This window comes from Mycobacterium sp., assembly GCF_035697385.1.
In the GTDB taxonomy this organism is placed as follows: Bacteria; Actinomycetota; Actinomycetes; order Mycobacteriales; family Mycobacteriaceae; genus Mycobacterium.
The window spans coordinates 1-52,244 of the sequence record NZ_DASSCY010000131.1; the positions used below are offsets into that span (position 1 = coordinate 1).

43 protein-coding genes and 1 tRNA gene are annotated in these 52,244 nt (G+C 65.4%); 24 read left to right on the forward strand and 20 right to left on the reverse strand.

Annotated elements, in window-relative coordinates; translation table 11 throughout:
• Nucleotides 1-533, reverse strand: a 533-nt coding sequence (locus VFH65_RS11220) for a TatD family hydrolase (protein WP_353321469.1), incomplete at its 3' end; no start/stop codon positions are given.
• Between the two features lie 25 nt (nucleotides 534-558).
• On the opposite strand from VFH65_RS11220, the gene metG reads away from it, so the two are divergent.
• The 6 genes from metG to VFH65_RS11250 all read left to right on the forward strand — a co-directional run bounded on the left by metG (nucleotide 559) and on the right by VFH65_RS11250 (nucleotide 7,822).
• Entirely contained in the window at nucleotides 559-2,106 is a 1,548-nt protein-coding gene (metG, locus tag VFH65_RS11225) for a methionine--tRNA ligase (protein ID WP_353321471.1), read from the forward strand.
• Between the two features lie 136 nt (nucleotides 2,107-2,242).
• The gene (locus VFH65_RS11230) at nucleotides 2,243-3,433 is read left to right on the forward strand and encodes an NAD(P)/FAD-dependent oxidoreductase (protein WP_353321473.1); all 1,191 of its coding nucleotides are present in this window, start codon (nucleotides 2,243-2,245) and stop codon (nucleotides 3,431-3,433) included.
• Nucleotides 3,430-4,332, forward strand: a complete 903-nt coding sequence (sigJ, locus tag VFH65_RS11235; protein ID WP_353321475.1) for an RNA polymerase sigma factor SigJ — start codon at nucleotides 3,430-3,432, stop codon at nucleotides 4,330-4,332. The genes VFH65_RS11230 and sigJ overlap by 4 nt, the downstream gene beginning before the upstream one ends.
• A gap of 105 nt (nucleotides 4,333-4,437) precedes the next feature.
• The gene (locus VFH65_RS11240; protein WP_353321476.1) at nucleotides 4,438-5,601 is read left to right on the forward strand and encodes an NAD(P)/FAD-dependent oxidoreductase; all 1,164 of its coding nucleotides are present in this window, start codon (nucleotides 4,438-4,440) and stop codon (nucleotides 5,599-5,601) included.
• On the forward strand, nucleotides 5,598-6,506 hold the full coding sequence (locus VFH65_RS11245) for an RNA polymerase sigma-70 factor (protein ID WP_353321478.1): 909 nt from the start codon (nucleotides 5,598-5,600) through the stop codon (nucleotides 6,504-6,506). The genes VFH65_RS11240 and VFH65_RS11245 overlap by 4 nt, the downstream gene beginning before the upstream one ends.
• Before the next feature lie 20 nt (nucleotides 6,507-6,526).
• Nucleotides 6,527-7,822: an aminodeoxychorismate synthase component I gene (locus VFH65_RS11250; protein WP_353321480.1), complete on the forward strand. Its 1,296-nt coding sequence runs from the start codon at nucleotides 6,527-6,529 to the stop codon at nucleotides 7,820-7,822.
• On the opposite strand, the gene VFH65_RS11255 is transcribed toward VFH65_RS11250, so the two are convergent.
• Together VFH65_RS11255 and rsmI are read right to left on the reverse strand one after the other, a co-directional pair.
• On the reverse strand, nucleotides 7,735-8,712 hold the full coding sequence (locus VFH65_RS11255; RefSeq protein WP_353321482.1) for an amidohydrolase family protein: 978 nt from the start codon (nucleotides 8,710-8,712) through the stop codon (nucleotides 7,735-7,737). The two genes, VFH65_RS11250 and VFH65_RS11255, sit on opposite strands and share 88 nt — an antisense overlap.
• A 77-nt stretch (nucleotides 8,713-8,789) precedes the next feature.
• Nucleotides 8,790-9,626 (reverse strand): 16S rRNA (cytidine(1402)-2'-O)-methyltransferase, encoded by an 837-nt coding sequence (gene rsmI / locus VFH65_RS11260; RefSeq protein ID WP_353321484.1) that lies wholly within the window; start codon nucleotides 9,624-9,626, stop codon nucleotides 8,790-8,792.
• A 24-nt stretch (nucleotides 9,627-9,650) separates the two neighbouring features.
• Here rsmI and VFH65_RS11265 point away from each other — a divergent pair, with 24 nt between their 5' ends.
• Together VFH65_RS11265 and VFH65_RS11270 are read left to right on the forward strand one after the other, a co-directional pair.
• Complete coding sequence (locus VFH65_RS11265; protein WP_353321487.1) at nucleotides 9,651-11,201, forward strand: dolichyl-phosphate-mannose--protein mannosyltransferase; 1,551 nt, start codon at nucleotides 9,651-9,653, stop codon at nucleotides 11,199-11,201.
• 115 nt (nucleotides 11,202-11,316) lie between these two features.
• Nucleotides 11,317-12,189, forward strand: coding sequence for a type IV toxin-antitoxin system AbiEi family antitoxin (locus VFH65_RS11270; protein ID WP_353321489.1), 873 nt, complete (start codon nucleotides 11,317-11,319; stop codon nucleotides 12,187-12,189).
• A gap of 49 nt (nucleotides 12,190-12,238) precedes the next feature.
• On the opposite strand, the gene arcA is transcribed toward VFH65_RS11270, so the two are convergent.
• Nucleotides 12,239-13,450 (reverse strand): arginine deiminase, encoded by a 1,212-nt coding sequence (arcA, locus tag VFH65_RS11275; protein ID WP_353321491.1) that lies wholly within the window; start codon nucleotides 13,448-13,450, stop codon nucleotides 12,239-12,241.
• A 46-nt stretch (nucleotides 13,451-13,496) separates the two neighbouring features.
• Between arcA and soxR the strand changes: the two genes are divergently transcribed.
• Together soxR and VFH65_RS11285 are read left to right on the forward strand one after the other, a co-directional pair.
• A complete protein-coding gene (gene soxR / locus VFH65_RS11280) occupies nucleotides 13,497-13,931 on the forward strand; it encodes a redox-sensitive transcriptional activator SoxR (RefSeq protein WP_353321493.1) in 435 nt (144 codons plus the stop codon).
• 32 nt (nucleotides 13,932-13,963) lie between these two features.
• Nucleotides 13,964-14,560 carry an alpha-ketoglutarate-dependent dioxygenase AlkB gene (locus VFH65_RS11285; RefSeq protein ID WP_353321495.1) on the forward strand — a complete coding sequence of 199 codons (597 nt, stop codon included), beginning with the start codon at nucleotides 13,964-13,966 and terminating at the stop codon, nucleotides 14,558-14,560.
• On the opposite strand, the gene VFH65_RS11290 is transcribed toward VFH65_RS11285, so the two are convergent.
• Both VFH65_RS11290 and VFH65_RS11295 read right to left on the reverse strand, forming a co-directional pair.
• Nucleotides 14,557-15,255, reverse strand: coding sequence for a DUF5642 family protein (locus tag VFH65_RS11290; RefSeq protein WP_353321497.1), 699 nt, complete (start codon nucleotides 15,253-15,255; stop codon nucleotides 14,557-14,559). The two genes, VFH65_RS11285 and VFH65_RS11290, sit on opposite strands and share 4 nt — an antisense overlap.
• Before the next feature lie 28 nt (nucleotides 15,256-15,283).
• A complete protein-coding gene (locus tag VFH65_RS11295; protein ID WP_353321499.1) occupies nucleotides 15,284-15,964 on the reverse strand; it encodes a DUF5642 family protein in 681 nt (226 codons plus the stop codon).
• A 127-nt stretch (nucleotides 15,965-16,091) separates the two neighbouring features.
• On the opposite strand from VFH65_RS11295, the gene VFH65_RS11300 reads away from it, so the two are divergent.
• Nucleotides 16,092-16,388 carry a hypothetical protein gene (locus VFH65_RS11300; protein ID WP_353321501.1) on the forward strand — a complete coding sequence of 99 codons (297 nt, stop codon included), beginning with the start codon at nucleotides 16,092-16,094 and terminating at the stop codon, nucleotides 16,386-16,388.
• Here the strand turns inward: VFH65_RS11300 and VFH65_RS11305 are convergent, their stop codons facing one another.
• A complete protein-coding gene (locus VFH65_RS11305; RefSeq protein WP_353321503.1) occupies nucleotides 16,389-17,993 on the reverse strand; it encodes a PE-PPE domain-containing protein in 1,605 nt (534 codons plus the stop codon). It lies immediately after the preceding gene.
• A 367-nt stretch (nucleotides 17,994-18,360) separates the two neighbouring features.
• Here VFH65_RS11305 and VFH65_RS11310 point away from each other — a divergent pair, with 367 nt between their 5' ends.
• The 3 genes from VFH65_RS11310 (at nucleotide 18,361) to VFH65_RS11320 (ending at nucleotide 20,522) form a co-directional block, all read left to right on the forward strand.
• Entirely contained in the window at nucleotides 18,361-19,059 is a 699-nt protein-coding gene (locus VFH65_RS11310; RefSeq protein WP_353321505.1) for an LpqN/LpqT family lipoprotein, read from the forward strand.
• 144 nt (nucleotides 19,060-19,203) lie between these two features.
• Nucleotides 19,204-19,617, forward strand: coding sequence for a hypothetical protein (locus tag VFH65_RS11315; RefSeq protein ID WP_353321507.1), 414 nt, complete (start codon nucleotides 19,204-19,206; stop codon nucleotides 19,615-19,617).
• Nucleotides 19,617-20,522 carry a hypothetical protein gene (locus tag VFH65_RS11320; RefSeq protein ID WP_353321509.1) on the forward strand — a complete coding sequence of 302 codons (906 nt, stop codon included), beginning with the start codon at nucleotides 19,617-19,619 and terminating at the stop codon, nucleotides 20,520-20,522. Before VFH65_RS11315 ends, VFH65_RS11320 begins: the two co-directional genes overlap by 1 nt.
• A gap of 18 nt (nucleotides 20,523-20,540) precedes the next feature.
• On the opposite strand, the gene VFH65_RS11325 is transcribed toward VFH65_RS11320, so the two are convergent.
• Both VFH65_RS11325 and VFH65_RS11330 read right to left on the reverse strand, forming a co-directional pair.
• The gene (locus VFH65_RS11325) at nucleotides 20,541-21,374 is read right to left on the reverse strand and encodes a shikimate 5-dehydrogenase (RefSeq protein ID WP_353321511.1); all 834 of its coding nucleotides are present in this window, start codon (nucleotides 21,372-21,374) and stop codon (nucleotides 20,541-20,543) included.
• A gap of 37 nt (nucleotides 21,375-21,411) precedes the next feature.
• Entirely contained in the window at nucleotides 21,412-22,410 is a 999-nt protein-coding gene (locus VFH65_RS11330) for a GNAT family N-acetyltransferase (RefSeq protein WP_353321512.1), read from the reverse strand.
• Nucleotides 22,411-23,048: 638 nt separating this feature from the next.
• On the opposite strand from VFH65_RS11330, the gene VFH65_RS11335 reads away from it, so the two are divergent.
• Complete coding sequence (locus tag VFH65_RS11335) at nucleotides 23,049-24,785, forward strand: AMP-binding protein (protein ID WP_353321514.1); 1,737 nt, start codon at nucleotides 23,049-23,051, stop codon at nucleotides 24,783-24,785.
• Nucleotides 24,786-25,022: 237 nt separating this feature from the next.
• Entirely contained in the window at nucleotides 25,023-25,532 is a 510-nt protein-coding gene (locus tag VFH65_RS11340; RefSeq protein ID WP_353321516.1) for a hypothetical protein, read from the forward strand.
• Between the two features lie 3 nt (nucleotides 25,533-25,535).
• On the opposite strand, the gene VFH65_RS11345 is transcribed toward VFH65_RS11340, so the two are convergent.
• Nucleotides 25,536-26,255, reverse strand: coding sequence for a glycosyltransferase (locus VFH65_RS11345; RefSeq protein ID WP_353321517.1), 720 nt, complete (start codon nucleotides 26,253-26,255; stop codon nucleotides 25,536-25,538).
• Between the two features lie 57 nt (nucleotides 26,256-26,312).
• Nucleotides 26,313-27,071 carry a glycosyltransferase family 2 protein gene (locus tag VFH65_RS11350; protein WP_353321518.1) on the reverse strand — a complete coding sequence of 253 codons (759 nt, stop codon included), beginning with the start codon at nucleotides 27,069-27,071 and terminating at the stop codon, nucleotides 26,313-26,315.
• A 222-nt stretch (nucleotides 27,072-27,293) separates the two neighbouring features.
• On the opposite strand from VFH65_RS11350, the gene VFH65_RS11355 reads away from it, so the two are divergent.
• From VFH65_RS11355 to VFH65_RS11375, 5 genes are all read left to right on the forward strand, one after another.
• Nucleotides 27,294-27,893: a TylF/MycF/NovP-related O-methyltransferase gene (locus tag VFH65_RS11355; protein WP_353321519.1), complete on the forward strand. Its 600-nt coding sequence runs from the start codon at nucleotides 27,294-27,296 to the stop codon at nucleotides 27,891-27,893.
• Nucleotides 27,894-27,895: 2 nt separating this feature from the next.
• A complete protein-coding gene (locus VFH65_RS11360) occupies nucleotides 27,896-28,876 on the forward strand; it encodes a hypothetical protein (protein WP_353321521.1) in 981 nt (326 codons plus the stop codon).
• A 118-nt stretch (nucleotides 28,877-28,994) separates the two neighbouring features.
• Nucleotides 28,995-29,930 (forward strand): ATP-binding cassette domain-containing protein, encoded by a 936-nt coding sequence (locus VFH65_RS11365; RefSeq protein WP_353321523.1) that lies wholly within the window; start codon nucleotides 28,995-28,997, stop codon nucleotides 29,928-29,930.
• A complete protein-coding gene (locus VFH65_RS11370; protein ID WP_353321524.1) occupies nucleotides 29,927-30,670 on the forward strand; it encodes an ABC transporter permease in 744 nt (247 codons plus the stop codon). Before VFH65_RS11365 ends, VFH65_RS11370 begins: the two co-directional genes overlap by 4 nt.
• Entirely contained in the window at nucleotides 30,667-31,461 is a 795-nt protein-coding gene (locus tag VFH65_RS11375) for an ABC transporter permease (protein WP_353321526.1), read from the forward strand. Before VFH65_RS11370 ends, VFH65_RS11375 begins: the two co-directional genes overlap by 4 nt.
• A gap of 5 nt (nucleotides 31,462-31,466) precedes the next feature.
• Here the strand turns inward: VFH65_RS11375 and VFH65_RS11380 are convergent, their stop codons facing one another.
• Complete coding sequence (locus VFH65_RS11380; RefSeq protein ID WP_353321527.1) at nucleotides 31,467-34,622, reverse strand: RND family transporter; 3,156 nt, start codon at nucleotides 34,620-34,622, stop codon at nucleotides 31,467-31,469.
• Between the two features lie 273 nt (nucleotides 34,623-34,895).
• Between VFH65_RS11380 and VFH65_RS11385 the strand changes: the two genes are divergently transcribed.
• Nucleotides 34,896-36,155 carry a glycosyltransferase gene (locus tag VFH65_RS11385; RefSeq protein ID WP_353321529.1) on the forward strand — a complete coding sequence of 420 codons (1,260 nt, stop codon included), beginning with the start codon at nucleotides 34,896-34,898 and terminating at the stop codon, nucleotides 36,153-36,155.
• Here the strand turns inward: VFH65_RS11385 and VFH65_RS11390 are convergent.
• The 5 genes from VFH65_RS11390 to pks2 form a co-directional block, all read right to left on the reverse strand.
• Entirely contained in the window at nucleotides 36,145-37,515 is a 1,371-nt protein-coding gene (locus tag VFH65_RS11390; protein ID WP_353321530.1) for a hypothetical protein, read from the reverse strand. The two genes, VFH65_RS11385 and VFH65_RS11390, sit on opposite strands and share 11 nt — an antisense overlap.
• A complete protein-coding gene (locus VFH65_RS11395) occupies nucleotides 37,515-38,837 on the reverse strand; it encodes a hypothetical protein (protein ID WP_353321531.1) in 1,323 nt (440 codons plus the stop codon). The genes VFH65_RS11390 and VFH65_RS11395 overlap by 1 nt, the downstream gene beginning before the upstream one ends.
• A gap of 93 nt (nucleotides 38,838-38,930) precedes the next feature.
• Nucleotides 38,931-40,286: a hypothetical protein gene (locus tag VFH65_RS11400; protein WP_353321533.1), complete on the reverse strand. Its 1,356-nt coding sequence runs from the start codon at nucleotides 40,284-40,286 to the stop codon at nucleotides 38,931-38,933.
• A complete protein-coding gene (locus tag VFH65_RS11405; RefSeq protein WP_353321534.1) occupies nucleotides 40,286-41,725 on the reverse strand; it encodes a condensation domain-containing protein in 1,440 nt (479 codons plus the stop codon). The genes VFH65_RS11400 and VFH65_RS11405 overlap by 1 nt, the downstream gene beginning before the upstream one ends.
• A 28-nt stretch (nucleotides 41,726-41,753) precedes the next feature.
• Nucleotides 41,754-48,002 (reverse strand): sulfolipid-1 biosynthesis phthioceranic/hydroxyphthioceranic acid synthase, encoded by a 6,249-nt coding sequence (gene pks2 / locus VFH65_RS11410; protein WP_414688398.1) that lies wholly within the window; start codon nucleotides 48,000-48,002, stop codon nucleotides 41,754-41,756.
• A gap of 942 nt (nucleotides 48,003-48,944) precedes the next feature.
• Between pks2 and VFH65_RS11415 the strand changes: the two genes are divergently transcribed.
• Together VFH65_RS11415 and VFH65_RS11420 are read left to right on the forward strand one after the other, a co-directional pair.
• Entirely contained in the window at nucleotides 48,945-49,679 is a 735-nt protein-coding gene (locus VFH65_RS11415; RefSeq protein WP_353321537.1) for a hypothetical protein, read from the forward strand.
• Nucleotides 49,680-49,839: 160 nt separating this feature from the next.
• A complete protein-coding gene (locus tag VFH65_RS11420) occupies nucleotides 49,840-50,457 on the forward strand; it encodes a superoxide dismutase (RefSeq protein WP_353321538.1) in 618 nt (205 codons plus the stop codon).
• 26 nt (nucleotides 50,458-50,483) lie between these two features.
• Here VFH65_RS11420 and VFH65_RS11425 read toward each other — a convergent pair.
• The 3 genes from VFH65_RS11425 to VFH65_RS11435 form a co-directional block, all read right to left on the reverse strand.
• Nucleotides 50,484-50,559: transfer RNA gene (locus VFH65_RS11425), tRNA-Ala, on the reverse strand.
• Between the two features lie 62 nt (nucleotides 50,560-50,621).
• The gene (gene glpR / locus VFH65_RS11430) at nucleotides 50,622-51,653 is read right to left on the reverse strand and encodes a gephyrin-like molybdotransferase receptor GlpR (protein WP_353321539.1); all 1,032 of its coding nucleotides are present in this window, start codon (nucleotides 51,651-51,653) and stop codon (nucleotides 50,622-50,624) included.
• A gap of 155 nt (nucleotides 51,654-51,808) precedes the next feature.
• A partial coding sequence (locus VFH65_RS11435; RefSeq protein WP_353321541.1) for a GNAT family N-acetyltransferase occupies nucleotides 51,809-52,244 on the reverse strand: 436 nt, incomplete at its 5' end.

Below are 52,244 nucleotides of genomic sequence, written 5' to 3' on the forward strand. Positions count from 1 at the left end.
GTGCCGGGAGCCCCCTCGGCGCGCAGGACGTCGAGCACTTCGGCGTCGGCGTCGCGGTTGTGGATCATCAGCGGCTTGCCGGTGCGCTTGGCGAGGTCGATGTGCCAGGCGAACGCTTCTTTCTGTTGGGCCGGGTCCGCGCAGCCGTCGAGCTTGCCCGGCCAGTACATGTCCATGCCGCTCTCGCCGATCGCCACTACGCGCGGATGGCCGGCCAACCGCGCGATGACGGCCTTGGCTTCGTCAGTGAGCGCATTGGCGCGAGTGGGGTGCAGGGCGACGGCGGCGTACACCCGTGGGTCGGCGTCGGCGGCTTCGGTCACCCAGCGGGCCGACTCGAGGTCGTCGGCGATGGTGACGACGGCCTGCACGCCGACGGCGGCGGCGCGGTCGACGATCGCGCCAATGCTCTCGGCGTCAGTGGCCCCGCACGCGTCGAGATGAGTGTGGGCGTCGATCAGCGGTGTCAGCGGCTCGGGGGCGGGCGGCGCCGGACGCGACCGGGCGGCGGGCGGGGGTCCATCGGGACTCACCGCAACACCATAAGCTGAAGCTCAAATGAGCGAGCCTTACTACATAACGACAGCCATCGCCTATCCCAACGGCGATCCGCACATCGGGCATGCCTACGAATACATCGCCACCGATGCGATCGCGCGGTTCAAGCGGCTGGACGGCTTCGACGTGCGGTATCTCACCGGCACCGACGTGCATGGGCTCAAGATGGCCGAAACGGCCGCCGCCGAAGGCATTCCGACCGCCGAGCTGGCGCGCCGCAACTCTGATGTATTCCAGCGGCTGCAGGAGCGACTGAACATCTCGTTCGACCGGTTCATCCGCACCTCCGACGCCGACCACTACGAGGCGTCCAAGGAGATTTGGCGCCGGATGAACGACGCCGGCGACATCTACCTCGACTCCTATAAGGGCTGGTACTCGGTGCGCGACGAGCGCTTCTTCACCGAGGCGGAAACGACCGTCGGCGCTGACGGCGTGCGGATCGCCACAGAGACCGGGGCTCCGGTGACGTGGACCGAGGAACAGACGTACTTCTTCAAGCTGTCGGATTACGCCGAACGGCTGCTGGCGCACTACAAGGCGCACCCCGAATTCATCGAGCCCGACGTTCGGCGCAACGAGGTGGTCAGCTTCGTATCGGGCGGACTGCGCGACCTGTCGATATCGCGCACGACCTTCGACTGGGGCGTGCCGGTGCCCGATCACCCGGACCACGTGATGTACGTGTGGGTGGACGCACTGACGAATTATCTGACGGGCGTGGGCTTCCCGGACACGTCGTCTGAGGTTTTCAGGCGCTTCTGGCCGGCCGATCTGCACATGATCGGCAAGGACATCATCCGGTTCCACACCGTGTATTGGCCCGCGTTTCTGATGTCGGCGGGAATCGAGTTGCCGCGCAAGGTTTTTGCGCACGGGTTCGTTCTGAACCGTGGCGAGAAGATGAGCAAGTCGGTCGGCAACATCGTCGACCCCGTGAACCTCATCGACACGTTCGGACTGGATCAGGTCCGCTACTTCTTCCTACGGGAAGTGCCGTTCGGGCAGGACGGCAGCTACAGCGAAGAAGCCATCATCAGCAGGATCAACGCCGATCTGGCCAACGAGTTGGGCAACCTGGCGCAACGCTCGCTGTCGATGGTGGCCAAGAATCTCGACGGAATCGTCCCGCAGCCAGGCGAATTCACTGTTGACGACGAGGGGCTGCTGGAAGCCGCCGACGGCTTGATGGACCGGGTGCGCGGGCATTTCGACGCGACCGCCATGCATCTGGCACTCGAGGCGATCTGGTCGGTGCTCGGCGCGGCCAACAAGTACTTCTCCGCGCAGGAGCCGTGGGTGCTGCGTAAGTCCGAGTCACCTGCGGACCAGGTGCGCTTCCGCACCGTGCTGTACACGACGTTGGAGGTGGTACGCGTCGCGGCGCTGCTCAGTCAGCCGGTGATGCCCGAATCGACGGGCAAGCTGCTCGACTTGCTGGGCCAGGGCGACGACGCGCGCACGTTCGCGGCGGTCGGCACGCGCATCGCACCGGGCACGCCGCTGCCCGCCCCGGTCGGCGTGTTCCCCCGCTACCAGGTGGAGTGAGGTTCTCCCCGCGAGCAGACAGAGAATCGCACTACCGAGGTCTATTTCATGCGATTCTGCGTCTGCTCGCCAAAAGAACGGGAGTGACCCACGTCACTATCTGTCACGGATCGGCGATCGGCGGTGTCTTGAGGGCATGACTGAACACACTGCACCCACCAAGGTCGTCGTCATCGGCGGCGGCTACTCAGGAACACTGGCGGCCAACCATCTGCGGATGCGCGGGGACATAGATATCACCCTGGTGAACCCCCGCCCCAGATTCGTCGAGCGGATCCGGCTGCACCAACACGTGGCCGGCAACTACGACGCCGCCGCGGTCGATTACGGCTCGCTGCTCGGCGAGGGCATTCGGCTCGTCGTGGACACCGCCACCCGCATCGACATCGCCACTCGCACAGTGGAGCTGGCGTCGGGGACCGCCCTGGACTACGACTACGTCATCTACGCGGTCGGCAGCACCGGCGCTGTGCCCGCCTCGGTGCCCGGCGCGGCCGAATTCGCCTATCCCATAGCGGAACTGGAGCAGGCGCTGCGGCTGCGTGCGGCCATCGAGGACCTGCACCCCGATGCGCCGGTGACCGTCGTCGGCGGCGGGCTGACCGGGATCGAAGCGGCCACCGAGCTCGCCGAGCAAGGCCGCAAAGTCACCCTGGTCTGCGGCGGCCGGTTGGGCCCGTCGCTATCAGTACCGGGCCGTCGATCGGTGGCCAAGGCGCTGTCCAGGCTCGGTGTCGCCGTGCTCGAAACCGACGTGGTGACGGAGGTCCGCCCGGATTCCGTCGTCTTCGAAGACGGCGCGGTACGCCCGAGCACGTTGACGATCTGGACCGCTGGGTTCGGTGTGCCGCAACTGGCGGCCAACAGCGGACTGCACACCGACGAGCTGGGCAGGCTCCTCACGGACGAGACACTGACCAGCGTGGACGACGACCGCATCGTCGCTGCCGGTGACTGCGCCTCACCGTCGGGCACACCGTTGAGGATGTGCTGCGCATCGGCGAACCAACTCGGTCCGCAGGCTGCCAACACTGTGCTGAGCCGCATTGCGGGCGAGTTGCCCGCGGACTTTGCCTACGGCTTGCCGGGGCAATGCATCAGCCTCGGTCGCGGCGCCGGGATTATGCAGTTAAGCCACCAGGACGACACGCCCGTGAACGTCTACGTCAGCGGCCGCCTCGCCGCCCGCCTGAAGGAGGGAATCTGCAAGGGCACGCTGTGGGGCCTGCGCCGCGAGGCCCGCAAACCCGGCTCGACGTTCTGGTTCAAGGGTGGGCCTCGTCCTGAGCAGCCGGTATTCGCTCCGCAGGTGGTCGCGGAAACGTGACCACCCCGTCGAGCGAGCATGCCGAGCGGTTCACCCATCTGCGGCCGCTGCTGTTCACGATCGCCTATGAAATCCTCGGTTCCACAACCGAATCCGACGATGTGCTGCAGGACAGCTATCTGCGCTGGGCGGACGTGGACCTCGCGATGGTGCGGGACACCAAGTCATATCTGGCGCAGCTGGTGACGAGTCAGGCGCTCAACGCGCTACGCGCGAGGGCGCGACGTCGCGAGGACTACATCGGACCGTGGCTGCCCGAACCGCTGCTGCTCGCCGAGGGCGACGCCTCCTCCGACGTCGTGCTCGCCGAGTCGGTGTCGATGGCGATGCTGGTGCTGCTCGAAACCCTGACACCGGATGAACGGGCGGTGTTCGTCCTTCGCGAGGTGTTCGGCTTCGACTACGACGAAATCGCCGGAGCCATCGGCAAATCCGCGGGGACGGTGCGTCAAATGGCGCACCGTGCCCGCGAACATGTGCATGCGCGACGCAAGCGGTTCGGGCCCGTCGACACCGCGCGGACCGCCCAGATCACCGAGCAGTTCATGACCGCGGCAGAAACCGGCGACATGGAGGGACTGATGACGCTTCTGGCGCCGGGCGCCACGTGGACCGCCGACCATGGCGGCAAGGCCGCGGCGACTCGCAGGCCCATCGTCGGCGCACGAAGGGTTGCCGCGATTATGGTCCGCCTGTTCCAGGTGGCCAGGGAGCGGCCGGAACTCCGGTTCGAGACAGCGGTCTACAACAGTGCACCCGCGGTCGTCGTCTATACAGGCGACCATCTGGAGGGCGTCTTCGTTTTCGAGGTGATCGAGGACCAGATCACCAACCTCTACGCGATGCGCAATCCGGACAAGCTGGCGGGAATCACGATTCCGCGAACGATCAGCCGCTAGTGACGTCCACCACACCGGGCGCAAAGCTGTCACACTCCGGATGTGCGCGGTGTCTCGAGGGCAGACCGGTTCAGCGACGAACCGGATGACCCGAGGAGACATGTTATGACCGAACAGAACACCACCGTCGTCGTCATCGGCGGCGGATACGCCGGAGTAATGGCCGCCAACCGGCTCGCGCGGCGCGCCAGCGTGACGATGGTCAACCCGCGCGGCGCGTTCGTGGAGCGGATCCGGCTGCACCAGCTCGTAGCAGGAAACGACGATGCGATCGCCGACTATTCGAACGTGCTGTCCGCTGATGTCCGCGTCGTCGTCGACGCCGCGACACAGATCGATGCCGCGGCACGAACCGTCTCACTGGCATCGGGCGAGGCGCTGCGCTACGACTACCTGGTCTACGCCGTCGGCAGCACCGGCACCGTGCCCGACTCAGTACCGGGCGCCACCGAATTCGCCTATCCGATAAGCGAACTCGAGCACGCTCAACGCCTGGCCAACCGGCTGGCCGACGTGCCCACGTCAGCCCCGATGGTGGTCGTCGGCGGCGGGTTGACCGGCATCGAGTCAGCGGCGGAATTCGCGGAAGCGGGACGCCCGGTCACCCTGGTGACCGATGTGCTCGGGCCGTCACTGGGCCGCAACGGCAGGCGGTCGGTCGCGAAGCGGCTGGCCAAGCTGCGGGTCGCGATGGTCGACAACGCCAGGGTCGCCCGGGTGGCTGCCGATCACGTCGTCCTCGACGACGGTCGCGAGGTACCAAGCGCCGTCACGGTGTGGACGGCTGGCTTCGGTGTGCCGGGGCTTGCCGCGGCGAGCGGCCTGTCCACCGACGACCTGGGCCGGCTGCTCGCCGACGAAACGCTCACCAGCGTGGATGACGGCCGCATCATCGGCGCGGGCGATGCGGTGTCGCCATCACGTCTGCCGTACCGCATGAGCTGCCAGGCCGCGCTGCCGCTGGGCGCGCAGGCCGCGAACACGGTGCTGAGCCGCATCGCCGGGGAGGAGCCTGCCGGAGTGAACCACGGGATGGCGGCTCAGTGCATCAGCCTCGGCCGGCACGCGGGCACTTTCCAGGTCAACAACACCGACGACTCACCACGGCGGCTGTATGTCGGCGGCCGCACCGGCGCATTCATCAAGGAGCAGGTGTGCCGCTTCACGCTGAAATGGATGCGCGCCGAAGCCGAGAAGCCGGACTCGTACTCCTGGAAGACGTGGTCCGGGCGTCAGGAGCTGTTGGCGGAGTTGGCGCCGGCGCGATGAACGCGAAGCCCAATGACGAACACGCCGAGCGGTTTACGCTCCTGCGCCCGCTGCTGTTCACGATCGCCTACGAGATCCTTGGCAGCGCAACGGAATCCGACGACGTGTTGCAGGAGAGCTACCTGCGCTGGGCCGAGGTAGACCTCGCGGTGGTGAACGACACCAAGGCCTACCTCGCCCAGCTCGTCACCCGGCAAGCGCTCAACGCCCTGCGTACGCAGTCCCGCAGGCGCGAGGAGTACGTCGGCCCCTGGCTGCCCGAGCCGCTGCTGCTCGACACCGGCAACAGCACCGACGCCTCGTCCGATCTCATCCTGGCCGAATCCGTTTCGATGGCGATGCTCGTCGTCCTGGAGACACTGAGCCCGGACGAGCGCGCGGTGTTCGTGCTGCGCGAGGTCTTCGGGTTCAGTCACGACGAGATCGCCGCGACCATCGGCAAGTCGGCGGCTGCCGTGCGCCAAATGGCCCACCGCGCCCGCGAGCACGTGCAGTCGCGACGCAAGCGGTTCGAGCCCGTCGACCCCAAGCTGTCGATGGAGATCACTGCGCGCTTCTTCACCGCCGCATCGACCGGCGACATGGACGGGCTGCTGGAGATGCTCTCGCCGGACGTCGTCTGGACCGCCGACAGCGACGGCAAGCGCAGTGCGGCGCGTCGACCCATCTCCGGCGCGGAGCGCGTCGCCAGAGTGATCATCGGCCTGGTCCGGGTGGCTGGGGAGAGTGGCCGCGTGGAGCCGGCGATGTACAACAACGCTCCGGCGCTGAAGCTCTATCTCGGCGACAGCTTCGAAGGCGTGATCACCGTAGAGATCGTCGACGGCCGGATCAGCCACTTCTATGCGATGCGCAACCCGGACAAGCTGGCCGGCGTCGACATCCCGCGCACGATCAGCCGCTAGCGTTCTGTCACGCTTACCCGGTGCGGATCGAGCGACTCGGCGACCTGGGCAGCGCCCCCGCGGTCCTGCGCGCAATCGCCGCAGGCGCGCAGCGGCACGAGTTGCCGCCGCCCGCCGCGCTGATCGGCGAGTGGTTCGGCTCGGCGGCGGTCATCGCCCCGTCGCTCTTGGCCGTTGCGGTCGACGACGTCTTCGCCGTACCCACCGGGGAGTCAGACGGAGCGATCGGCGGCGGATGGTTCGGTTTTCTCTCGTATCCCGACGGTGGTGTCGACGGGCTCGGCCCCCGGATCCCCGAGGCGGCCGGTGGCTGGTCGGATTGCGTGCTGCGTCAGGACCGCGACGGGCAGTGGTGGTATGAAAGCCTTTCCGACGCACCGCTTTCGAGCTGGGTGTCCGAGGCATTGCGATCCCCGGTGCCGCCGCGCGCGTACGAGATCACTTGGGGCGACGCCGATCGCACTGCGCACCGCCACGGAGTGCTCGAGTGCCTGGAGGCGATCGCGGCGGGCGAGGTCTACCAGGCATGTGTGTGCACGCAGTTCGCCGGCCGGCTCGAGGGTGAGCCCGTCGACTTCTTCGCAGATGCGGTGGAGCGCACCTCCCCCGCCCGCGCAGCCTATCTGGCGGGTGAGTGGGGCGCGGTGGCGTCGCTGTCGCCGGAGTTGTTCCTGAGCCGGCGAGGTGAGGTGGTCACGTCGAGCCCGATCAAGGGCACGCTGCCGCGGAATGCAGATCCGGCTGCGCTGCGCGCGTCGGTCAAGGATGTGGCGGAGAACATCATGATCGTCGATCTGGTCCGCAACGACCTTGGCCGCGTTGCGATCACGGGCAGCGTCACTGTGCCCGAACTGTTGGAGGTGCGACCGGCGCCGGGCGTATGGCATTTGGTGTCGACGGTGTCGGCGCGGGTCGACAGGGAGGTGCCGATGGCCGCCGTTTTGGACGCGACGTTCCCGCCCGCGTCTGTGACGGGTACACCCAAGACCAGGGCCCGCCAGCTACTGCGGGGCTGGGAGCCGCGTCGGCGCGGGGTGTATTGCGGCACAGTCGGTTTGGCGTCGCCCGTCGCCGGGTGTGAGCTCAACGTGGCGATCCGCACCGTGGAGTTCGACGCGAAAGGCAACGCGGTGCTGGGCGTCGGCGGCGGCATCACGGCCGATTCCGATCCGGACCGCGAGTGGGACGAATGCCTGGACAAGGCCGCACCATTCGTCGATGCCGCGCTTCAGCGGCGGATCCCCGCGCACAGCCGATCCCAGTTACCCGAGGCGACCTTGTCCCGATCGCCGTCATCCAGTTCCCCGAGGAACTGACGGGCGACGCCGCCATCGGTCGGTACGAACGGGTAGTCAGCGGCGAACATGATGCGCTCGGCGCCGACGACCTCCAGTGCCCAGCGCAGATAGCGGGTACTGAAAACGCCTCCTGGAGTGACGAACACGTTGGACCGCACGTATTCCGAGACGGGCCGTTCCAGGTTTGCGAATCCGGTCAACCTGTCGATGCGGTCAAGGAAAAACAGCACGACTTCGCCCCAGTGACCCATGATCACCTGCAAGTCGGGGAAGCGGTCGAACACCCCGGCGAGTATGAGCCGAAGCAGTTGCACGCCTGCGTCGTAGTGCCAGCCGACCCCGTGGGTCGCGAAGGCAGCGTCGACAACGTCGTCGAACCCGGAGTAGTACGCCTCGCGAACACCGATCGGCGGCGACTGCGGGTGCAGATACAGCGGTGCCCGCAATGCCTCCGCGGCTTCAAACACCGGCCAAAAATCTCGGTGGTCGATGGGCTTGTCACGGACCCGGCTGAACACGAGCGCCCCGTTGAACCCCAATGTTGTTACAGCCCTGCCGAGTTCGACCGCCGCCGCGTCAGGATCAGAGGCGGCCAGCGTGGCGAATCCCTGCAGACGATCGGGGTGTGCTCGCACCGCGTCGGCGAGTTGGTCGTTGCAGTCCGTCTGCAATGAAACCGCGTCGGACGGCGCCAGATTCCAGAGCCCTGGCGTCGTCAGCGAGGCCACCTGCACATCGACGCCGGCTTCGGCCATTGCGGCGAAACGCTGCTCGCCGATCTCCAGTAGACGTCGCTCGACCTCAGACGGGACAGCCATCGAGGGATCGCGCCAGCTCGGCTCGAGCTTTGTCCACGCGTCGATGACATCGGCGGTGACGTAATGTTCTTCCAACCCAACGACTCTCACAGCTACTCCTCAGGTGTTAGACAGCGCTGGACTCATAGGTCCTCTACCGTCATACGCCGATTTCGCGAGGAGCGTCGTTAGGCCCGGGACTGTAGAACCGCTTCATAGAGCTCGCGTCGCGATGGGGAGCCGGGATTGGCGGCGATCACCTGCGCGCACGCGTCCTTGACCCGCATGCCGCCGTCGACCAAGGCGCTGACGTCGGCCACCAGCGTCGGCAGATCGGCCCGCGGGGTCGCACCAGCGAGCACGACCGTGATCTCACCGAGCACGCCGTCGGCCGCCCACTCGGCGAGCTCGCCGAGCGTGCCGCGAATGATCTCCTCGTGCGTCTTGGTCAGTTCGCGGCAGACGGCCGCTTTGCGTTCGGGCCCGAGCGTCTCGACCGCGTCCCGCAGACAGTCGGCAAGCCGCCGCGGTGATTCGAAGAACACGCATGTGCGCGGTTCGGCGGCCAGCAGCTTGAGCCAGGACACGCGAGCCGAGTGCTTGCGCGGCGCGAAGCCCTCAAAGCAGAACCTCTCCGATGGTAGACCGGACACGGCCAGCGCCGTCGTCACCGCCGACGGGCCCGGCAGACACTGCACCGGCACCCCGGCGTCGATACACGCCGCCACCAGCCGGTAGCCGGGGTCGCTGATCAGCGGCATGCCCGCATCGCTGACCAGCAGGACGGTCGCCCCGCTCTTGACGTCGTCGACCAGCGCGGGAACCCGGGTCGCCTCGTTGGCGTCGAACAAACTGACGACCTTGCCGGCCAGGGTGACCTCGAGCGCCTGCGCGAGGGTCCGGATCCGCCGGGTGTCCTCGGCGGCCACGACATCAGCGCTGCCCAGGGCGCTGACCAGCCGGGCAGAGGCATCGGTCGGCTGGCCTAGCGGCGTGGCGCCGATGAGCAGTCGGCCGGTGGTCATGCCCGACAGCCTACGATCGTCGTCGTGACCGCCCCGGCCGATGAACTCGTTGCCAAGGGGCGCGCGGTCCCCGTCATCAGTCCCGCGCCCCTGGTGCCCGTCGCCGACTTCGGGCCGGTCGACAGGCTGCAGGGCTGGGCGATGACGGCCGTCATCACCGCGCTGGCCGCTGTGACACGTTTCCTGAACCTTGGCTCGCCGACCGATGCGGGCACGCCGATCTTCGACGAGAAGCACTACGCACCGCAGGCGTGGCAGCTGCTGCACAACCACGGTGTCGAGGACAACCCCGGCTACGGCCTGGTGGTGCACCCGCCGGTTGGCAAGCAACTGATCGCGATCGGCGAGGCGCTGTTCGGCTACAACGGGCTGGGATGGCGATTCACAGGCGCGGTGTGCGGCGTCATCGTCGTGGTGCTGGTGGCGCGCATCGGGCGACGGCTGAGCCGGTCGACGTTGGTCGGCGGTATCGCCGGGCTGCTGCTGGTCGCCGATGGGGTCAGCTTCGTCGCGGCGCGAACGGCGCTGCTGGACGGCTTTCTGACGCTGTTCGTGGTGGCGGCGTTCGGATGCCTGATGGTCGACCGCGACCAGGTGCGCGCGCGGATGCATATCGCGCTGCTCGAGGGCCGCATCGCCGAGACGCCATGGGGGCCGCGGCTTGGTGTGCGGTGGTGGCGCTTCGGCGCGGGCGTGCTACTCGGATTGGCTTGCGCGACAAAGTGGTCGGGGCTGTACTTCGTGGCGTTCTTCGGCCTGATGACGGTGGCATTCGACATCGCCGCGCGCATGCAGTATCGGGTGCCGCGGCCGTTGCTCGGCGTTTTCCGGCGGGATGTCGGGCCGTCGTTGTACGCGCTGGTGCTGATCCCGTTCGGGGTTTACCTCGCGTCGTACGCACCGTGGTTCGCCTCGGAGACGAGCGTCAACCGGCATGAGGTCGGCCAATCGATCGGCGAGAACAGCGTGCTGCCACTGCCCGACGCGGTGCGCTCGCTGTGGCATTACACATACGCGGCGTACAGGTTCCACGCCGGCCTGACCAACGCCGACGGCAATCATCATCCGTGGGAGTCGAAGCCGTGGACGTGGCCGATGTCGCTGCGGCCGGTGCTCTATGCGATCGACAACCAGAACGTGCCGGGCTGCGGAGAGCAGTCGTGCGTGAAGGCCGTGATGATGGTCGGCACGCCGGCGATGTGGTTCATCGCGGTGCCGGTGCTGGCGTGGGCCGTTTGGCGGGCTTTCGTCAAGCGGGACTGGCGGTATGGGGCGATCCTCGTCGGCTATGGGGCGGGCTTTTTGCCGTGGTTCGCGGACATCGACCGGCAGATGTACTTCTTCTACGCGGCGACGATGGCGCCGTTCCTGGTGTTGATGCTCGCGATGATCCTCGGCGACATATTGCACAAGCCGAATCAGAACTCGGAGCGACGAACGCTAGGGCTGATCGCGGTGTGTTGCTATGTGGCGCTTGTGATTACCAACTTCGCGTGGATGTATCCGATCCTGACGGGCATCCCGATCTCGCAGGGCACGTGGAACATGCAGATCTGGCTGCCCTCCTGGCGGTAGCTTCCCCTTCGCGAGACGTACACCATGGTCGCAGTTTGCGAGTTATCCACAGCCCTGGCGTAAACCTCGCGAATCGGGGGCAGAGTTGTCAGCCCTCGCGGCCAGCATCCGGGGCATGGAACGAGCATTCATCGGCGCCGAACTACTCCAGGGCGGCCTGACTCGAAGCCAGTTGCGCTGGCGCTATAAGGCCGTCCACCCTCGCATCTACGTGCCACGCGGCGCATTGCCTTCGATTCAACTCGACGCACATGCCGCCTGGCTCTGGACCGATCGCCGCGGCATCGTGGCCGGACGCGCCGCGGCTGCACTGCACGGAGCCCAATGGGTTAACCCCGGAACGCGGATCGACATGATCGCCCCGCGCGAACGGCCTCGGCCAGGTGTGGTCATTCGGAATGAACGGATCGACTGGGATGAGATCTGCGCGATCGGCGAACTCGCAGTCACCACGCCGGCACGCACGGCACTCGATCTGGCTCGACACCTCAAACGCGATCTAGCCGTCAGGCACCTCGACGCGCTGGCGGCGGCGACCGGCGTGACAGCTGACGACGTGGCGCCGCTTGTCGAGCGGTATCGCGGTTGGCGGGGGATGAAGCGCGCCCGCATCGCACTGGATCTGATGGATGGCGGTGCGCAGTCGCCGAAAGAGACGTGGCTGCGACTTCTCGTCATCGACGCAGGATATCCGCGGCCTCGCACCCAGATTCGGGTCCACGATGGCCGGGATGGAGGAGCCGAGGCGTTCCTCGATATGGGTTGGGACGAGCCGATGATCGCTTTGGACTACGACGGTGAACAGCATCAGACGGACCGACCACGATTCGTCCACGACATCGGACGCAACGCGCTGGTCGAGAGTCAAGGTTGGCTCGACATTCATGTGGTCAAGGAGCACAGCCGCGGGTTTACGTTGCACAGACTGCGGGAGGCCGCCGAGCGTCGCCGGTGGTTTCCGCTCGCGAGACGTACACCAGGGTCGTGATCGCGTGGGATTCGACGACCCGGGTGTACGCCTCGCGAGGCGCGAAACGCTACAGCGGGTCTCTAGCGGCCGGGCACGACATGCAGCGTGGGCCGCCGCGGCCAGTGCCCAGCTCCGACGCCGCGATCGGTAGTACCTCGATGCCCGCATCGGCTAAGCGGGCATTGGTTTCGACGTTACGTTCGTAGGCGACGACGACGCCAGGCGCGACGGCCAACGTGTTGTTGCCGTCGTCCCACTGCTCCCGCTCCGCGGTGACGGGATCGAGACCCGTCGCGATGACCCGCAGCCGGTCGATGCCCATCGCGGCGGCGGCGGCCTGCACGAACGGCACTGCGTCGTCGATCTTCACCCCGCCGTTCCCATCGCGGTGAATTGTGAACGCCGACAACGAATCCACGATATTCGGATACATCACGACCGCATCGACGTCGACCATCGTGCACACCGTGTCGAGATGCATCTGCGCACGCTCCTGCGCGATCGGGACCGCAAGCACGGTGTGCGCCAGATCGTCGTCGAACAGGCTGCGCGCCAACGCATCCGCCCCCGCAGGCGTCGTGCGCTCCCCCACCCCGACCGCGACAACACCCGGTGCCAGCAGCAGCACGTCGCCACCTTCGACGGGCGCCGACCGCGACTCGTACGCCCGCCGCACGCCAAGAAACCTCGGATGGTGTGCATAGATCAAGTCGGTCAGCGACGTCTCGCGCACCCGCGCCGGCAACGCCAGCGACGTGATGGCCACCCGCGGCCCGATCCAGAACGACGAATCGCGCGTGAACAACAAATTCGGCAGCGGTTCGATGACGAAATCCCCGCCGTGGTGCATCCGCCGCACCAGCGACAGCTCACTTCCGCTGAACGGCAACTCGTTGAACGTCATCCCCGCCATCAGCACATGCGCCAGCGGCCCGGCCTCCAACGTCCGCAAATACGCCGAAAGTTCTTGCGCCAGCGGCAGTCCCAGCCGTCGCGGATCGACCGCCGCGGCGATACCGTGCATTCGCGCGGCCCCGCTGCCCGACAGCGCCTCGGTCAGCAGGTCCGCCACCAGCAGCACCCGGACACCGCGCGATTCCAGCAGCGCGGCGAACGCATCATGTTCCTGCTGCGCCTTGGACACCCAGGGCAGGCCGTCGAACAGCAGCGCGTCGTTGTTGCGCGGGGTCAGCCGCTGCAGTTCGGCGCCAGGGCGGTGCAGGATGACCGCGCGCAGCCTGCCGACCTCGGAATCACAGCCGAGCGCAACGTCTGTCACATCTAGCACCGTAGCCCGAACAACCACCTCAACTATTGTTTAGGTCATGGAGCTGATCCACGAGCTGACACCTGGAGAGATGTCGTATCGCAGCGGTGTGGCGGTTTCGGCGTTGCACTTCTACGAACGCGAAGGCCTGATCGCCAGCCGCCGCACCAGCGGTAACCAGCGCCGCTACGCCCGCGAGACACTGCGGCGCGTCGCGTTCATCCGGATGTCGCAACGGCTCGGCATCCCGCTGGCGCGCATCTGCGAAGCCCTGGCCACCCTGCCCACCGATCGCGTCCCGACCAGCAAGGACTGGGCCAAACTCTCGGCTGGATGGCGCCAGGACCTCGACGACCGCATCCTGCACCTGGAACGCCTGCGCGACAACCTGGCCGGCTGCATCGGCTGCGGCTGCCTGAGCCTGAAGACCTGTGCGCTGTCCAACCCCGGCGACGTGCTCGCCGAGCAAGGTCCCGGCGCGGCGAGACTGTGACTCTTCGAACGTCTGTGCGATAGACTGCGGTCATGGAGCTGGCTCTGCAGAGCTCGCTGTTCGAGGCCGCCGACCGGCGTCACCTCGGCGGTGGCGCATGGGTCGAGGTGCGCTCCGGCTGGCTGACCGACGCCGACGAGCTGTTCGACGAGCTGATGGACGTCATCCCGTGGCGCGCTGAGCGCAGGCACATGTACGAGCGCGTGCTCGACGTGCCACGGCTGGTCAGCTTCCACAACCTCGTGGACGAACCCCCACCGCATCCGCGGCTCAAACAAATGCGCCGTCGACTCAACGACACCTACGCCGGCGAACTCGGCGAACCGTTCGTCACCGCGGGCCTGTGCCTGTACCGCGACGGCAACGACAGCGTGGCCTGGCACGGCGACACCATCGGCCGCAGCAGCACTGAGGACACCATGGTGGCGATCGTGAGCCTCGGTGCGACAAGGGTTTTCGCCCTGCGCCCACGCGGCGGTGGCAAATCGCTGCGGCTGCAGCACCACCACGGCGACCTACTGGTGATGGGCGGCTCCTGCCAGCGCACCTGGGAGCACGCGATTCCCAAGACCAGCAGACCCGTCGGCCCCAGGATCAGCATTCAGTTCCGTCCGCACGACGTGCGCTAGCCCTTGACCGCAGCCACCGCCGCCGTGAGTAGGTCGCGGGCGCGCTGCGTGTTCACGGGTTCGACCGGCTTGTCGGGCAGCACCAACGGATTGGCCGTGACGATCACCAGAAACGTGCCGAAGGTGGCCACGTAGTTGTACAGCTCACCGGTGCGCGGCTTGCCGTCGACCGTCGTCTGCAGGACGCGATGGGTGCCGCTGGTGTGGACGCCTTCGATCTGCGGCGCCTCGACCACCTCGACCAGTCCACGCACCCCGGCGCCCGCGAACCCCACCTTCTGGCAATGCGGTGCCGGGTCGTTGACCGGCACCGCCTCCGACGTTTCGAGCGCGATGGCGATGAAGCGGTTGCCCTCACCCTCGGCTGTGGTGGCGGCCATGTTGCCCTTGGCCCCGGCAGGCACCGCCTGCTGGGCGGCGAACTTCGCGCAGTCGGCGGGCTCGAACTTCATTCCTTGCGGCAGACCCGCAGGTCCGAGCAGACGCGGGTCGATGCCCGTCGGTCCGACATCGGTCACCTGGAACGACGGCCCGAAGCTCGACCGCAGGTTCTTGACGTTGGCGATGTCGGCGTGCGACAGACCAGCCTCGGCCGACTGGCCACATGCGGCCAGCACGCCGGCGCAGCCGACGGCGAGCGCCGCTTGCCGGCGGGCAGGAGCGAAGCGACAGGGGGAACGGCGCCGGGTCAACATCGCCGCCAATGTACCCGCACGTCGCGGCTCAACTCCGTAACGCCGACACCGTTTTCACCAAGAGTTCGCGGGCGAAATCCTGTCCGAGTGGAGGATTCGGTGATCCCGGATCGATGACGACGGTGATGAACGCGACGTAGTCATCGAGGTAGGCGATGAACGTGTCCGAGTGCGAACGAGTTTCCGTGCCACCCTCGACGACGGTCGTGGTCGCCGTCGACAGTCCCACCGTCGCGACACCCTCGATCTCGGGCGCGGCCACGAACGTGATGCTGCCGCTCGTATGCCCCGCCGACAGCGTCCAGTGCTCACACTCGGCGAGCAGTGCCGGATCGAGGCCGACCGAGGCCGGCGGCGAGCCCGTCACCACGGCATAGACGATGCCCCCGCTGCCCGACCCCGACCAACCCCGCGTCACCGCGTCGTCGACCACTGGATCGGCCAGCGCGCCGCACTGCGGCGGCTCCGCCGTCCATCCTGGGCCAAAGCCCCATATTTCGGCGGGCGCTGTCCGATCGGCGATATCGGCCAGTTCGTAGCCGGCAGGAAGGTCGCTGCGCACCTTCGCGATGTTCGCAGGCTTCACCTCGACCGACGGGCTCGGCGGGGCCGCGGAGGTGGACGACGACGGGCCGGAGGGCTGGCCGCAACCGGATATGCAACCCGCCACGCAGACCGCCGCGACGGCGATCGACGCGAACAGGCGCACGCGGTGTTGATACCACACAGAGCGCTTCGTGGAATCAAATTGCGGTACTGCCAGTTTCACTAAACAGGGCCGTCGGTGACCGGAGGGGAAGCCGTGGTCGGAGGGAACGACGTGGAAGGCACGACAAATGAATAGATTCACTTTTGCCACGATCGCGGGAGGAGCGTTCATCGCGCTGACGCTGGGATTTCCTGCCGGCGCGCAAGCCGCGCCGTCGGGCATCGGATCGGCGCAAGACACCGTCAACGAGTTGGAGAGCAACGGCTTCAAGGTCGTCCTGAACAAGGTCGGAACCGCCCCGCTTGACCTCTGCACGGTGGATTCCGTGCTCCCGGGCGAGACGGTGACCCATGCCGTGAAAGCGGGCAACGAGGTTGTCAGCCGCGTCGTGTATCAAACGGTGTATCTGACCGCCAAATGCTGATCAGGCGGCGTCCTGGTCTTCGGCAGAGGGCGCGGCGGACTCGCTAGGCGCGTCGTTGGTCGGCGTGTCGGGCGGATCGTCGGACGGCGAAGACGGCTGCGTCGCAGGCGGATCGAACTGGATGGGGCCGCGCACCTCGGGTCGCTCTGGCTGCGTCACCGCCGGAGTTTCGTTCGGGTCCGGCGTCGTGGCCTCGGTCAGCTCCTGCGTCGTGTCGTCCAGTTCGACGGCCCGAGGTTCGTCGTTGTCGCCAGCGACCGGTTCAGGCTCGGGCGCCGGCGCCCACGGTTCCTCGCCGGCCAGCGACTGACCCTCTGGCGCAACGGGTTCCACGTTGTCGTCCTCGACCGCTTCGGCCTGCGCCGACAGTGCGGACACCTCCGTCGTACTCAATGCCGCCGGAGGCTCAGGCAGCGGCGGACCGCCAACGCCGTATGGCCCGGCAGGGGTGGTACCAAGCGGCCGCCCGAGGCCCATTTCCTGCGACGCGTCGTCGATGGCGACCGGTATGGCGGCAAGCAGGTTCAGCGCCAACGCAATCGGGTCACCGATCGGCATGAGGCTTCCTGCCGTTGGCACTCCGGGATTGACCCCTCGCAGGTAGGCATCCTCGACGGCGACGCGCGTCAGCGTGTCGAGAAACCGCACGATGGGACTCGGCACCCCGAGTTGCTCGAGGGGCATCAGGATCGGCAATGTCCTCGCGGGGAACAAGTAGTAGGTGGTGTCCCCAAGCCGGCCCTGGTACTCGGCCTCGCTGAGGGGGCGGTTCACCACGTCACCGTGCAGGTAGTAGTAGGCGGCCAGCGAGTTGACCGTCGCCAGCAGATTCAGCGGCCGGTAGGGAGCGTCGCCGCCGAAGATGTCGTACTGCTGCGCGGCGTCGATGGTCGGATAGGCGTACGTGTCGTCGGTCGGGTTGTCCGGAGTGCCGCCGTCGTCGAGCACCTCACTGTCGGTCGGCGTCGCGCCATAGAAGGTGATGCCGAAGAACGGGATGGATGGCAGTCCAAAACCGCGCATCAGGATTCCGCCGTTGCCGCGCATGGCGTTTGAGACCAAGAAGAACGACGCCGTGTGACCCGGCACGTAGTTGTCGACCAAGTCCCGCTTCACGAGTGAGGCCACGACCGCGCTCTCCGAAAAGCTGAACACCACGATGTCGTCGCCTGATGGCGGCGGGTACTCCGATCCGACTGCCGGATCAACCGCGGGATCGTCGTTGAAGACGCAGTCGGTGCCGTCCAGGCAGTTATGGAGGTTCTCTCGCCCCTCTGCCACCGTCTGGTCGAAGGTCTTCGAGCCGAACAGCGGGAAGAACTCCGCGGGGTAGGCGACGGCCACGGCGTTGTCGACCGGCCCGGCAGTGCCCGTACCCGCGGCCGCAGGCGAATTGATGTAGCTGTCGACCGCGTTGTCCAGGTATGCCGTCACGAACGCAGGCGAATCCTTCGGCCCCATCAGCGGATGATCTGCTCCGCCCATGATCAGCGCGGTGGCCGCCTGCAGCGCAACGGCCGTCGTCATGGTCCACGCCATCGCGAGCCCAACGACCCCGAGTAGCGCCACAAAACCCACAACCAGCGAACGTGCAATCACCCGCATGATCAATACCCCTCTATAAAAGAACGGCAGAAAACTGCATCTGCCAACCACCGCCGGCGGCCGTCACTAGTTACGGCGCCCCTTCGCCGAAGCAGCAGCACAGCTGGATTTTGCTCCTACGACGGCGAAGAGATAGCCAATTTCGCACGGAATCGCGCGAACTATTTGCAGCATCAAGCAGTTTCTGTTGCCATGGCAATGAGACCGGCCCGCAGCAATCCCGTTGCGGCGATGCTGCGCGCCGCCGCTCTGACCAAGGGGTGGGCATGACATCCAGGGCGAAACGCCACGCCACGTCGCGGTTCCCGTGCGTCCGGAGTTTGCCAACCGTAGGCTACGGCGCAGATTCCAATGGACGGGAGACCACATGACAACGTCACGCAGCGCCGGCGCTATCGCCATCGCGGCCATAGCGCTCGGCCTGGGCCTGGCGGGCTGCGGATCGGACACCAAGTCCGAGCCGTCGACGGCGAAGGAGACGACCAGCGCGACGTCGACCTCAACCAGCGAAGCGGCGCCGACGACGTCGGCGCAGGCCGCGGGACCGAACTACACGATCGTCGACTACATCCGCGACAACGACATCATTGAAGCCGCGGTCCATCGGGGCGATCCCGGGTCACCGACGATCGACTTGCCCACCCCGCCGGGATGGCGGGACGCCGGCCAGAACACACCCGAATGGGCTTACGGCGCAATCGTTTTCACTGACCCTGCCATGGCGCAGGACCCGCCCAGCGTCATCGCCCTGGTTTCGAAGCTGACCGGCAACGTCGAACCGGCCAAGATTCTGGAGTTCGCCTCCGGTGAGATCAGGAACCTGCCCGGTTACGAGGGCGCCGCGGCAGGCAACCCGAGCACTCTCGGTGGATTCGAGGCGACCCAAGTGGGCGGCACCTATACCAAGGACGGCATCAAGCGGGTCATCGCCCAGAAGACCGTGGTGATCCCGGGGCAGGACGGGCTGTATGTGCTCCAGGTCAACGCCGACGGTCGTGAGGATCAGTTGGGCCCACTGATGGATGCCACGACGGTCATCGACGAACAAACCAAGATCACTCCCTGATTTATTTACGCTAGCGTCGACCGGAACGCGGAATTCCTGCCCGTTCCGGTCGTCGAACATGCACGAAGTCAAACGGATTTCGGTAGTCTGCGCTGCAATATCGTCAGGTCACCAGCAAACACTTCAGGAACGAGGTACGACCCGATGACTGCCATGCCACCTCCCGATCCCCACGAACCGCCGCCGCCGCAGCGCGGCCTCACCCGTGAAGAGCGCGGCCGCGACGTAAGCGAGGCGCAAGCCGAAGCCGAAGCCGAGACGTCGGTGCCCAAGAAGGCGCTGAAGTTCATGAGTCCGCGCTTCGTGTTGTCGCAGGCCGACGGCTACCCGGTGGTGATCAAGCAGTTTCTCCAGTTCTGCCTGATCCTCGTCTATCCGGCCTTCGTGTTCGCGGCGCTGTTCGGGTTGGCGGTGTACTACATCGTGCTGCTGCCCGGGTACTACATCCTTCTCGCGGTGTTCTGGGTGCTGTTCTGGCCGCTGCGGATGCGACAGAAGAAAAAGAATCCCGAAGAGTACGAGGCCTACAAAAAGAACTACTGGAAAAAGATGAAGTAGTGGGCCTTTTCAGGCGGTCAAGTGCCGCGCTGGTGACGGTGACCCCCGAGGTGGTTTCCCCGCGGCAGGCGGTGCGGGCCGACGTCACCACCGACAAGGCGATCGACAAGGTGTCCTCGGCGAGCCTGGAGTGGGGATACACCAACTTCTACCGCTATCGGTGGGCTGGGCGCGCTGATGCAGCTGCCGTCGGGGCCAACGATTCGCTCCTGCTGATGGGCGAAGTCGGCACCGACACCGGCAGCGAGAAGAACACCGAGGACTGGGTCAGCGTGACAAAGCTCGACCTGCCCGTCACCGATGGTGAATTCACCGGTGGCTCTTCATCTTTCACGGTCCCGTCGTGGGCGCCGGGTTCGTCGGAGGTGATCGCCAGGTGGTCGGCCCGCCTGACCATCGAGCGCGGTGGCCGTGACGTGGATACCCGCGGCGATTTCACCGTCGTCATCGGTAAAGGCGATGTCGAGGTCACCGACGCTCCTGCAGAGCGAATCGCCGGCGATGACGAAACCAGCGTCGACATCGTGCTGCCGTCTGTGTTGTACCGCGCGGGCGAGACGATCAACGGTCACGTTGTGCTCACGCCGCACGCCGACATGTCCGACGGCGAACTCAGCATCTATTGGGGGCACCGCCGAAGCTCCCATCCCCTTGTCCGCACGCCGGCGATCGCCGGTGGGACGAAGTCGGGACCAACGGTCAAGCTCGACAAGGGGATAACGCTGCGCAACGGCACACCGGTGACGGTGCCGTTCACGATCCCGCTGCCCCCGGACGCTCCGCCGACCGCCCAGGCAGTGCACTCATCTCTTGCGTGGTTCCTGGAGGCGACGCTGAGCTATTCGAAATGGACACAGGGCATCGAGCAGGTGCGCCTGCCGATCGTGGTCGTCAACGCGCCGTAGGCGTCACGCCCGTAGGCGTCACGCCCGAGAGACCGCCGAGGCCGCCGCCACTTGCTCGGCGGTCGGGCGCACACCGGTGTAGCGCTCGAACTGCTCGGCGGCCTGCAGCGCGATCACCTCGGCGCCGGTGATCACCTTGACGCCCGCTGCGCGTGCCGCCTTGATCAGCGGAGTTTCCGAGGGCATCGCCACGACGTCGAACACAGTGTACGCCTTGGCGATTGCCTCGTCGTCGAACGCTTGCTCGTTTTCCTCTTGGCCACCGGCCATCCCGATCGGGGTGACGTTGACGATCACCGGCGCCCGCAGGGTTCCGACTTCGGGCGCATAGTCGTAGCCAAGCCGGTCGGCCAGCGCGCGGCCCGTCTCAGCGTTGCGCGCGACCACGAAGCCGGTGTGAAATCCGTTGCCCTGGAACGCGGCAGCCACTGCGCTGGCCATACCGCCACTGCCGCGGATGAGTACGGCGTCGTCCGGATCCAGCCCGTGCTCGCCGATTAGCCGTTGGACCGCAATGTAATCGGTGTTCGATGCGGTGAGCCGCCCGTCGTCGTTGACGATCGTGTTGACGGAATGGATAGCCTGCGCTGACGGCTCGATCTCGTCGACAAGCGGAATCACGTCCTCCTTGAACGGCATTGAGACCGAACAGCCCCGGATGCCAAGCGCCCGCACCCCACCGATGGCGGCGACGATGTCGGTGGTCGTGAACGCCTTGTAGATGAAGTCCAGGCCCAGCTCGTCGTACAGATGGTTGTGGAACCGGGTGCCGATATTGCTGGGCCGGCTTGCCAGCGAAATGCACAGCCGGGTGTCCTTGTTCAATGGCGGCCTCCGGCCGACCGCGTTCAATGGCTTTCTCCCGCCGACCGCTTCAATGGCTTTCGCATCAGCCGACTGCCCGCAGGACTTGGCGGGTCACATCGCGGATCTTCGCGGACAGCTCTGGTGAGACGGGCAGCTTGGTGGGTTCAGGGACATCGACGACGGTAGTGACGACGCCAAGGTCATCGCGGTGCCATACCGCGCCGAATCGGTCCAGGATCGCGCGCATCGGGTAATTCTCTGACAGCACCCTCGCCGAGAATCTGCGAATACCGTCGAACCACGCGGCCACCGCGATGGCGTCCATCAGAAACGAGCCCACACCCCTGCCCTGATAGGCGTCGGCGACGATGAACGCGACTTCCGCGGTCGAAGGATCGTTCTCGTCGCGGACGAATCGCGCGTCCGCTACCACCGGCCCATCAGGACCGTCGGTCATCACCCAGACGAAGTGATCGACGTAATCGACCTCGAACAAGTACGTCATCAGGCTCTTCCTGGGAATCCGTACCGACTGGAAACGCCGGTACAACGTCTCACTGGAGAACTCGACCGGGCCGTTCGCGGTGCGTTCGTTGTCCCCCGGCAGTACCGGCCGCAGATACAGCTCGGTGCCGTCAGCCATTCGAACGGGGATCGGCGTGATGAAGGCGGCGAGCCGTTGACGCGCGGTGCGGAGGAGTTTGTCCATCATGTCGGGCACTTCGAGCATGGTGGAGAACGCCTCGCGGCCGCCGACCCAACCGGTCAGCCGTTCGGTGGCGACGACCGTCGCGGTCCGCGGCGCCTGGCGGAGCAGCGCGATTTCGCCGACGATCAGGCCTGGGGTCAGTTCGACGACGGTGTGATGGCCGTCGACTCCGGTGTGCGTGACCTCCGCCTGCCCGGATCCGATGAGCAAGAACGAAACTGCGAGTTCGCCCTGCTGCATGAGCACCTGCCCGGGCGCCGCGGTGAGTGGGCGCAGTTGCGCTGCCAGCGGCACCAGGGCCTCGGTTGAGCAGCCGGCGAATACCTCCAGTGCGGCGAGTTCGTCGGCACGGACAGCAGTCAGGCCGGCCACGCCCCGAGGCTACGGCGTGTTCGTCATGACGGGCAAGGACGCCACGAGCAACGAACGTGGCCGCCAGTGTTTTCCAGCTACCCCGGTCCACGAAGGGCCGTCACGGCGATCCTCCACGGCGCAGACGCGGCGCGCCGGATTCGACGTTCGTCGTGCCTGTCTGCGGAAAGTGCGGCCACCGCCAGCCATCAGAGGCCCGGCGGCAACCCCAGTCTGGTTTGAAATTGACGCTCACGGCAAATAATGTGTGGCGTCGGCAGGCAACGCCGTGAAGCCCGCGCTGTTGCGCAATGCGACGCACGCCTGCCCCCGAGAAGATCGGGACAGCGCCAGGAAAGGCCCAGGCGTTAACCGGCGAATACGTGCTTCAGCTAGCACGAAAACAATTTGCCACAGCGGCTGGGCCTCATATTTACGCAAGAGGAGGAATTTTCAGCAAATCGAATGCATCCGAGCGGACTTCCCATCTACACGTGCGGAGCGCATCATGGGACGTCCCGCCGTAACATCAACTTCGGACGTAAGCGCGCATCGTGGCTCGCTGTTGCCTAAGCTCTAAGCAATTGTCCGCAGGGACAATTAGCAAACGCGCTGCTCGGGGCGCAGAGCCGAGCCGAACAGGAAGGTCGACGTACACGATGTTGGGGTCCTCCATTCCCGCTGTACTGCGCGAGCGCGCCAGTCTCCAGCCGAATGACGCGGCATTTACATTCATCGATTACGAGCACGACGGAACACCTGTTTCCGAAACTCTGACGTGGTCGCACCTGAATCGGCGTGCAGCAAACATTGCGTCCGAACTCAGCGTTTGCGGGGCACCCGGCGATCGGGCCGTCATATTGGCGCCGCAAGGGCTTGACTACATCGCCGCATTCATCGGGTCACTGCAGGCAGGCCTCATCGCGGTGCCACTGTCGGTGCCCCAGGCCGGTGCCCATGACGAGCGGGTCACTTCCGTGCTGCGCGACACCGCGCCCACAGTAATCCTCAGCACGTCATCTGTGTTGGGTGACGTCGCCGAGTACGCCGAGTCGACCGAATCCAAGCCGACGGTTGTTGCGGTCGATTCGCTTGACCAGAGTCCGCGCAAGCGGACCCGCGCCCGCGCCGACTCAGCTCAGGACATCGCCTATCTGCAGTACACCTCTGGATCGACGCGCGAGCCTGCCGGTGTCATGGTCACGAATCGCAACCTGTCGGCCAACTTCGAACAGATCTATGCCGACTTCTTCGTGGACTACGGAAAGGTCGCCCCGCCGGACACCACCGTGGTGTCCTGGCTGCCCTTCTATCACGACATGGGTCTGCTGCTGGGGGTCTGCGTTCCGATTCTGGGCGGACTTCGCACGGTGGTCATGAGCCCGATGTCGTTTCTGCAGAGCCCGGCTCGGTGGATTCAGTTGATGGCGAAACATCCTCACGTGATGAGCGCGGCACCGAACTTCGCGTTCGAGCTGGCGGTGCGCCGAACCACCGACGAGGACATGGCCGGCCTTGATCTTGGCAACGTGCTCGGGCTGTTGAGCGGCAGCGAGCGCGTACACCCCGCGACGCTCCGGCGATTCACCGACCGCTTCGCCCGCTTCGGATTCCGCGAAACGGCGATTCGGCCGTCCTATGGACTCGCAGAGGCGACGGTGTACGTCGCCACCCGCCGCCCCGGCGATCCGCCGGCCATCGTGAACTTCGAATCCGAGAAACTGTCCGCGGGACACGCCAAGCAGTGCTCAACGGCATCCGGGGGCACACCACTTGTCAGCTATGGCAGGCCGGAGTCGAACACCGTGCGGATCGTCGATCCGGACACCCTGACCGAGTGCCCGGCGGGAACGACCGGTGAGATCTGGGTGCACGGCGAGAACGTCGCTGCGGGTTACTGGCAGAAACCGCAGGAGACCGAGCGCACTTTCGGCGGACGGCTCGTCGCGCCTTCGGCGGGCACACCGGAAGAGCCGTGGCTGAGGACGGGCGATCTGGGATTCATCTCCGACAGCGAGCTGTTCATCGTGGGCCGCATCAAGGATCTCTTGATCGTGTACGGCCGCAACCACTACCCCGAGGACATCGAGGCGACGATCCAGGAGATCACGGGCGGCCGGTGCGCGGCGATCTCGCTCTCCGATGCGCGCAGCGAAAAGCTGGTCGCCATCATCGAACTCAAGAAGAAGGGCGATTCCGAAGACGAGGCGTTGGCCAGGTTCAGCGGCATCAAGAGCGACGTCACCTCCGCGATATCCAAGTCGCACGGTCTCAAGGTTTCCGACCTGGTGCTGGTAGCTCCTGGCGCCATCCCGATCACGACGAGCGGCAAGATCCGGCGATCGACGTGTGTCGAGCAGTACCGGCAGGATCAGTTCAGCCGCGTGGACGCCTAGGCATCGAAAAATTCTCGCGGTTACGTGGTCGTTAATTCGGATGAGTTTGCCAGACAGGCCTATTTCGGCACTTTGGTGTGCTGATGCCATGTCGCGGCGAAAGTTATTCATTGCCTACCCGGCGGAGGCTACGTCAAATATTTCGCGAGCCGGTGCAGGGGCCTGCTGGTTCGGCACAAGGAAAAGACATTCACCGCAGTGCGACCTATGATCAATGGGTCTAGACAGGGGAAATTCGTGAGTCTCAAGCAAATTGCCGCCCACGCGGCGGTCACCAGCGCGGCGAGCCTCGTCGGGCTGCTTTTGAGCAGTGCGGTGGCAGCCGCCGATCCGCCCCCGCCGGTGCCGATCGAACCCGGCGTCGTGGATACCGCCGCCGCTGTCGAGCCGCCCCGCGAAGAGGAGCCGGCCCCTGCGGAACCGGTTGCTGCCGAGCCGGCCCCCGTGAACGACAATGCGCCACCGCAGGCGTTGGTTGACCTCGTGGAGACCGCGTATCAGCTACCGCCGCCAGACCTCAGTGCGGTACCTCCCCTTGTGGACGTGAGTGTGCCGGTGGGCTTCGGCCTCGGCCTTCCTGGCATTGGCCTCTCCGCGTTCCCGATCACGGTGGCACCGCCTGGACTTCCACCGCCTCCAGATCTCACCCAGCTGCCGGCGCCACAACTGCCGCCGCCACCGCCGATGCCTCAGTGGCAGCCGACGTTCTGTGGGCCGGGGGTCCCTGGCTTCACTCCGTGCATCTAGGGCTCAGCGGACTTCTTTCCATTCCTTGCTGACCGACTTGTTGAGAAGGAATACCGACGTCGAGTTGGTAAACCATTCCCAGATCAATTTCGGCCAGCCGACCGCATGCGCGCGCCTGCCCGTGTGATAAACGGTGAGGCCGTGTGCGAAACGGGTTCGGCCTACCTTTGACAACCGGCGAAAGAGGTCCATGTCCTCGGCGGCGGCCAGAGTTTCGTCGAATCCGCCGACCTTTCTGAACGCATCGGCGATGATCATTTGAAATTCGCCGCCTGATCCGCCGATGTGGAAGACGTTGTTCTGCAGGCGAAATTGAAGTCCAAGCATCGTGAATACGACCCCGTCGAAGAACGTCCTGGCCTCGGGTGAAACTTTGTAACGCACCGTCAGGGCAAGCAGTCGCTTATGCGCCTCGAACGCCTGCTCCGCCGTCTTGAAGAAATCGTTGATATCGGGAATCACGACGTCCGCGTCGACAAATACGAGGTAGTCCCCGGCAGCAGCGGCCGCGCCCATATTTCTTGCCATCGCTATCGTCTGCCTGGCCGGTTTGTCGTAAACGATGACGTGGTCTGCATATTTTCGGGCGACCTCGATGGTGCCGTCGTGGCTGTTACCGTCCGAAACGATGATTTCGTGCTCGCCGGAGTATGCCGCCAGGCATTGCAGAGTCTGCTCTATTGTCTTTATCTCATTCAGGGTCGGTATGACGAATGAGATCATGACGTGGTCCGTCGAACAATGCTCTTTTCTCAGCTGCGCGACGCGCTTCGCAGGCATCTATCCGCGCCCGCCACCGACGCGCTGCGGTGCGGCTGATGGCAGTCGCAGGATGGTCGACCCCGTGGTCAGCAGTCGCCAATCCTTGAGCCAGTAACGCAACATCCCGTACCGGTAGCGGTACTGAGCGCGTGCCCCGTACAGGCTGAATTGCTTTGCCGTCTTTCGTCCGAAGTGGTTCATGTATGCCATCTCGGTGGCGTAAACCCCGAACCCCGCCACTCTCGCACGAAGGCACAGATCGACGTCCGCGCCCCACGCGAAACGTCCGAATGAGCGTTCGTCGAATCCCCCCACCGCCTGCCACGCCGACCGGGTGATCATCAGGCCGCACGCATCCGAAAACGGCAGCTTGCGCAGTATCGGTTTGGGCCGGTAATCGGCGGCCGGGCCGCGGTAATCGGAGAGGATCCTTTTGTGGCCGCCGATGTCGTCGTACACCGGCACGACAATTCCGGCGTCGTCGGGGATCCGCGGATCGAGGAGGCCGTTGACGAATCCCGGGGACAACCGGGTGTCGTTGTTCAATGTCATCGCATGGCTGTAACCGTTGGCGAATGCGTGACGAAGGATGAAGTTCGAGCCTCCCGCCCAACCCAGGTTTCGGCCGGGGGTGATGACGTGTTCGTCACCGATTCGGGGGTAGTCGCCGCGGTTGTCGATGATAACGAAGTCGGCCTGCTCGCGGCGAAGGTCAGCAATTAACGCGTGCGTATATTTGTGTTGGCCATAGACCGGAATACCAATTAACAGCGTCAATTCGTACCCCCTATAGATTCCCGAGCCCGATGCTAGACGATCCCGGCTCGGTGCTGGGCCCCAATAAGCTCAAATTCACGTCAATAAACACGAACCGTGTTGGACGATGGTTGCCTGCTCAAGAGTACGACACGAGCCGTACAAGGGGAAATGATGAGAGCATGGCGAACCCCGCATCGGGGCAATCACGACTTTGTGGCGTTTGCTCATTACCAGGCAGCAATGCAATCGGCTGACTTCTACACTGAATACCTATTGAATGCGCAGGAGTTCGACGATCACAGCAAATTGCTGGCGCATGCTGTCGGGTTGGCCCCCAGCGACGGCCTCGTCTTGGAGTTCGGTGTGGCGACGGGGCGGACGATCACGATGATCGCCAAGCACTACCGCGGCCAGGTGTTCGGATTCGACTCGTTCAAGGGCCTGCCGGAGTCCTGGTATGGGGACTACCGGCGTGGCACGTTCGCGCGTGATGGCCTGCCGCCGGTACCGGACAACGTCACGCTGGTGACGGGCTGGTTCTCCGACACGCTGCCAAGCTTTCTCGCCGAACATCCAGAGCCCGTGTCGTTTCTGCACGTCGACTCCGACCTCTATTCGTCGGCGGCGCTGGTGCTCACCGAGCTGCGCGACCGCATCGGTCCCGGCACCGTCATCGTGTTCGACGAATACCTCAACTACCCGGGTTGGCAGCGCCACGAGCACCGCGCGTTCGTGGAGTTCATCGAGGCGACCGGCATGCCGTTTCGGTACGACTCGTTTCTTCGCGCGAGCCAGCCGGTATGCGTCGTCATAGAGAACACGGCAGACGGGGGGTGCTGACGATGAAAAAGGTTTTCATCGTCGCGCCAGGCAACGCGGTATCGGGCGGCCCAGAGGTGCTGCATCAACTCGGCGATTGCCTCAACCGGCACGTCCGCAGGGCCTGGATGCTCTACCGCCCATTCGGTAAACCGCACGAAACCCCGGACGAGTACCGGAGATACAACGTCATGCCCGCGCGCCTGCACGACGTCGAGCCCGGCGCCGTGGTGATTCTGCCCGAGGTCTGCGCGTCGCTGGTCGACCGGTTTCCGACGGCGCAGATCTACATCTGGTGGCTGAGCGTCGACTTCTTCTTCGACCAGGCCGCGCATACGCCCCCGCTGGGCATCCTCGGAGCCCGAGCCCTGGTGAAGAACCAGCTCACGACGATGCGGCGACGCGTCGCGTGCCACTTGTATCAGAGCGAGTACGCGCGCCAGTTTCTCGAATCGGCGTCGCTGGGTCCCGCCGTTCACCTCGCGGACTACCTGGCCGAGGAGTACGTCGCTGCGGCAATGCACTCGCACCAGACTCCCCGCGAAAACCTCGTGGCCTTCAACCCGGCCAAGGGGCGCAAGCGGACCAAGGCGATTCTTCGCGCTCTCGACAAGAGCGGGGGGCCCAAACCCCAGATCGTGCCGATTCAGGGAATGACACGGGACCAGGTATGCGATCTGCTGGGACGCGCCAAGCTCTACCTGGATTTCGGCGGGCACCCCGGCAAGGACCGGATTCCGCGCGAAGCGGCCGCGCTGGGCGCGTGCGTGCTGCTCAATCGCCGCGGAAGCGCCGCCAACCCGGTCGACGTTCCCATCTCACCGAATTTCAAGATCGACGACACAGAGCCCGGGTTCGAAAAGCTCGCGGTGGAAAAGATCCACATGCTGATCGAGGACTACGAGCACCAGGCTCCGCAGTTCGACGACTACCGGCATTCGATCGCGATGGAGCCTGCGGCGTTCCTCGATGACGTGCGGTCGGTATTCGGCGACGATCTGTGATAACCCTGTCTGTCGGACATCGTCGTCCCCCTGACCCCGACGGCAATTTCATGAGAGGATGCGGTCAGCAAACTTCCGGCTGAGCGCCCTCCTACTACAAACAGAATTGTGTGAATTCGTGATCGAACTGAATGGCGTTGCTAAGAATTTCGGCGGGTCCGTGACCGCATTGCGGGACGTCAGCTTTTCGGTTCCCACGGGGTCAGTTTGCGCTTTGCTCGGCCATAACGGCGCCGGTAAGACCACAGTCGTCAAAATCCTCTCGACGTTGCTGCGGCCGACCTCTGGCCAAGCGGTGGTAGCCGGATATGACGTGATATCGCAGCCCGAAAAGGTGCGGGCGAGCATTGGGCTCACCGGACAGGAGCCGGCGCTCGATCCGATGCTCACCGGCAGGGAGAACCTGGTGTTGTTCAGCCGGCTGCGCGGTATGCGGCGCAACAGCGCACGACGCCGCGCCGACGAGCTCATCGAACAGTTCGACATGCAGCACGCCGCGGACCGGCGAGTGCACACCTACTCCGGCGGCATGCGACGCCGGATCGATATCGCCGCCGCCCTGGTGGATATGCCGAAAGTGCTGTTCCTCGACGAGCCGACCACCGGGCTGGACCCGCGCAGCCGCCGCGATGTGTGGGCCTTGGTGTCGTCGTTGTCCGCGCAGGACATCACCGTGCTGCTGACCACGCAGTATCTCGAAGAGGCCGACGTCCTCAGCGATTCCATCGTCATCCTCGACGGCGGTCAGGTCATCGCGACGGGAACGGCCGACGACCTGAAACGCCGGATGGGGTTCAGCTACTGCGAGGTGACGCCGGTCAACCCGGCGGACCTGACGCGGATCTTCGCCGAGGTCGCCGACATCGAAGGCGCCGAAATCAGTCATGCGACCAACACCGTGTCGGTGCCGGCCCCCTTGGGTGTCGGCACCCTGACCGAGATCCTTCGCCGGGTCGAGAAGCTCGGCGTCGACCTGCACGACATCTCGCTTCGCAAGCCGTCGCTCGACGAGGTGTTCCTGCACCTCACCCCGTCGTCGAAAATCACCGTATGACGGCGCTGGTTGCTCTCACCGAGCGCACGGTGCTCGCCTCGGTGCGCGACAGGGACTTGCTGTTCGCGGTTCTGGCGCCGGTGGTCACCTTCGTCGGCTTCACCATGGTGCTGCAGAACGTCATCGACACGGGTGGCATGAGCTACGCGCAATATGTCCTGCCCGCCGTGGTGGTCCAGTCGATGCTCTTGGGTGCGCTGACCACCGCGGAGCGGGCCGCGAGCGACCAGCGTGCCGGCTGGGGTGTGCGGCTTCGCACCTTCCCGATATCGGCGGGCGTCCCGCTGATGGCTCGCATGCTCTACTGCCTCATTCGCGGCGCTCTGGCTTTGGTCGCCGCCATCACAGTCGCCTACGTCTTCGGCTTCAGGATGACCGGGGGCCTCGTCTACGCGGCGGCTTTCGTCGTGATCGCGCTGCTGTTGACGTTGGCGCTGTCGCTTGGCGCCGATGCCACCGGGTCTTTCGGCTGGAAGATGGACGCGGCCGGTCAGCTGCTCCTGATCCCCCAACTGCTACTGGTCCTGCTGTCCACCGGGATGGCGCCGGCGACGGCGTTCCCCGACTGGCTGGAGCCGTTCGTGCTCTACCAGCCCGTGTCACAGGTGACCGAAACACTGCGCGGATTCGCCGTAGGTCACGTCCTCGGCGGCAATCTGGCGGCCAGCCTCGCGTGGTGTGTCGGCTTGCTGGTGGTGTTCGGTGTGATCGCGATGCGCATGCAGCGGCGGACGCAATGACCACCACCACACAGCCGCGCACCTCCCTGGTCGTCGAAAGCCTGTTGTTCGCGGGACGTCACGTAAAGCGCTGGCGGACAGAGCCTTTGATACCGATCCAGAGCGTGGTGTTTCCGACGCTGCTGCTGATCATCTATTACCTGCTCATCGGCGAGTCCATGGTGACCATCACCGGCACCGACAACCTGGACGGCTTGGTGCCGATGTGCGCCTTGGCGGGTGGCATGTTCGGCGCGCTCGGCGCGGGTTTCGCCGTTCCCTACGAACGTGCAAGTGGTCTGCTCAGCCGGTTGTGGACGTTCCCCGTGCACCGTTCCAGCGCGCTGGTCGGCAGGCTGCTCGCCGAGGCCGCACGGACGCTGGTGGCAGCCGCGCTGATCACAGCTGTCGGCGTTGCGCTCGGGCTTCGGTTCGAGGGCGGCTGGATCGCGGTGATTCCGTTCCTGCTCGTGCCGGTGCTGGTGGTCGCCGTCTTCGCCACCGTCGTGCTGACCGTCGCACTCGCGGCCGGGCACGAGGTCAACGCCATGTTCACCTGGTTGGCGACGGGGTCCATCGGTTTGGTGTTCGCCAGCGCCGGCGTTGCCCCCGTCGAGATGTTCCCGGCGTGGCTTCAGCCGGTGATCCAATTCCAACCGATGTCACCGGCCATCGAATCGATGCGGGCACTCGCCGCAGGCGATTCCGCGATCTGGCCGTTGACGCTCACCTTTGCGTGGGCATTGGCTTTCGCTGCCGTGTTCGGGCCGCTGTCGATCCGAAACTACCGTCGCGCAGCCGAATCCGGATAACTGGACTACGCGCCCCAGCAGCCGAGGAGCCGGTCCTCGTACTCGTCTCGGCCCGACACCCCCACGAGGCTTGGCTCCTTGGCGGTAGGTTCGTCTGCCGCGTCAGTGCTGCCTTCGTCAGAATCCTGCGGCCGCCTGACGGCGGGTTCTTCCTTGTCGAAGTTCAGTTTCGCCGGCCACCAGTTCGCGTTTCCGAGCAGCACGGCGATGGCCGGCACGGTGATGGTGCGCACCAGGAAGGTGTCGAGCAGCAGACCCACGCCGATGACGAAACCGATCTGCACGGCGCCGACGATGCTGGAGAAGGTCAGGCCGAACATCGAAGCGGCGAAGATCAGACCGGCCGACGTGATGACGCCGCCCGTCGCGCCGATGGTCCGGATGACCCCGGTGCGAACTCCGCGCTCTGCCTCGTCGCGGATTCGCGAGATGAGTAGCAGGTTGTAGTCGGCGCCGACGGCCACCAGCACCAGGAACGTCATTCCCGGTACGCTCCAGGCGATCTCCTGCTTGAGGATGAATTGGAAGAAGACGACTCCGATTCCCAGCGCCGACAGGTAGGACAGGATGACCGATCCGACCAAGTAGATCGGCGCGATGAGCGAGCGCAACAACACGACGAGAATCAGGAACACGACGAGCAGCGTGACGATGATGATGAACTGGACGTCGGCGTCGTAATAGTTGCGGATGTCGTTCTGCACTGACGAGAACCCGACCATCGAGATCTTCGCGTCGGCCAACGTCGTGTTCGGCCGCGCACTTTCGGCGGTCTTGATGATGTCCTTGACCTGATCCATCGAGTCGGTGCCGAACGGGTTCAATGCGGTCTGCACGAGATACCGCGCCGTGTGACCGTCCGGGGAGACGAAAAGCGTTGCCGCCTTTTTGAACTCGTCCTGGGTGAGGATCTGCGGAGGGACATAGAAACCCGACATCGGCGGGTTGGCCGCATCCTTCCTCATCGCCAGCAGGAACGCTGATGCCTGGTCCAGGCCGCCGCCCATGGTCCGCGTTTGATCGACCAGCAGCTGAACGCCCTCGGCGAGCTGGCGGCTCGAATCGGCAAGCAGGTTCGCGCCTTCCTGCGCGGTGGTGAGCTGCTGTTCGATTCCGCCCGGTTGGTCCAGTCCCATCTTGCGCGCGGCCTCGATCGCGTCATTCATCGTGCGACCGAGATCGCGCACCGACTCGTCGAGGGTGTCGGTTCCCTCGGTGGCCTGCAGCTCACGACCGAGTTCGGCGATCTTGCCGAGGGTGCCGTCGTTGTATGCCGTGATGATGCGTTGCAGATCGTTGCGCGACGACACGCATGCCGGGTCGAAGTTGCACACCGGACTGACGTTGAGCGCGTTGACCATTGGCGTCGCCCACACATAGACGTCGGTGATCCGGACCAGGTTGACGCCCATCGCGTCTCCGACCGAACGCATGTTCTTGACCAACGTGGCGGTCTTGTCGATCTCGTCGAGTGTCTTGGTTCCGCCGTATTTGTCGTGCATCTGCTGCAGGGCGGTTGCCAGCGGACGCACGGTGATCATGCCCTGCAGGACAGTGTCGCGAAGCTGGTCGAGGGTGTCGGCGAGTTTATGGGCTCCACCGGACAGCATGTCGAGGTTTCCGTGGTTGTCGGCGATGAGTTTAGACGCGTCACCGAGCTTCGAGCCGACTTCACCTGCCTGGTAAGTGGCTTTGGCTTGCTCGAGCACTTCGCCGGTGGGCCGGGTGATACCGCGCACCATCGCGATGTCGGGCAGCGTGCTCACCCGCTGCGCCATCTGCTCCATATCGGCGAGCGCCTTGGGCGTGCGAAGGTCACCCGGCGACTGGATGAGGATGAACTGCTGGACGGTGCTGCTGACCGGGAAGTGCTTGTCCAGCGCCGCGTAACCCATGTTGCTCTCGGCGTCGGCAGGCAGATTCTTGCGGTCGTCGTAGTTGAACTTGATCAACGCGGTACAGCCTGCCAGCGCGAGCAGGATCACCAGGCTGACGGCCAGGTGCACGACGGGCCTGCGGACGATATGCACCCCCGACTTCCGCCACCAGCGGCCTGTCATGTCCTTGCGGGGCTTGACCCAGCCACGCCGTCCGGCGAGCACGATCAGCGCGGGCAGCAGCGTGACGGACGCGGCGAAGCCGACACCGACGGTGACCGAAAGCGCCGGGCCGACCGTGGAGAAGACACCCAGGTTGGTGAACGCCAGGCCGAAGAACGCGATCGCAACTGTTCCCGCCGATCCCGCGATCACCTTGCCGATCGATCCAAGGGCCTCGACCAGCGCGTCGTCGGAACCCAGGCCCTCACGGATGCATTCGTGGTAGCGGCTGAACAGGAAGATGGCGTAGTCGACGCCCGCGCCCATCATCATCGCGGTCATCAACATGAAGGTCTGCGGCCCCAGACCGAGCACCCCGATGTCGCCGAGGCCGGCCACCACCTGCTGGGCCACTACCAGCGCGACGCCGATCATCAGCATCGGCAGGATCATCGCGACCAGGTTGCGGTACACCAGGATCAGAATGGTGAGCACTATCGCCACGGTGGCGATCTCGATGACGAGTTGGTCGCGCGCGCCGATCTTGTTGAGGTCGTCGAACGTTGCTGCCGGGCCGATGACGTTGGCCGTCAGGGAACTGTTGGCCGTCGCGTCTTTGACGACTTCGACGAAGTTTCGGTAAGCCTCCTGGCCGTCGCCTGCACCCATCGTGCCCTGCAGGCTGACCGGCAACTGCCAGGCCTTCTTGTCCTCACTCGTCATCACCTGCTTCAGCTCGGGGATGGCGATGAAGTCCTGGGTGGAGAGCACATTCGTGGTGTCGGCCTTGAGGCGTTCCACCAGCACCCGGTAGGTGTCTTCGTCCTGCGGGGTCAGCCCGTTGTCGTTGGTCAGGATGACGACGGCGGCGTTCCCGGCGCCTGCCTCGTCGAAGGCGGCCTGCATATCGTTGGCGGCGGTCAGCACCGCGGAGTCGGCAGGCAGCAATCCGGGGGGATTCTTCTGGGCCACCTCCATCAATGGAGGGATGGTCAAGAACAGCGTGGCGGCAAGAACCACCCACGCGGCAATCATCAGAAGAGGGTGGCGAACGATCAACCGGCCCAGCGCCGGAAAACCCGCCTCCTTGAACGCACCGGTGGATATGGCGCGCATCAACATCTCAATCAGGCTACACGGCCGTGGCAGCGAACGAGAACCTTACAAGTTTGCTCGATCCAGGCAGGCGGAACCATTTAATTCTTGAGGATGCGCTGTGGTTGCCGGAGCCCGCATCGGGGTTATCTGTGCTCTAATCGGGGCGTGCTCATGACGACGTCGAACAGCAATCTCCGCAGACGGCCGCAATTGCGGATTCGGGGCGACTTTGCGTTTAGCGTTTGCTGCATATCGCCGTTGATGCGTTCTGCCTCGTAGAGCTCGTTGAGTCAGCCGATGAAATTTGCTGTGGCCGTCCATGGAACCCGTGGCGATATCGAACCCTGTGCCGCCGTCGGGCTGGAGCTGCGCAGCCGGGGCCACGATGTGAGTCTGGCCGTGCCTCCGAATCTTGTTTCGTTCGTCGAGACGGCCGGCCTTGCGCCTGCCGTTTCCTATGGGGTGGATTCACAGCAGCAGCTGGACGCCGATGTGTTCCGCAAGTACTGGAAGATCCGGAATCCCGTCAACATCCTGCGCGAACTCAGGGAGTACATCACCCAGGGGTGGGCGGATATGAGCACGACACTGACGGAAATGGCCGACGGTGCTGACTTGATCCTGACCGGCACGACCTACCAAGAGGTGGCCGCCAACGTCGCTGAGTACTACGGCATTCCGCTGGCTGCCTTGCATTACTTCCCTGCGCGCGCGAACACCCAAGTGCTTCCTTTTCCACTGCCGTCTGCGTTGGTCCGGTCCGGGTGGACGGTGGCCGAGTGGGTGCACTGGCGGGCGTTGAAGGAGGCCGAGGACGCGCAACGACGTGAGCTGGGCCTCCCAAAAGCAACGGTGCGCGCGGTGCGGCGCATCGTCGAGGGCGGAGCGCTGGAGATACAGGCGTACGACGAAGTGTTCTTCCCGGGCCTTGTCAAGGAGTGGGGTCCCGCTCGGCCGTTGGTCGGCACGATGACGCTGGAGTTGGGGACGGATACCGACAACGACGTCGCGTCATGGATTGCGGCTGGTAAGTCACCGATTTACTTCGGGTTTGGCAGCATGCCGGTCCAGTCCCCCGCCGCCGCGCTGGCCATGATCACAGAAGTCTGCGCGGACCTAGGTGAGCGGGCGCTGATCTGCACCGGCGTCGCCGATCTCGGCGAAGCGCCGCCCGCCGAGCACGTCAAGCTCGTGCGGACGGTGAATCATGCGGCGGTCTTTCCCGTATGCCGGGCAGTGGTTCACCACGGCGGCGCCGGAACGACGGCTGCCGGGGTGCGCGCCGGCGTGCCGACGTTGGTCCTGTGGGTCGGAGCCGACCAGCCGTTCTGGGGCACTCAGATCGAACGACTGAAAGTCGGTAAGTCACTGCGTTTTTCGCGGGTCACCCGGGAGTCGCTGCTCGTCGCGCTTCGGTCAGTCCTTGAACCGCAGTACGCCGACCGTGCCCGCGAAGTCGCGGCGCTGTTGACGAAACCCGCCGCCAGCGTCTCGGCGGCAGCGGACCTCCTCGAAGACGCCGTTCGCCGCCGCGTCAGCCGTGCCTCTATTCGATGAAACCGGTCAGGTTGAAGTCCGCGAGCGTGTCCGAAACCTTTTGCAGCAGAACCTGTCTCGAATTCTGCGCACCGGGCGTATAAGCGCGGAAGCTGATATACAACTTTCCGCAGACCCGCCCTGACGTCATGTACAGCTCCCCGGATGCGAGCTCAGGGCTGTTTGCTGTGAGGTTTTGCTCGACCATTCTTATGGTGAAGAAATCGGCCTGAGTGCCGTCGACGTGGGTAGTCGTCTTCTCGATATCACCGAAATTGGAACAACCGACGGGGAGGTCAGCGGCGTTCAGCGCCGCCAACGGCAGTTTTCTGACGACCACCGTCGGCACAAACGGAGTCAGCGGGAAGACCAATTCCTGTTCGGAGAATTTGCCCAATCCCGCAATGATGGTTTGCTTGAAATCGTTACGGATTGTGCGCAGATCCGACGTCACCGGCCGGGGGTCGACCGTGAAATCGATGCCCTTCAATGCATTCGCGCGCAAATCGTTCTCGGTGCGGTCGTTGACGGGGTACGACAAGGTGACCAATTTATCGCTCGCACGAAGCCTGCCGAACTTCTCGGCGAGTTTTGCCGCGAATCCAGCGAGCAGCGCGTTGCTTGTCCCCCCGAGACGCTCTGCACACCCATCCCAATCGGCCAGATCGATATAGACCGTCGCGGTGGGAACATCTACAGGCCGGTCGGGGCCGCGGCGCACCTTCGGCTCCGAGCCTCGTTCGCTCGGCCGGGAGCGGGTGGGGCGGTTCTGCACGGCAAGCTTCGCCATGCCGCCGAGCGCGCGAGCGATTTCTCCCAGCCCGCGAACGGTTTGACGGGTGTCCTCGACCAGGGCCTGTCGCCGGGGCCGCGAGCGCGGCTGCGGAAAACCGAAATCCCGCCGAACGTCGTTGACCGCATCCGTCACGGCAAGACACAGCCCGACCCCGTCGATCACGGTGTGCGAGGCCACCAGGGTGACCGCGGTGCCATAACCCTCGATCGGAAGAACACCGAGGTGCCAGGTCGGGCCGAACTCTGGATGAACGGGTATCCGTCCGCGTTCGTCGAACCAGTGCGCCACGGCTTCGCGCGAACTCGCCGGCTCGGCGAAATCGATGCCCGGTGCCTCATGACATGAAACCCAGCGGTGGCGCCCGAACGGCAACGGAGAGCGCTCGACCCGGCGTCCCAACAGTGCCTTGGCGAGGTTGTCGTGCACGCGGCGCAGCCCGTCGACGTCGAGTTCGCGCCGATACACCCAGGTGGCTTGAATTCCGTGGACGTGGCCGCTGGCCCGCACCCACAGGAACGAGGCCTGGTCCATGAACGCAAGGGTGTTATCAACCGGGGCGACGGGCCGCAGGACCGGCGTGACCATCAGATGATCTCTCCGGTGAGGTCGAACTCGGTCAGCGTCTGTGCGGTCAGCTCACGCAACCGGGCCTTCGAATTCTGCGCGCCCGCCTGGTAGCCAACGATGGAGATCGAGATCTTGCCGCCGATGCGCCCGGCCACCACGACGAGTTGGCCGCCCGCCCGCTCGATATCGGCCCGACGGACGTTCTGGTCGACGCCTCGCATGATCACGTACTCGGCGTCGGTGCCGTCGGGACGACCGACCGCCGGATGGATGTCGCCCAGGTTGGAACACGAAACGGGAAGTTCGGCACCGGATCCCAAGAACTCCTCAACCACACGCTTGAGGCCCCGCTTGGGCACGAACGGAACCAGCGGAAGCAGTTTCAAGGTCTCGTCGGGGGCCTCTCGCGCCGCCTTCAGCGCATGCCGCACGGTGATGCGGGCGTCGGCCAGATCCGTTGTCACCGGGGCGGGGTCGAGGCTGACCGGCGCGAAAATCATCGCGTTCGCCCGCGTATCGTCCAGGCTGGTGCGGTCGTTGAGAGCGATGATCAACGTCACCGAGCCGTCGGGACCTCGGCGCCCCAGATGCTCGCCGAGTTTCGCCGCGAACCCGGCCAGCAGCGAATAGCTGGTCCCATTAAGGGAATTCGCGCGGGTGTCCCATTCCGCCAGATCGACGAAGGCCGTGACGGCGGGCACCACGATGTAGGAGTCACCGTCGCCCGCGGTGATGACGGGCGAGCTCGGCGTGCTCGAAGCGGTCATCTCCTTGCGGGCGCGCAAACCGAGCTTGGCCGCGGCCACCACCGTCCTGGCCGTCTCTGGTGCGCCGCGCAGGGTATCCCGTAGGTCGGTCCATGCGCCGTGAAACCGCTTGCGGGACCGCGGCATCGGGTAACCGATTTCGCGCTTGGTTTCGTGAACCGCCTCGACGACCGAAAGCAGCGCCGCAACACCGTCACCCAAATGGTGCGAGCCCACCAACGTGACCGCGGTCGCCCCGTCGGTAAGCGGCTGCACACCGAGGTGCCAACCGGGTCCCCACTCCGGGTCGACCGGAATCTGCGCTCGTTCGTCGGCCCAGTCGCTGGCCTCCGAGCGTGGGCGTGGCCGCTCGGCGATGTCGATCTCAGCGGCGGGTCCCAACGATGAGACCCAGCGAGGCCGGCCGAATGGCAGCGGCGACCGTTCGATCCGCCGCCCGACCAACCCGTAGCCGAAATTGTCGTGAAAACGCCGCAGCCCGTCCAAGTCGACGGGATGTTCGTAAATCCACAGCATCTGCATGAGTTGCCCGCGCCCCGTCGCACGCAACAGATGAAGCCCCGCTTGATCCATGAAGGGCAGCCGATTGTCCAGCTGCGCATCCGTTTTGGACAAAGAAGGTTTCGACCGCTGGCGGTTGGGACGAATCTGAATGGCCATCTGCTGCTACTCGATTACTCCGGTGAGCCCGAACTCGGCAAGGGTGCGGGCCGCCAGGTCACGCAACTGGGGCTTCGTGTTCTCTGTACCGGGCTGATAAGCGACGACGGTGAGGGAGATCTTGCCGCCGATGCGTCCTGCCAGCACGGTGAGCATGCCGCCTCGTTGCTCGAGGAACCGGCGCGTGACGTGCCGGTCGACTCCACGCAGCATCACGTATTCGGCGTCCGTGCCGTCCACACGTGCCATCACCGGGTCGACCTCGCCGAGATTGGAGCAGGACACGGGCAGATCCTCGAAGCCGAACACCACTCCGGCGCCGCGTTTTACCGCGACCTTCGGGATGAACGGCGTGAGCGGGAGAAGCTGCAACGTCTCGTCGGGCGAGTCCCGCAGCGCCGACAGCGCCCGCTTGATCTCGGCTCGGGCGCCGGACAGATCCGTCGTCACCGGTGTCGGGTCGATGGTGACCGTGGCAATCGACGCTGCATTCGCCAGCGTGTCGTCCGGCTCGCGATCACTGATGGGGACGTGCAGACTGACGGCCCCGTCGCCGGCGCGGCGGCGTCCGATCCGTTCGGCGAGCTTCGCGGCGAAACCGGCGACCAGCGAGTAGCTCGTTCCACCAAGCGAATTCGCGCAGGCATCCCACGCGTCGAGGTCGACGTAGATCGTGGTCGCAGGTGCGACCACATGACGATCGCCTCCGGCTCCCGGAGTCGATAAGGATTGCGATGATTTTGATCGCGTGAATTCATGGCGGCGACGAAACGCCTGCCGCGCCCCCGCGGCAAGCGTGCGGCCCACCTCTGGAAGGCCCTGCACGGTCTCGCGTAGATCGGAACCAACGGCCTGCAGTCGAGTGCGGGAACGAGGCGGCGGATAGCCGAGATCGCGCCTATTGCCTTTGACCGCATCAACGATCGTCTGCAGCGCACCGAGGCCGTCGGACAGACAGTGTGACAGCACCAGGCTGACCGCGGTCGAACCATCGGTCATCGGCAGCACGCCGAGATTCCAGCCCGGCCCCCACTCCGGATCGATTGGCAGCTGGGCACGTTCGTCGACCCAGTCGCTGAGTTCGGCCCGCGGACGGGCACTCGGCGCAACATCGAGCTCGGTCGCTGGACCCAAGGACGAAACCCAGCGGTGCCGGCCGAAAGGCAGAGGCGACCGCTCGATCCGCCTACCGAACAACCCGTAGCCGAAATTGTGGTGAAAACGCCTCAGCCCGTCGAAGTCGACGGCGTGCTCGTACACCCACACGGCCTGCATGACGAGCTCCTGGCCAGTGGCGCGCTGGCCGAGGAACAACAGTTGGTCGGTGAACGAGAGCCGATTGTCGGGACGTGCTGGTGCCATCAGGCCGATCTCAGGTCGACGCCAACCAGATCGGCCGCCATCTCCCCGCGACCCTCGGCGACGCGGACGAATACGGCCTTCATCGCGTCGATGTAGCGGGTGACCGATTCGGCGGCGATCGGGTTGTTCGGGAACGCCACCGTCACCCAGGTGCCGGTACCGAACCTGTTGACCCACATGCCGATTTGATGCGCCGCTCCAAGCTCGCTGTAGATCTTGCCGTTCATCCCGTTCCACTCGGCGACCACAGCCGGAGAAAACGGCGCAAGCGTCGCGTCCATGTAGGAGATCATCGGCACGCCAGGGTCGGGCTCTCGCAGGCCAGTCTCCGACGGCGCCAACTCCAGTACCCGATCGAACGGCACGTGCGCGAGGTCCATGCCCGAGTCGAAGGAAGCTTGCGCTTTGCGGGCCGTGTCAGCGAAAGAGGTTGGGGTGACGCCGAGGGTGATCGGGACAGTGCCGGTGAACCAGCCCGTTGTCATCATCTCCGCGTGGGTGCTGCGGGTACTGGTCGGAGTGATCACGCTGTACGTGTCGGCTCCGGTCAGTTGATGCTCCGCCATGGCGGCCGCCGCGAACACTCCACCGAGGAAACGCGAACCCGCGTCGGTGCAGGCGGATTCGAAGCGGTTCGATTGTTCTTCGTCCATCAGCTGGACGGTGAGCAGATCACCTTCACACGGCACAGACGGATCGCCAAGCGGCAGTGGGAATTGCGGCAGGGTCCCGTTGTTGCCTTGGGCGAACGTGATCCACTTCTGCACCTGTGGTGACTCCACCGTCAGCGCCGAGGTGAACTTGCGCTGCCGGACACAGTAATCGTCGTAGCTTCCGGCCTCGGGCAGCTTGATGGGCGCTCCACCCCCGGCCACAGCGGCGTACATCATGTGGATCTCGACGAACGCCAAACCCATGAACATCGCGTCGACGTGCAGATGGTCGACGCTCATGAAGAAGGTGAAGTGGTCGGCGCGCTGAATGATGCCGAAGCGGAAGCAATCCCATTGCAGCGGAGCGGGAGTGGCCAGGATGTGCTCGCGCCACTCCTCGGATGTCTTCTCACCGTGCTTGGTCGCGGCGAACTTGATGTCGTGGGGGTTGGCCAGCGTCCGCCGGACGACGCGGTCGCTGTCATCGAACTCGAACCAGCTGCGATACGTGTCGTGGCGACGGAGATAGGCGTTGATCACGTACGTCATCGCCCGAATATCGCAGCGCCCGGCGATGTTCCAGGTAGGGATGGTCAACCGCGCCATCTCCGTGCCGCGGGCGGCATGCTCGCGGTAGCTCCGCAGATGCTGGGCCTGCTGATAGCTGGCAGGCACGTCCGATACCGGTGCGTCCTTCGCTTTCGCCAAGGTCGCCGGTGACGGGCTCCACGAAATCAGTTCACCTGGGGCATCCACCCATTCATGGATTCCTTCTAGTGCGAACACTACTTTCCCCTTTAGTCCAGTCCCGTTGTCATGACGGCGCTGCGACGGCTTCATCGGCGGCGAGCGTTTCGCACAGGCTCTCTGCCAGCGCCCGAACGGTGCTGACGCCCATGGAACTAATACGGATTCCTGTTTCGGCCTCGATGCGGGTGCGCAACTCCAGGTTGCCCAGCGAATCGAGCCCGTACTCGGACAGCGGCTTGTCCGGATCGATCGCGCGCCGGAGCAGCAGCCCGACCTGTTCGGCGATCAGCCGGCGCAGGTGCGTCGGCCATTCCTCCCGCGGTAGCGCGGCCAACTCGGCGCGCAATCTCCTTCCCTCCGTAGAGCCTTGGCCTGCGGACTTGAACGCCGATGCGAACGGGCTACGTTGTGCGAACGCCATCAACCACGGTGTTCCCAGGATCGGTGCGTAACCGGTGTAGACGCGGTCGTGACGCAGCATCGACTCGAAGGCGTACGCACCCTCGTCGGGAAGGATCGCTGCGTCACCTTCGGCCAGCGCAGTGCCAAGACCAATCTCGGCCCACGCCCCCCACGCGATGGAGCTGGCCGGAAGGCCCTGGGCTCGACGCCAATACATGAACGCATCCAGCCAGCTGTTGGCCGCCGCGTAAGCGCCCTGGCCCGGCGAGCCCACCAGCGCCGCCGCCGACGAGAACGAGCAGAACCAGTCAAGCGGCTGCGATGCCGTCGCCTGGTGCAGGTTCTGAGCACCGTAAACCTTTGGCGCCCAGTCCCGTTCGACGAGCTCGTCGGTGATGTTGGTCAGCGTGGCGTCCTCGACCACCGCCGCGGCGTGCAGTACGCCCCGAAGCGGCAGATCGGTGGCCGTCGCCGCCGCCACCAGCCGCTCGGCCGTGCCGGCCGCGGCGATGTCGCCGCATTCGACCACGATGTCGGCGCCCGTGGAACGGATCAGCTCGATGATCTCCTGCGATTTGACGCTCGGCTGGCTGCGCGACGTGAGCACGATGCGCCCGCAGCCGGCCTCGGCCATCTTCTCGGCGAGGAACAGCCCGAGTCCGCCAAGACCACCGGTGATGATGTAGGAACCGTCGCTACGGAACGCCGGTACCTGCTCCGGCGGCACCACTACAGCGCTCTGGCCGCTGTGCGCGACGTCGAGCACCAGCTTGCCCGTGTGCTGGGCGCCGCCGATGCACCGGATCGCGCTCGCGGCGTCGGCAAGCGGGTAGTGCGTGATGTCCGGCAACGGCAGTGTGCCGTCGGCGATCAGCGTGTACACCTTCTCCAGCAGGTCACGAACCTTGTCGGGATGGGTGACGGTCATCAGCGCGAGGTCGATCGCGTAGAACGACAGGTTGCGGCGGAACGGGAACAGGCCCATGCGGGTGTCGCCGTAGATGTCGCGCTTGCCGATCTCCAGGAAACGCCCACCGAAGGCGAGCAGCTCGAGCCCCGCACGCTGCGCGGCGCCGGTGACGGAGTTGAGCACGATATCAACGCCGTAGCCGTCGGTGTCCTGGCGGATCTGGTCGGCGAACGCGGTGCTGCGCGAATCGTAGACGTGCTCGATCCCCCAGTCCCGCAACAACTGTCGTCGTTGTTCACTGCCAGCGGTGGCGAAGATCTCGGCACCAGCGGCCTTGGCGACCGCGATCGCCGCCTGCCCAACCCCACCGGTCGCGGAGTGGATCAACACCTTGTCGCCCGACGAGATGCGGGCCAGCTCTTCCAGTCCCAGCCACACGGTGGCGTACGCAAGGCCCACCGCGGCCGCCTCGTGCTCGGCGATCCCCTCAGGCAACGTCGTCGCGAGGTTGGCCTCACAGGTGACGTAGGTGCCCCAGCAGCCGTTGGCCGAGACACCGCCGACACGATCGCCGACGCGGTGGGTCGTCACACCGGGCCCGACCGCGGTGACCACGCCGCCGAACTCGGAGCCGAGCTCGGGCAGCCGGCCGTCGAAGCTCGGGCACCGCCCGAATGCGACGAGGACGTCGACGAAGTTGATGCTGGACGCGCTGACCGCGACCTCGATCTGGCCTGGCCCTGGCGGAACCCGGTCGAACGCAACCAGTTCCAGCGATTCCAGGTCGCCGGGCGTACGGACCTGTAGCCGCATACCGGCGTGTTCGTTCTCCGCCGTCGTGGTCTGCCGCTCGTCGGCGCGTAGCGGGGCAGGGCACAACCGTGCGGTGTACCACTGGCCGTCGCGCCAGGCGGTCTCGTCTTCGTCCGAACCCGTCAGAAGCTGGCGGGCCAGCTGCTCACCGTCGGTGGCCTCGTCGACGTCGATCTGGGTGGCGCGCAGCCGGGGATGTTCCATCCCGATGGCCCGCACGAGGCCACGCAGCCCGGCGTGCTCCAGGTTGGGCACGTCGTCGGCGGCGACGGATTGCGCATTGCGGGCCACGACGTACAGCCGCGGCGGCTCACCTGGCGCTTCGGGCAGCTCGCGGGTTATCCGCACCATATGGCGCACGCAGTCGCCGCCGCGGATCCCCGCATCGGCGTCGGCACTGGTCGGTCCCGTCACGACGACCACACCGGTGATTGCCTGCTCGGCCAAGTAGGACGTCAGCAGCTCGGCATTGGCGTCATGGTCGCTGCGTTGCGACCATGACATCGTCGTGCACTCCGCACCCGCAGACTTCAGCGCGTCGCCAAGGCTTGCGCCCAGGGCGTTTCCGTTATCGCTTGCATTGATCAGCAGCCACGACCCCGCATCGACGTGCTCCCCCTCGGGCACGTCACGTGGCTGCCACTCGATGGTCAACAGGCGATCGTTGAGCACGCGATCCGCCTGCGCTCCCTCGGAGACGCCGGTGCCGAGCTGCAAACCGGTCACGCTCAGCAGGACAGTGCCGTGTTCGTCGAGCACCTCGAGGTCCGCTTCGATCCCGTCGGCGTCGACCTTGACGATGCGGCTGTAGCAGTAGTGCGCATTTCGCGCGGACGCGTACGCCCGCAGCCTGCGCACGCCCAGCGGCAACAACATGCCGCCCGAGGCCGCACCCTGGACGTCCGGGTGCGCGACCACTGATTGGAAGCAAGCGTCCAGCAGTGCCGGATGCACCCCGTAGCCGCGTTGCTGTGACCTCACTGGGCCCGGCAACGCAACGGCGGCAAGCACTGTGCTTGCCGACCCCTCGGGGATGTATGCCGACGACAGCCCCGCGAACGCCGCGCCGTGGTGAATGCCGACCGTCGCGAAACCCGCCCGCAAGTCGGCGCCGTCGACGTCGTTGGGATGCGCCGTGAGCAGAGCGTCGATGTCGTGGGTCGCCGGCTCGTCCTGCGCGGTGTCGGCGTGCAGGACGGCGACGGCCCGCCGGGTCCGTTCGCCCTCTTGATAGGTCTCGACCGCGAACTCGACGACACCCGGGGAGACCGCAGACGCCGAGGCGGACACCGGGGTCTCCTCGTCGAGCAGCAGCATCTGCTCGAAGGTCACGTCGCGGACCTCGCTGGCGTCACCGAGGACGGCCCGTGCGGCCGCCAACGCCATCTCGCAGTACGCCGCACCCGGCAGGACCGCGACCTGGTGTACCTGGTGATCGCCCAGCCACGGCTGCGCCTCGGTGCCGACCTCGCCCTGCCACAAGTGGCGCTCGGGCTCCTCTGGCAGCACGACGTGCGAGCCCAACAGCGGATGCACCGCAACCGTGCACGCCCCACGCACATTGGCGTCGTGACCGTCGCGGTCCAGCAGCAGCGAGGTGTGAGTCCAGGTGGGCAGCGGGACATCGACCAGCCGCCCGGCCGGATAGAGCGCCGAGAAATCCACGGCGGCTCCCACGCTGTGCAGGTCTGCCACGAAACCGCGCAACCCGAGTGGCAACTCTTGCTCGCGGCGCATCGCGGCGAGCACCGCAAGCGGCACGTCCAAACTCCGCGCCGTCTGCTCCACCGCGTGAGTCAGCAGCGGATGCGGTGACAGTTCCGCGAAGACCCGGTGCCCGTCCTCCAAGGCGGCCTGCACCGCGGCAGAGAACCGCACCGCGTGGCGAAGGTTGTCGACCCAGTAGTACGCGTCCCACTCCGCGAGGTCGCGCGGATCGTAAAGCGTCGCCGAGTAATACGGGACTTCCGGCTCCATCGGGCTGATATCGGCAAGAACCTCGGCGAGTTCGTCGAGGATCGGATCGACTTGCGGTGAGTGAGAAGCGACATCGACGGCGATCTCGCGTGCCATCACGTCACGCTGATCCCACGCCGAGACCAGATCGCGAACCGACTGCGTGGCGCCGCCGATGACGGTCGACTGCGGCGACGCGACCACGGCCAGCGAGACGTCGGTGACGCCACGCGCCGCCAGCTCCGAAAGCACTTGAGAGGCGGGCAGTTCCACGGACGCCATGGCCCCGGAGCCGGCGATGCGCGACATCAGCGTCGAGCGCCTGCAGATGACCTTCACCCCGTCCTCGGCGGTCAGCGCGCCTGCGACGACGGCCGCGGCCACCTCGCCCATGGAGTGCCCGATGACCGCGCCGGGGGTGACCCCGTACGACTTCATCGTCGCGGCCAGTGCAACCTGGACCGCGAAAACGGTTGGCTGAACGCGGTCGATTCCGGTGACCGTTTCGGGCGCCGACATCGCTTGTGTCACAGAGAAGTTGGATTCCCGCGCGATCAACGGCTCGAGCTCGGCGATCGTGGCGGCGAAGACCGGCTCACGTGACAGAAGCTCCGCGCCCATCCCGGCCCACTGTGAGCCCTGCCCGGAGAACACCCACACCGGTCCGCGGTCGTCGCTGCCCACCGCAGGCTGGTACGGGGTTTCAGCGTCGGCGACCTCGCGCAGCGCCGTGATCAGTTCGTCGCGGCTGCTGGCGATCACCGATGTCCGCACGGAGCGATATCCGCGCCGGCGCGTCAACGTATAGGCCAAGTCGGAAAGGTCGATCGCGGGTCCGCGGCCGTTTCCGTCTCCGCCCTTGGCCAACCAGTCGGCCATCCGGCCTGCGGTCCTGCGCAGTTCGGGCGCCGAGGTGGACGTCAACGGGAACAGCAGTGGTCCTGCCACGCTGGGCTGCGCGGGCGGAATGTTCGACGTCTCTGGCGCCTGCTCCACGATGGCGTGCACATTGGTCCCAGACAGCCCGTAGGCCGAGACGGCCGCGCGCCGCGGTTGTTCGTCACTGGTCCGCCAGAGCGTGTTCTCCTGGGGCACAAACAGTTTCGTGTCGACCTTGGCGAGTTCATCAGGAAGACGGGTGAAGTGCAGATTCTGCGGTATCACGCCGTGCTGAACCGACAGCACAGCCTTCATTACGCCGAGAGCGCCTGCGGCGGACTGGGTATGTCCGAAATTGGTCTTGACCGAGCCAAGCGCACACGGGCCGTCGGTGCCGTACACCTCGGCCGCGCTCGCGTATTCGAGGGGGTCCCCGACGGGCGTGCCGGTGCCGTGGGCCTCCACCAGGCCCACGCTGCTGCCCTCGATGCCCGCGGCTGCGAGCGCCGCGCGGTACACCGAGACCTGGGCGGCTGACGAGGGTGTCGCGATGTTGACGGTGCGCCCGTCATTGTTGGTGGCGGTGCCGCGGATGACGGCCAGGATCCGGTCACCGTCGTCGACCGCATCCTCGAGCCGCTTGAGCGTCAGCACCACGGCGCCCTCCGCGGAGACGAAGCCGTCCGCGTTCTCGTCGAAGGCATGGCAGTGGCCGGTCGGCGAGAGCATGCCGGCAGCGGAGCCTCCTGCGGCCTTACGCGGTTCGAGGAGCACCGAAACACCACCGGCCAGGGCAAGGTCGCTCTCACCGTCGTGCAGGCTGCGGCAGGCCATGTGGATGGCACTGAGGCTCGACGAGCATGCCGTGTCGACGGTGACGGCGGGACCGTGGACTCCCAGCGCGTAGGCGATACGGCCGGACGCAAGGCTGAAACTCGTTCCGGTGAACCCGTAGGGGCTCTCCAACGTGCGGGTGTCGGCGGCCAGATGTGCGTAGTCGTTGTGCGTAAGGCCCATGAACACGCCGGTCTGCGAACCGGCAACGGTCGCCGGGTTCAAGCCGGCATGCTCCACGGCCTCCCACGAGGTCTCCAGCAGCAAGCGGTGCTGCGGGTCGATCGCGGTCGCCTCACGCTCGGTGATACCGAAGAAAGCGGCGTCGAAGGCGGAGGCATCGTCGAGGAAGGCGCCCCATTTGCTCACCGACCGGCCCGGCACGCCGGGCTCGGGGTCGTAGTACTCGTCGGCATCCCAGCGGTCCCGGGGAATCTCGGTGACAAAATCGCCGCCCTGCAGCAACGCTGCCCAGAGCTGTTCAGGGGAGTCGATACCTCCAGGAAGGCGGCATGACATTCCAATTACAGCAACTGGAATAACGCGCGCTTCACCCACTCGGTATACCTCTTCTCAGCATGCGGTCAGGAAACTGCAGTCGAATTAATATAGGGGCTAAGTCGCCCCTCGTCTCAACTTCACTGGACCAATGGGACCGCGGGACGGCACCGATTCTGCGCCGCATGCAGGTGAGCGTCATAAATGGCGAAAGCCGACAACCAATGTTGTCGGCCTACCCAGCCGCAGGTACAGAGACCCTGCGAGCGAACAAGACCTCTGCCGACCGCAACAGTCCCACTGTTTGCACAGCTTTGCGATGCGGACCCGTCCAGCTCCGCAAAGTCCCATATTCGATCAAGATCAGGACGGCCAGAGGCCCAATCGGGCGCCCCGCCCGTTTGCGACGGGTAGGTTAGAACCGACATGCGGGCCAATCTAGCAGCCCGTTCCCAGAGTTGGGACATTATTCCCAGATTCGCCACTGTGTCTCGCACATCCGCTGCAACCGGGCGCTCTGGCAAATATCCGCCCCGCCCGATACATCGCAATATCGTCGCTTCATGCACTGCAGGGAGAGCCCCGGCAAATAGTGGCTAGGTGCTACGCATCGGCGTGGCTAACGGCGAAGTCGCAGCACAGCCAATGTCGCCGCGATTCACCTACCAGGACCGATGCGCCGCCGACGCTATGAGGGAGACCTGCGGATGCGAAGGAGTTGTGATAGTGAGAGAGAGAATCGACGCGAGCTATCCGGGGCTTCCGATCCGGTTCGACCATATGAACCGCCGAGACATGGTCATTTACGTCAAATTCACCCACGGCACGGTAAGAATGGCAAATGGTACGGCGATATTCCGCGGACGAGAAATTCTCCAAAGAATTGCGAGCAACGCGAAGGTGCTCCTCGTCGTGAGGCTCTAAGATTGGCTAACTTTGTTCCTGCAGTGAGGTCCACCACGCATGGCGCTAGCAACACTCATCGCGATCACCCTCGCGTGTGTGGCGTGGAGTCTGTGGATACGGCGTCTCACCTGGAGGTGCCGGTGGGAACTCGCCGCCACCCTCAACATCGCGCTACAGGGCCTTGCCGTACTGCTGATGTCGCCGCTTGCATCGGAGACGCTCGGACGGGCGTTGTTTGAACTCACCGGACATTGGAATCTCGAAGACTACATCGGCCACGACTGCTACATCGTCGCCGCATCGGCGATCGTCTACAACGCGATCGGTCGGCTCGCCGACGACCACAAGATGGCGCTGCTCTTCAGGCGGCACATCGAGTTGCCTGCCACGCTGTGCGTGCCCCTGCTGCTGGCGTTGTTCTCGATCGGCAACGGAGCGGCTATCTATCGGCCGGACTTCTTCGAAGTGCCAACGGATTTCTGGCTGAGCACCTACTGGCTGCTGCTCTGCGGCACTCTGATCTATCTGCTGGCGTATGGCTCGCGGGCGCTGCTGATTCTGCGGTCGGATCCGCGGTCGCGGTTCATCGCCACCTGGTATCTCGCCGCATCGGCGGCCGGGATCATCGCCTGTGCCGTGCGGATCATCACCGCATATGTTCCGCCGCTGCAGGCGCTGGACGGCGGCACCCTGGTGTGGTTCTTCGCCTGCACCTGCGGCGCCGGATTCGCGCTGGCGTCGGCGCATTCGTGGCGCATCAAGACCAGGTGGTTCAGCCGTTCGTCGAGATAGCGACGGGCGCGGGTCGGCCGTGGCATCAGCCACCGCCCAGAAGGCAGGTCGCTACGTGATGTGCTGCATCGACGTCAGTCACGACCGGCCCGCGTCGGCACGTTATCACAACATCTGAACAGGTGGACAGATGATGTCTTTCGCTCATAGGCTCGGATGCATGGCTGAGTACATACTTCCCGACCTGGACTACGACTACGGCGCGCTGGAACCGCATATTTCGGGCCAGATCAACGAGATTCACCACAGCAAGCATCACGCCACGTATGTGAAGGGCCTCAACGACGCCATCGCCAAGCTCGACGAGGCGCGTGCCAACGGTGACCATGCGGCGATCTTCCTCAACGAGAAGAACCTGGCGTTCCACCTCGGCGGTCACGTCAACCACTCGATCTGGTGGAAGAACCTGTCCCCCAACGGTGGAGACAAGCCCACCGGGGAACTCGCCGCCGCCATCGATGACCAGTTCGGATCGTTCGACATGTTCCAGGCGCAGTTCACCGCGGCAGCCAACGGGCTGCAGGGTTCGGGCTGGGCGGTGCTGGGTTTCGACACGCTGGGTCAGCGTCTGCTGACGTTCCAGCTCTACGACCAGCAGGCCAACGTGCCGCTCGGCATCATTCCGCTGCTGCAGGTCGACATGTGGGAACACGCGTATTACCTGCAGTACAAGAACGTCAAGGCCGACTACGTCAAGGCGTTCTGGAACGTCGTGAACTGGGCCGACGTGCAAGAACGGTTCGCCGCCGCCAGCAAGGCGCAAGGCCTGATCTTCTAGCCGGACTTGGCGGACCAGCTCAAAGGTGGTGGAGCTAAGGGGAATCGAACCCCTGACCTACTCGATGCGAACGAGTCGCGCTACCAACTGCGCCATAGCCCCTGGTACCGGTAGCAGGTTACCAGCCGTGGCACACCCGCCGAAATCGAGCGACGGGCCTTGAGTTACTGGCCAGCGGCGTGCGGCAGGTCGAAGCTACGCGAGAACGGGGCGTAGTCGAGATGCTCGAAGATCGGGTCCTCGTCGTCGATCTCCAGCACCACAGAACCCGGCCGTCGCAGCCGTGACGGAACCACGTCGAACTCACGATCGTCGGTGTTCTCCACCCCGAGCCGGGCCCGCGCGACGCGCTGTGCGCGGCGCCGACGCAGCCGCTCCTCGATGCGCGTCTGCCGCCGCAGATATGCCAGGTAAAGCACCGTCACGGCGCCGATCGAGCCGAACGCCCACCACGCCGCCGGGGCCACCGTGACCGCGGCCGCGGCCGAGGCCACCACCGCGACCGCAAGGACCGTGAGCATGCGCTTGCGGAACTTGTACTTGCGGGCGCTCACCGCCGCCGCGGTCTTGGACTCATGCCGGCGCCTGCGTGCGGCGCTCAGCGAGTCGGCCAAGTGCAGTTCGGTCTCCGACGGGGCCTCCAGCCCGGATGAATCGGCAACGTACTCGTACTCGTCGTCGACGTCCTCGGGCTCCGGTTCGTACTCGTCGGCCGGCTCGTCCTCGGCTTCGGCCTCGAATTCGAGTGCTAGTTCGTCAATTTGGCCTTGCTCCCCGGGGGTCTGTTCCTCTACTGGCGAGGTTGCTGACACCCCGACTGGCAATGCGCCGGAGTCTTCGCCGACGACATCCACATCGAGGTAGTCCGGTTCAGCGTCGTTCTCGATGACCGCCTCTGCCACCACCACGGAGCGCCCCGGCGATTCGTGTTCGGCCTCGTCGAGGTCGTCTTCAAGATCGACATCGTCGAGATCCTCGTCGGACTGTTGCCAGTCCGGGTCGCTGCGGTGCCCGGCCGCGGGACCGGTGCGCTTGAGCAGCCGGCTGTTACGGCTGCTGTTGAGCACCCGCGTCGCCAGGGCGACGTCGCTGGTGCGGCGGACGGCATCACGCTTGCTGATCAACATCGGCACCAGCACGAAGAGCCAAAGGACGACAAGGGAGATCCACAGGAGGGATTGGGGGATGCTTGGCATGTCGCCGGCTCCTTTCCCCATCAGGCTAGGTCGGTGACCAGCGCATCCGTGGGCGGCGCGCCGAGGTCAATTACACACCTGTAATTCACACCTGACAAGCACCATTAGTCACAAATGTCACATCTGTCACAAGAAGGGCGGTTTGCGGCCGGGGTTCAGGCCCAACTCGCGTGGCCCTCGCGGACCAACGTCGAGGCTGCCGAAGTGTGAAGTTCTTCGACCGTGATGGCCACCAGCAGGTGATCGCGCCACGCGCCGTCGACCTCCAGATAGCGTCGCAGCAGCCCCTCTTCCCGGAATCCCACCTTGGCGAGCACCGCCCGGCTCGCGGCGTTCTCGGGGCGAACCGTGGCCTCGACGCGGTGCAACATGACCGGCCCGAAGCAGTGGTCCAGGCCAAGGGCCAGCGCGGCGGTCGCCACGCCGCCGCCGGTGGCCACGCTCGCTACCCAATATCCGATCCACGCCGACCGCAGCGCGCCGTGTGTCACGTTGCCGATTGTCAGCTGGCCGGCGAACACCCCGTCCACCTCGATCACATACGGGAGCATCCGGCCCTTGCGCGCCTCGGCTCGCAGCCCAGAGCACACC

Coding starts and splice junctions, on each gene's coding strand:
- metG (WP_353321471.1), top strand. CDS start 559: ATGAGCGAGCCTTACTACATAACGACAGCCATCGCCTATCCCAACGGC.
- VFH65_RS11230 (WP_353321473.1), top strand. CDS start 2,243: ATGACTGAACACACTGCACCCACCAAGGTCGTCGTCATCGGCGGCGGC.
- VFH65_RS11240 (WP_353321476.1), top strand. CDS start 4,438: ATGACCGAACAGAACACCACCGTCGTCGTCATCGGCGGCGGATACGCC.
- VFH65_RS11245 (WP_353321478.1), top strand. CDS start 5,598: ATGAACGCGAAGCCCAATGACGAACACGCCGAGCGGTTTACGCTCCTG.
- rsmI (WP_353321484.1), bottom strand. CDS start 9,626: ATGACCACCGGCCGACTGCTCATCGGCGCCACGCCGCTAGGCCAGCCG.
- VFH65_RS11270 (WP_353321489.1), top strand. CDS start 11,317: ATGGAACGAGCATTCATCGGCGCCGAACTACTCCAGGGCGGCCTGACT.
- soxR (WP_353321493.1), top strand. CDS start 13,497: ATGGAGCTGATCCACGAGCTGACACCTGGAGAGATGTCGTATCGCAGC.
- VFH65_RS11285 (WP_353321495.1), top strand. CDS start 13,964: ATGGAGCTGGCTCTGCAGAGCTCGCTGTTCGAGGCCGCCGACCGGCGT.
- VFH65_RS11290 (WP_353321497.1), bottom strand. CDS start 15,255: ATGTTGACCCGGCGCCGTTCCCCCTGTCGCTTCGCTCCTGCCCGCCGG.
- VFH65_RS11300 (WP_353321501.1), top strand. CDS start 16,092: ATGAATAGATTCACTTTTGCCACGATCGCGGGAGGAGCGTTCATCGCG.
- VFH65_RS11305 (WP_353321503.1), bottom strand. CDS start 17,993: ATGCGGGTGATTGCACGTTCGCTGGTTGTGGGTTTTGTGGCGCTACTC.
- VFH65_RS11310 (WP_353321505.1), top strand. CDS start 18,361: ATGACAACGTCACGCAGCGCCGGCGCTATCGCCATCGCGGCCATAGCG.
- VFH65_RS11315 (WP_353321507.1), top strand. CDS start 19,204: ATGACTGCCATGCCACCTCCCGATCCCCACGAACCGCCGCCGCCGCAG.
- VFH65_RS11335 (WP_353321514.1), top strand. CDS start 23,049: ATGTTGGGGTCCTCCATTCCCGCTGTACTGCGCGAGCGCGCCAGTCTC.
- VFH65_RS11345 (WP_353321517.1), bottom strand. CDS start 26,255: ATGATCTCATTCGTCATACCGACCCTGAATGAGATAAAGACAATAGAG.
- VFH65_RS11355 (WP_353321519.1), top strand. CDS start 27,294: ATGCAATCGGCTGACTTCTACACTGAATACCTATTGAATGCGCAGGAG.
- VFH65_RS11360 (WP_353321521.1), top strand. CDS start 27,896: ATGAAAAAGGTTTTCATCGTCGCGCCAGGCAACGCGGTATCGGGCGGC.
- VFH65_RS11370 (WP_353321524.1), top strand. CDS start 29,927: ATGACGGCGCTGGTTGCTCTCACCGAGCGCACGGTGCTCGCCTCGGTG.
- VFH65_RS11375 (WP_353321526.1), top strand. CDS start 30,667: ATGACCACCACCACACAGCCGCGCACCTCCCTGGTCGTCGAAAGCCTG.
- VFH65_RS11380 (WP_353321527.1), bottom strand. CDS start 34,622: ATGTTGATGCGCGCCATATCCACCGGTGCGTTCAAGGAGGCGGGTTTT.
- VFH65_RS11385 (WP_353321529.1), top strand. CDS start 34,896: ATGAAATTTGCTGTGGCCGTCCATGGAACCCGTGGCGATATCGAACCC.
- VFH65_RS11390 (WP_353321530.1), bottom strand. CDS start 37,515: ATGGTCACGCCGGTCCTGCGGCCCGTCGCCCCGGTTGATAACACCCTT.
- VFH65_RS11395 (WP_353321531.1), bottom strand. CDS start 38,837: ATGGATCAAGCGGGGCTTCATCTGTTGCGTGCGACGGGGCGCGGGCAA.
- VFH65_RS11400 (WP_353321533.1), bottom strand. CDS start 40,286: ATGGCACCAGCACGTCCCGACAATCGGCTCTCGTTCACCGACCAACTG.
- pks2 (WP_414688398.1), bottom strand. CDS start 48,002: ATGTCATGCCGCCTTCCTGGAGGTATCGACTCCCCTGAACAGCTCTGG.
- VFH65_RS11415 (WP_353321537.1), top strand. CDS start 48,945: ATGGCGCTAGCAACACTCATCGCGATCACCCTCGCGTGTGTGGCGTGG.
- VFH65_RS11420 (WP_353321538.1), top strand. CDS start 49,840: ATGGCTGAGTACATACTTCCCGACCTGGACTACGACTACGGCGCGCTG.
- glpR (WP_353321539.1), bottom strand. CDS start 51,653: ATGCCAAGCATCCCCCAATCCCTCCTGTGGATCTCCCTTGTCGTCCTT.